At 73.3% G+C, this 56491-nt stretch carries 57 protein-coding genes (2 of these 57 running past the window's edge); 36 read left to right on the top strand and 21 right to left on the bottom strand.

Annotated features, from left to right (window positions below):
* The 4 genes in view from M8316_RS02875 to M8316_RS02890 are tightly spaced (at most 53 nt apart) and all read left to right on the top strand, a layout consistent with a single transcriptional unit that may run on beyond the window.
* On the top strand, positions 1 to 240 hold the 3' portion of the coding sequence (locus tag M8316_RS02875; RefSeq protein WP_250051850.1) for a bifunctional acetate--CoA ligase family protein/GNAT family N-acetyltransferase. The gene continues 2538 nt to the left of window position 1, outside the view; 240 of the gene's 2778 nt are visible here — the last part of the coding sequence; the start codon falls outside the window, past its left edge; its stop codon occupies positions 238 to 240.
* Between the two features lie 18 nt (positions 241 to 258).
* Complete coding sequence (locus M8316_RS02880; protein WP_250051852.1) at positions 259 to 873, top strand: sulfotransferase family protein; 615 nt, start codon at positions 259 to 261, stop codon at positions 871 to 873.
* 53 nt (positions 874 to 926) lie between these two features.
* On the top strand, positions 927 to 1514 hold the full coding sequence (locus tag M8316_RS02885; protein ID WP_250051853.1) for a DUF5998 family protein: 588 nt from the start codon (positions 927 to 929) through the stop codon (positions 1512 to 1514).
* A 14-nt stretch (positions 1515 to 1528) separates the two neighbouring features.
* Positions 1529 to 2653 carry an alkaline phosphatase family protein gene (locus M8316_RS02890; RefSeq protein ID WP_250051855.1) on the top strand — a complete coding sequence of 375 codons (1125 nt, stop codon included), beginning with the start codon at positions 1529 to 1531 and terminating at the stop codon, positions 2651 to 2653.
* Between the two features lie 52 nt (positions 2654 to 2705).
* Here the strand turns inward: M8316_RS02890 and M8316_RS02895 are convergent, their stop codons facing one another.
* The 3 genes from M8316_RS02895 to M8316_RS02905 are packed head-to-tail and all read right to left on the bottom strand — an operon-like array spanning position 2706 to position 4452.
* Positions 2706 to 3251: an MOSC domain-containing protein gene (locus M8316_RS02895; protein WP_250051857.1), complete on the bottom strand. Its 546-nt coding sequence runs from the start codon at positions 3249 to 3251 to the stop codon at positions 2706 to 2708.
* Positions 3252 to 3271: 20 nt separating this feature from the next.
* Positions 3272 to 3781, bottom strand: coding sequence for a GNAT family N-acetyltransferase (locus M8316_RS02900; RefSeq protein ID WP_250051859.1), 510 nt, complete (start codon positions 3779 to 3781; stop codon positions 3272 to 3274).
* Positions 3778 to 4452: a thymidine kinase gene (locus M8316_RS02905; protein ID WP_250051860.1), complete on the bottom strand. Its 675-nt coding sequence runs from the start codon at positions 4450 to 4452 to the stop codon at positions 3778 to 3780. Before M8316_RS02905 ends, M8316_RS02900 begins: the two co-directional genes overlap by 4 nt.
* Before the next feature lie 112 nt (positions 4453 to 4564).
* On the opposite strand from M8316_RS02905, the gene M8316_RS02910 reads away from it, so the two are divergent.
* Positions 4565 to 5389 carry a sulfurtransferase gene (locus M8316_RS02910; RefSeq protein ID WP_308195946.1) on the top strand — a complete coding sequence of 275 codons (825 nt, stop codon included), beginning with the start codon at positions 4565 to 4567 and terminating at the stop codon, positions 5387 to 5389.
* A gap of 34 nt (positions 5390 to 5423) precedes the next feature.
* Here the strand turns inward: M8316_RS02910 and sepH are convergent, their stop codons facing one another.
* On the bottom strand, positions 5424 to 6386 hold the full coding sequence (sepH, locus tag M8316_RS02915) for a septation protein SepH (RefSeq protein ID WP_250051862.1): 963 nt from the start codon (positions 6384 to 6386) through the stop codon (positions 5424 to 5426).
* Between the two features lie 118 nt (positions 6387 to 6504).
* Here sepH and M8316_RS02920 point away from each other — a divergent pair, with 118 nt between their 5' ends.
* Positions 6505 to 7200, top strand: a complete 696-nt coding sequence (locus M8316_RS02920) for a trimeric intracellular cation channel family protein (protein WP_308195947.1) — start codon at positions 6505 to 6507, stop codon at positions 7198 to 7200.
* An 18-nt stretch (positions 7201 to 7218) separates the two neighbouring features.
* On the opposite strand, the gene M8316_RS02925 is transcribed toward M8316_RS02920, so the two are convergent.
* From M8316_RS02925 to M8316_RS02935, 3 genes are read right to left on the bottom strand one after another with little or no spacing between them, the layout of a single operon-like run.
* Positions 7219 to 7881: a hypothetical protein gene (locus M8316_RS02925; protein ID WP_250051863.1), complete on the bottom strand. Its 663-nt coding sequence runs from the start codon at positions 7879 to 7881 to the stop codon at positions 7219 to 7221.
* Positions 7878 to 8450, bottom strand: a complete 573-nt coding sequence (locus tag M8316_RS02930; protein ID WP_250051864.1) for a SigE family RNA polymerase sigma factor — start codon at positions 8448 to 8450, stop codon at positions 7878 to 7880. Before M8316_RS02930 ends, M8316_RS02925 begins: the two co-directional genes overlap by 4 nt.
* A gap of 41 nt (positions 8451 to 8491) precedes the next feature.
* The gene (locus M8316_RS02935; RefSeq protein ID WP_250051865.1) at positions 8492 to 9724 is read right to left on the bottom strand and encodes an MFS transporter; all 1233 of its coding nucleotides are present in this window, start codon (positions 9722 to 9724) and stop codon (positions 8492 to 8494) included.
* A 169-nt stretch (positions 9725 to 9893) separates the two neighbouring features.
* On the opposite strand from M8316_RS02935, the gene M8316_RS02940 reads away from it, so the two are divergent.
* From M8316_RS02940 to M8316_RS02950, 3 genes are all read left to right on the top strand, one after another.
* The gene (locus M8316_RS02940; protein WP_250051866.1) at positions 9894 to 11078 is read left to right on the top strand and encodes a ferrochelatase; all 1185 of its coding nucleotides are present in this window, start codon (positions 9894 to 9896) and stop codon (positions 11076 to 11078) included.
* On the top strand, positions 11075 to 11932 hold the full coding sequence (locus M8316_RS02945; RefSeq protein WP_250051868.1) for an inositol monophosphatase family protein: 858 nt from the start codon (positions 11075 to 11077) through the stop codon (positions 11930 to 11932). Before M8316_RS02940 ends, M8316_RS02945 begins: the two co-directional genes overlap by 4 nt.
* Before the next feature lie 268 nt (positions 11933 to 12200).
* Positions 12201 to 12491 (top strand): DUF4193 domain-containing protein, encoded by a 291-nt coding sequence (locus M8316_RS02950; protein ID WP_250052356.1) that lies wholly within the window; start codon positions 12201 to 12203, stop codon positions 12489 to 12491.
* Positions 12492 to 12571: 80 nt separating this feature from the next.
* On the opposite strand, the gene M8316_RS02955 is transcribed toward M8316_RS02950, so the two are convergent.
* Together M8316_RS02955 and M8316_RS02960 are read right to left on the bottom strand one after the other, a co-directional pair.
* Complete coding sequence (locus M8316_RS02955) at positions 12572 to 12859, bottom strand: DUF4235 domain-containing protein (RefSeq protein ID WP_250051870.1); 288 nt, start codon at positions 12857 to 12859, stop codon at positions 12572 to 12574.
* An 83-nt stretch (positions 12860 to 12942) separates the two neighbouring features.
* Positions 12943 to 13416 (bottom strand): DUF3093 domain-containing protein, encoded by a 474-nt coding sequence (locus M8316_RS02960; RefSeq protein WP_250051872.1) that lies wholly within the window; start codon positions 13414 to 13416, stop codon positions 12943 to 12945.
* Positions 13417 to 13520: 104 nt separating this feature from the next.
* Between M8316_RS02960 and dut the strand changes: the two genes are divergently transcribed.
* From dut to M8316_RS02980, 4 genes are read left to right on the top strand one after another with little or no spacing between them, the layout of a single operon-like run.
* A complete protein-coding gene (dut, locus tag M8316_RS02965; protein WP_250051874.1) occupies positions 13521 to 13976 on the top strand; it encodes a dUTP diphosphatase in 456 nt (151 codons plus the stop codon).
* Positions 13977 to 14032: 56 nt separating this feature from the next.
* On the top strand, positions 14033 to 14770 hold the full coding sequence (locus M8316_RS02970; RefSeq protein WP_250051876.1) for a DUF3710 domain-containing protein: 738 nt from the start codon (positions 14033 to 14035) through the stop codon (positions 14768 to 14770).
* A gap of 17 nt (positions 14771 to 14787) precedes the next feature.
* Complete coding sequence (locus M8316_RS02975) at positions 14788 to 15201, top strand: OB-fold nucleic acid binding domain-containing protein (RefSeq protein WP_250051877.1); 414 nt, start codon at positions 14788 to 14790, stop codon at positions 15199 to 15201.
* Positions 15194 to 15973, top strand: coding sequence for a DUF3159 domain-containing protein (locus tag M8316_RS02980; RefSeq protein ID WP_250051878.1), 780 nt, complete (start codon positions 15194 to 15196; stop codon positions 15971 to 15973). The genes M8316_RS02975 and M8316_RS02980 overlap by 8 nt, the downstream gene beginning before the upstream one ends.
* A 32-nt stretch (positions 15974 to 16005) precedes the next feature.
* Here M8316_RS02980 and M8316_RS02985 read toward each other — a convergent pair whose 3' ends face one another.
* Both M8316_RS02985 and M8316_RS02990 read right to left on the bottom strand, forming a co-directional pair.
* Positions 16006 to 16677 carry a potassium channel family protein gene (locus M8316_RS02985; RefSeq protein WP_250051879.1) on the bottom strand — a complete coding sequence of 224 codons (672 nt, stop codon included), beginning with the start codon at positions 16675 to 16677 and terminating at the stop codon, positions 16006 to 16008.
* 7 nt (positions 16678 to 16684) lie between these two features.
* On the bottom strand, positions 16685 to 17350 hold the full coding sequence (locus M8316_RS02990; protein WP_250051880.1) for a potassium channel family protein: 666 nt from the start codon (positions 17348 to 17350) through the stop codon (positions 16685 to 16687).
* Between the two features lie 58 nt (positions 17351 to 17408).
* Between M8316_RS02990 and M8316_RS02995 the strand changes: the two genes are divergently transcribed.
* A complete protein-coding gene (locus M8316_RS02995) occupies positions 17409 to 18566 on the top strand; it encodes a class I SAM-dependent RNA methyltransferase (protein WP_250051881.1) in 1158 nt (385 codons plus the stop codon).
* 1027 nt (positions 18567 to 19593) lie between these two features.
* Here the strand turns inward: M8316_RS02995 and M8316_RS03000 are convergent.
* On the bottom strand, positions 19594 to 21768 hold the full coding sequence (locus tag M8316_RS03000) for a glutamine synthetase III family protein (RefSeq protein WP_250051882.1): 2175 nt from the start codon (positions 21766 to 21768) through the stop codon (positions 19594 to 19596).
* A 449-nt stretch (positions 21769 to 22217) separates the two neighbouring features.
* Between M8316_RS03000 and acnA the strand changes: the two genes are divergently transcribed.
* The 9 genes from acnA to M8316_RS03045 all read left to right on the top strand — a co-directional run bounded on the left by acnA (position 22218) and on the right by M8316_RS03045 (position 32788).
* On the top strand, positions 22218 to 24962 hold the full coding sequence (gene acnA, locus M8316_RS03005; RefSeq protein WP_308195949.1) for an aconitate hydratase AcnA: 2745 nt from the start codon (positions 22218 to 22220) through the stop codon (positions 24960 to 24962).
* Between the two features lie 161 nt (positions 24963 to 25123).
* Positions 25124 to 26470 (top strand): hypothetical protein, encoded by a 1347-nt coding sequence (locus M8316_RS03010; RefSeq protein WP_250051884.1) that lies wholly within the window; start codon positions 25124 to 25126, stop codon positions 26468 to 26470.
* Positions 26457 to 26963, top strand: a complete 507-nt coding sequence (locus M8316_RS03015) for a SigE family RNA polymerase sigma factor (RefSeq protein WP_250051886.1) — start codon at positions 26457 to 26459, stop codon at positions 26961 to 26963. Before M8316_RS03010 ends, M8316_RS03015 begins: the two co-directional genes overlap by 14 nt.
* A gap of 71 nt (positions 26964 to 27034) precedes the next feature.
* The gene (locus M8316_RS03020; RefSeq protein ID WP_250051888.1) at positions 27035 to 28426 is read left to right on the top strand and encodes a hypothetical protein; all 1392 of its coding nucleotides are present in this window, start codon (positions 27035 to 27037) and stop codon (positions 28424 to 28426) included.
* The gene (locus M8316_RS03025) at positions 28419 to 28979 is read left to right on the top strand and encodes a SigE family RNA polymerase sigma factor (protein ID WP_250051890.1); all 561 of its coding nucleotides are present in this window, start codon (positions 28419 to 28421) and stop codon (positions 28977 to 28979) included. Before M8316_RS03020 ends, M8316_RS03025 begins: the two co-directional genes overlap by 8 nt.
* Before the next feature lie 10 nt (positions 28980 to 28989).
* Positions 28990 to 29844, top strand: coding sequence for an MOSC domain-containing protein (locus M8316_RS03030; RefSeq protein WP_250051892.1), 855 nt, complete (start codon positions 28990 to 28992; stop codon positions 29842 to 29844).
* A gap of 42 nt (positions 29845 to 29886) precedes the next feature.
* Entirely contained in the window at positions 29887 to 30189 is a 303-nt protein-coding gene (locus M8316_RS03035) for an MTH1187 family thiamine-binding protein (protein WP_250051893.1), read from the top strand.
* Positions 30186 to 30827, top strand: a complete 642-nt coding sequence (locus M8316_RS03040; protein WP_250051895.1) for a thioredoxin-like domain-containing protein — start codon at positions 30186 to 30188, stop codon at positions 30825 to 30827. Before M8316_RS03035 ends, M8316_RS03040 begins: the two co-directional genes overlap by 4 nt.
* A gap of 23 nt (positions 30828 to 30850) precedes the next feature.
* The gene (locus tag M8316_RS03045; protein WP_250051897.1) at positions 30851 to 32788 is read left to right on the top strand and encodes a M3 family metallopeptidase; all 1938 of its coding nucleotides are present in this window, start codon (positions 30851 to 30853) and stop codon (positions 32786 to 32788) included.
* On the opposite strand, the gene M8316_RS03050 is transcribed toward M8316_RS03045, so the two are convergent.
* Positions 32766 to 33599: a GNAT family N-acetyltransferase gene (locus M8316_RS03050; protein ID WP_250051899.1), complete on the bottom strand. Its 834-nt coding sequence runs from the start codon at positions 33597 to 33599 to the stop codon at positions 32766 to 32768. The genes M8316_RS03045 and M8316_RS03050 overlap by 23 nt on opposite strands.
* 98 nt (positions 33600 to 33697) lie before the next feature.
* Between M8316_RS03050 and M8316_RS03055 the strand changes: the two genes are divergently transcribed.
* The 7 genes from M8316_RS03055 to budC all read left to right on the top strand — a co-directional run bounded on the left by M8316_RS03055 (position 33698) and on the right by budC (position 39233).
* Positions 33698 to 34105: a secondary thiamine-phosphate synthase enzyme YjbQ gene (locus M8316_RS03055; protein ID WP_250051901.1), complete on the top strand. Its 408-nt coding sequence runs from the start codon at positions 33698 to 33700 to the stop codon at positions 34103 to 34105.
* Positions 34102 to 34689 carry a GNAT family N-acetyltransferase gene (locus M8316_RS03060; protein WP_250051903.1) on the top strand — a complete coding sequence of 196 codons (588 nt, stop codon included), beginning with the start codon at positions 34102 to 34104 and terminating at the stop codon, positions 34687 to 34689. Before M8316_RS03055 ends, M8316_RS03060 begins: the two co-directional genes overlap by 4 nt.
* 51 nt (positions 34690 to 34740) lie before the next feature.
* Positions 34741 to 35442, top strand: coding sequence for a hypothetical protein (locus tag M8316_RS03065; RefSeq protein WP_250051905.1), 702 nt, complete (start codon positions 34741 to 34743; stop codon positions 35440 to 35442).
* Positions 35443 to 35491: 49 nt separating this feature from the next.
* Positions 35492 to 35863, top strand: coding sequence for a hypothetical protein (locus M8316_RS03070; RefSeq protein WP_250051907.1), 372 nt, complete (start codon positions 35492 to 35494; stop codon positions 35861 to 35863).
* 33 nt (positions 35864 to 35896) lie between these two features.
* On the top strand, positions 35897 to 36370 hold the full coding sequence (locus tag M8316_RS03075; protein ID WP_250051909.1) for an NUDIX domain-containing protein: 474 nt from the start codon (positions 35897 to 35899) through the stop codon (positions 36368 to 36370).
* A gap of 78 nt (positions 36371 to 36448) precedes the next feature.
* Complete coding sequence (dxs, locus tag M8316_RS03080) at positions 36449 to 38368, top strand: 1-deoxy-D-xylulose-5-phosphate synthase (protein WP_250051911.1); 1920 nt, start codon at positions 36449 to 36451, stop codon at positions 38366 to 38368.
* 91 nt (positions 38369 to 38459) lie between these two features.
* Complete coding sequence (budC, locus tag M8316_RS03085; RefSeq protein WP_250051913.1) at positions 38460 to 39233, top strand: meso-2,3-butanediol dehydrogenase; 774 nt, start codon at positions 38460 to 38462, stop codon at positions 39231 to 39233.
* A gap of 117 nt (positions 39234 to 39350) precedes the next feature.
* Here the strand turns inward: budC and M8316_RS03090 are convergent, their stop codons facing one another.
* Together M8316_RS03090 and M8316_RS03095 are read right to left on the bottom strand one after the other, a co-directional pair.
* The gene (locus M8316_RS03090; RefSeq protein ID WP_250051915.1) at positions 39351 to 41411 is read right to left on the bottom strand and encodes a 3-hydroxyacyl-CoA dehydrogenase NAD-binding domain-containing protein; all 2061 of its coding nucleotides are present in this window, start codon (positions 41409 to 41411) and stop codon (positions 39351 to 39353) included.
* A gap of 11 nt (positions 41412 to 41422) precedes the next feature.
* On the bottom strand, positions 41423 to 42637 hold the full coding sequence (locus tag M8316_RS03095; protein WP_250051917.1) for a thiolase family protein: 1215 nt from the start codon (positions 42635 to 42637) through the stop codon (positions 41423 to 41425).
* Between the two features lie 361 nt (positions 42638 to 42998).
* On the opposite strand from M8316_RS03095, the gene M8316_RS03100 reads away from it, so the two are divergent.
* Together M8316_RS03100 and M8316_RS03105 are read left to right on the top strand one after the other, a co-directional pair.
* Positions 42999 to 44063, top strand: a complete 1065-nt coding sequence (locus tag M8316_RS03100) for a PAC2 family protein (protein ID WP_250051919.1) — start codon at positions 42999 to 43001, stop codon at positions 44061 to 44063.
* An 83-nt stretch (positions 44064 to 44146) separates the two neighbouring features.
* The gene (locus tag M8316_RS03105) at positions 44147 to 45004 is read left to right on the top strand and encodes an acyl-CoA thioesterase (RefSeq protein ID WP_250051921.1); all 858 of its coding nucleotides are present in this window, start codon (positions 44147 to 44149) and stop codon (positions 45002 to 45004) included.
* 49 nt (positions 45005 to 45053) lie between these two features.
* On the opposite strand, the gene M8316_RS03110 is transcribed toward M8316_RS03105, so the two are convergent.
* Together M8316_RS03110 and M8316_RS03115 are read right to left on the bottom strand one after the other, a co-directional pair.
* Positions 45054 to 45932, bottom strand: a complete 879-nt coding sequence (locus M8316_RS03110) for a MaoC family dehydratase (protein WP_250051923.1) — start codon at positions 45930 to 45932, stop codon at positions 45054 to 45056.
* 1 nt (position 45933) lies between these two features.
* A complete protein-coding gene (locus M8316_RS03115; RefSeq protein ID WP_250051925.1) occupies positions 45934 to 47268 on the bottom strand; it encodes a 3-oxoacyl-ACP reductase in 1335 nt (444 codons plus the stop codon).
* A gap of 223 nt (positions 47269 to 47491) precedes the next feature.
* On the opposite strand from M8316_RS03115, the gene M8316_RS03120 reads away from it, so the two are divergent.
* A complete protein-coding gene (locus M8316_RS03120; protein ID WP_250051927.1) occupies positions 47492 to 48775 on the top strand; it encodes an acetyl-CoA C-acetyltransferase in 1284 nt (427 codons plus the stop codon).
* An 82-nt stretch (positions 48776 to 48857) separates the two neighbouring features.
* Here the strand turns inward: M8316_RS03120 and M8316_RS03125 are convergent, their stop codons facing one another.
* The 3 genes from M8316_RS03125 to M8316_RS03135 form a co-directional block, all read right to left on the bottom strand.
* Positions 48858 to 50252, bottom strand: a complete 1395-nt coding sequence (locus tag M8316_RS03125; protein ID WP_250051929.1) for an HNH endonuclease signature motif containing protein — start codon at positions 50250 to 50252, stop codon at positions 48858 to 48860.
* 117 nt (positions 50253 to 50369) lie between these two features.
* The gene (locus M8316_RS03130; RefSeq protein WP_250051931.1) at positions 50370 to 50546 is read right to left on the bottom strand and encodes a hypothetical protein; all 177 of its coding nucleotides are present in this window, start codon (positions 50544 to 50546) and stop codon (positions 50370 to 50372) included.
* 69 nt (positions 50547 to 50615) lie between these two features.
* Entirely contained in the window at positions 50616 to 52142 is a 1527-nt protein-coding gene (locus M8316_RS03135) for an ATP-dependent DNA ligase (protein WP_250051933.1), read from the bottom strand.
* A 252-nt stretch (positions 52143 to 52394) separates the two neighbouring features.
* Here M8316_RS03135 and M8316_RS03140 point away from each other — a divergent pair, with 252 nt between their 5' ends.
* The 3 genes from M8316_RS03140 (at position 52395) to M8316_RS03150 (ending at position 55698) form a co-directional block, all read left to right on the top strand.
* On the top strand, positions 52395 to 53591 hold the full coding sequence (locus tag M8316_RS03140) for a multidrug effflux MFS transporter (protein WP_250051935.1): 1197 nt from the start codon (positions 52395 to 52397) through the stop codon (positions 53589 to 53591).
* 255 nt (positions 53592 to 53846) lie between these two features.
* The gene (locus M8316_RS03145) at positions 53847 to 54701 is read left to right on the top strand and encodes a GntR family transcriptional regulator (RefSeq protein ID WP_250051937.1); all 855 of its coding nucleotides are present in this window, start codon (positions 53847 to 53849) and stop codon (positions 54699 to 54701) included.
* 28 nt (positions 54702 to 54729) lie between these two features.
* A complete protein-coding gene (locus M8316_RS03150) occupies positions 54730 to 55698 on the top strand; it encodes a DNA-3-methyladenine glycosylase family protein (RefSeq protein ID WP_250051940.1) in 969 nt (322 codons plus the stop codon).
* Positions 55699 to 55723: 25 nt separating this feature from the next.
* Here M8316_RS03150 and M8316_RS03155 read toward each other — a convergent pair whose 3' ends face one another.
* Positions 55724 to 56491, bottom strand: the 3' portion of a protein-coding gene (locus M8316_RS03155; RefSeq protein WP_272494643.1) for a phospholipase D-like domain-containing protein. It continues 459 nt past the right edge of the window; only the last 768 of its 1227 coding nucleotides appear in the window; its start codon lies off the right edge, out of view; it ends in the stop codon at positions 55724 to 55726.

Raw genomic sequence — 56491 nt, forward strand, 5'->3', positions numbered from 1 at the left:
GGCTACCGCGGCGCGGACGTGGTCGACATCCGGGAGGTGGAGCGGCTGATCCAGCGGGTCGCGCAGCTCCAGCACGACCTGCCGCAGGTCTCCACGCTCGAGCTCGGCCTCATCCTGGCCGGCCCCGACGGGGCGACCGTGCTGGCCGCTGAGGGACGCCTGGAGCCCGGCCCGGCGGCCCGCTCGGACTGGTTCGTGCGACGCCTGGGCCAGCAGGCCGGCGACACCCTGCCGAGCTGACGCTCCTATCCTGCGCTCGTGATCATCTCCGACCGCGCCCGGCTGCTGTTCGTCCACGTCCAGCAGACCGGCGGCGCCGTGGTGGCCGGGAGGCTGCGCGAGCTGCTGCCCGACGCCCGACGCCTGCCCGGCGTCGACCGGCACGCGCCGCTGGGCCAGCTGCTGCGCGCGGAGCCCGGCCTGACGGGTCACTGGACCTTCGGGGTCGTCCGCAACCCGTGGGCACGCACCTGGTCCTGGTGGCGGCACGTGGAGCGCGTGCGCAACGGCACCGCGAGCGCCGAGGGCGGGGAACGACGCCAGCAGTTCCTGGCCGAGGTCGGGGAGACCTGCGAGGACTTCGAGGCGTTCGTGATGCGCGGGCTGGGGGAGTACCAGCGGCTGCAGACCCCGCAGGTGCGCTACCTGACCACCCGCGGACGCCGGGCCGACCTGATCGGTCGGCAGGAGAGCCTCGAGGCCGACCTGCGGGCCGTCGTCGCTCGGCTCGACCTCCCCTGGACCCCGCTGACCGACGGGCCGGACCTCGCCGGCGACCCGGAGGCCTACCGCGAGGCCTACTCCGAGCCCATGCGCCGCCGGGTCGAGGCGGTCTTCGCCCGCGACGTGGCCGCCTTCGGCTACGAGTTCTGAGGTGCGCCGGGGCTACCCGTGGGGCGCACAGGTGCGCGTGCGAGACTGACGGCATGCGGAGCACCCGTACCGACGACCGTGACCGACAGGCGGACCTGCGCCGGGCCATCGACCGGACCGGCTACTACCCCGACGTCGTGGCCGACGGGGTCTCGGCGGCCCTGGCCGGCGAGCAGGTCGTGTCCTTCTTCGTCCACCACGAGCCGACGTTCGAGCACGACGAGGTGCGCCGACACCTCTCGGTGCTGGTGCTGACCCCGACCCGCCTGGTGCTGGCGCACACCGACGAGCACGCCGGCGACGACCTGCTCCCGGAGCCCTACACCTCCACCTCCACCGAGGCGATCCGGCTGACGTCGGTCTCCTCCGTGGTGGTCACGCGGATGGTCACCAACCCGTCCAAGGGCCCGAGCACGCCCGCCGAGGCGAACATGACGATCGGCTGGGGCGGCGTCGGGCGGCTCGACCTCGAGCCCGCCGGCTGCAACGACCCCAGCTGCGAGGCGGACCACGGCTACACCGGCGTCCTGGCCTCGGACGACTTCTCGCTGCGGGTCTCCGCGGCGGCAGACGGGGTCGAGGCCGTGACCGGGCTGCTCGCGTTCGCGGAGAGCCTCTCGGCCCTCACGCAGACCTCCTGACCACCGGACCCGCCTTGGCCGACGACGCCCGGTTCCGGCTGCCCGCGTACGGCACCGCCGCCCTCTCCGACGTGGTGCCCGCGATCGCGCGCGCCGTGGGCCAGCCGATCCAGGAGAGCTCGCCGCTGGAGCTGGAGGACGCGGCCGCCTACGTGGTCTTCCTCGTCGACGGGCTCGGCCTGCGGCTGCTGGAGCAGCACGCGGACATGGCGCCGTTCCTCTCCGACCTCCTGCGCCCGGGGACGCGGCTGACCGCCGGCGTCCCCACCACCACCGCCACGAGCCTCACCAGCCTCAGCACCGGCCTGCTGCCCGGCACCCACGGCGTCGTCGGCTACCTCTCGCGGGTCCCCGGCACCAACGACCTGCTCAACGCGCTCCAGTGGGACCGCGACGTCGACCCGCGCGACTGGCAGCCCCACCGCACCGCCTTCGGCCGCCTGCGCGCCACGGGCTGCGACGTCACCGTGGTGAACAAGCGCGAGTTCGAGGGCTCCGGCCTCACCACGGCCGCCCAGCGGGGCGCCGACTTCGTCGGTGCCGACCGCGTGGGCGAGCGCATCGCCGCGGCCGTGGCCGCCGCCGGCCGTGGGCCCTCGCTCACCTACCTCTACGACGGCGACCTCGACTGGACGGGGCACCGCTTCGGCGTCGCCAGCCACCACTGGCAGGCGCAGCTGGCGATGATCGACGCCCAGGCCGAGCAGCTGCGCGAGGAGCTGCCCCCGCACGTGCGGCTGCTGGTGCTGGCCGACCACGGCATGGTGGACGCCGACCCCGCGACCCAGGTCGACGTGGACGTGCGCACCGACCTGCGCGACGGCGTGACCCTGTTCGGCGGCGAGGCCCGGTTCCGGCAGCTCTACTGCGCGCGCGGCGCGCATGACGACGTCGTGGCCGCCTGGCGCGAGGCGATGGGCTCCACCGCCGTCGTCGTCACCCGCGACGAGGCCGTCGACGAGGGCTGGTTCGGGCCCCTGGACGCCGGCGTGGTGCCGCGCATCGGTGACGTGCTCGTGGCCTGCCGCGACCAGGCCTCGGTGGTGGCGAGCGTCGAGATGGCCTACGAGGCCAGGCTCGTCGGCATGCACGGCTCGCTCACCGACGAGGAGATGCTCGTCCCGCTCCTCGTGGACTGACGGACGCGGGCTCGAGCTCGGGCTCGGGCTCGGTCTGGGGCTCGAACTGGGGCTACACGCGCTCCATCGGGGCGTGCGGCAGCGGGGGCAGGGCGACGCGGACCCGGTCGCCGACGCGCACGTCCCCGCCCGCCAGGACGACGCCCATGACCCCGGCGCGGCGGACGACGGCACCGTCGTCGCCCCGTCCGACCACGCGCTCGAGCAGGCCGGGGGAGAAGGACTCGATCTGGGCGCAGGGGTTGCGCAGGCCGGTGAGGCCGATCCGGGTCTCGTCCCCGAGCGCCACGACCGTGCCGACGGGGAGGCTCAGAAGGTCGAGGCCGCGGGTGGTCACGTTCTCGCCGAGGTCACCGGGAGCGACCGCGAAGCCGGCCTCCGCGAGGTCGTCCAGCAGCTCGGCGGCGACGAGGTGGACCTGACGCAGGTTCGGCTGCGTCGGGTCCTGCGCGACGCGGGAGCGGTGCCGCACGGTCGCACCCGCGTGCGCGTCGCCCTCGACGCCGAGGCCGGCCACGAGGCGCAGCTGCGCGTGCGGCTGCTTGCTGAAGGTGTGCTCGGCGCTGCGGTGCAGCGCCACCACCCGACCGTCGTCCACGCGCGGCAGCCTACGACGCGTCAGCGTCGCAGGGTGGGACCGGACTCATCGACCGGCTTCGTCCCCAGGCCCAGGCGCCAGGTCTCGGTGTCGGCCCCCGCGTGGACGCGGGTGAACCCGCACGCCCGCAGCACGCCCCGGGAGCGGGCGTGCGCGGGGGAGACCAGTGCGAGGAGGGCCGGCAGCCCCCGACGACCGGCCTCGACGACCCCGGCCGCGAGCACGGCGGAGCCGAGGCCTCGGCCCCACCGGGCGGAGGGCCCCACGGCGTAGCCCACCTCGGTCGCGTCCGGCCCCGCGGCGAGGTCCAGGTAGCCGACGACGCCCAGGCCCGGTGTGGTCGCCGCCAGGCGCTCCCACCCGGGGAACCGGGCGGAGCGGCTCACCAGCCGCCGCTGGTGCTCGCGGTGCTCGGCAGCCGTGCGGCACGACCAGCCGGCCAGCGCGACGAAGGCCGGGTCGAGGGCCCAGGAGGCCACCACGTCCGCGTCCTGGAGCGTGAACGCGCGCAGGGTGACCGGCGGCGTCACCCGAAGGGCAGCGGCTCGGGGGCGAGGGAGACCGCCTTGGCGCGCGCGGCGGTGAGCCTGCGGCGGTGGTGCTGGCGGCAGAGGACCTCGTAGGCGACGTCGACGTCGGCGTCCCCGCCGCGGCCGTGCACGTGCTCGCCCTGCTCGACGTCGCCCACGACCACCTGGTCACCCTCGACGACCATCACGCCGTTCTCGGTGCGGGCGTTGTGGGTGGCGCGCTTGCCGCACCAGCACAGGGCCTCGACCTGGAGCACGTTCATCCGGTCCGCCAGCTCCACCAGCCGGGCGGCACCCGGGAACAGCTGGGTGCGGAAGTCGGTGAGGATGCCGAACGCGAAGACGTCGATCTGCAGCTCGTCGACGATCTTGGCGAGGCCGTCGATCTGCTCGGGCGTGTAGAACTGCGCCTCGTCGCACACGAGGTAGTCGATGCGCGCGCCGTGAGTGAGCTCGCTGACGACGTAGGACCAGAAGTCGAACTCAGGGCCGACCTCGGCGGCGTCGTGGGTGAGCCCCAGGCGGCTGGTGATGCGCCCGGCGCCCGCCCGGTCACGGGTCACGAAGATGCGCCCCGCGCGCCCGCGGGCGGCGTGGTTGTGGTTGGTCTGGAGGGCCAACGTGGACTTGCCGGAGTCCATCGTGCCGGTGAAGAACTGGAGCTCGGCCACGGGGCGTGATCCTCTCACGTCCGGCTCGGCGGTGACCCGCGGGGCCTCGGCCCGGCGTGGCCCGGGAGAGGTGCCGGGAGAGGTGCCGGGGACGAGCGGCAGGATGGCGTCCATGCTGACCCGCCCGCTCGTCGACGTCGCCACGCTCCGCACCCACCTGGAGGCCGGTCTGCCGGTCACGCTGCTCGACGTCCGCTACCGCCTGGGCGGTCCGGCGGGGCCCGGCGAGCACGCGGCCGGGCACCTGCCGGGCGCCGCCTACGTCGACCTGGACTCGGCGCTCGCCGGCGCCCCCGGGCAGGGCGGCCGGCACCCGCTGCCGCAGACCTCGGTGCTCCAGGACGCGATGCGGGCCGCGGGCGTGCGCTCGGGGGTGCCGGTCGTGGTGCTCGACGACTGGTCCGGCCACGCCGCCGCCCGGTGCTGGTGGCTGCTGCGCCACCACGGCGTCGCCGACGTCGCGGTGCTGGACGGCGGGCTCGCCGCGTGGGTGGCCGCCGGGCTGCCGCTGGAGAGCGGTCCCGTGGACCCGGAGCCGGGCGACGTCACGCTGGCCCCGGGCCGGATGCCCGTCGTCGAGGCTTCGGCGGTGCCCGGGGTCGACGTGCTCCTGGACGCCCGGGCGCCGGAGCGCTTCCGGGGCGAGGTCGAGCCCGTGGACCCGGTCGCGGGCCACGTCCCCGGTGCCCGCAACGCCCCCAGCACCGCGAACCTCGGCGCGGACGGGCTGTTCCTGGCCCCCGACGTGCTCGCGGAGCGCTACGCCGGCCTCGGCGCCGTGCCGGGCGCGGACGTGGCGGTGTACTGCGGCTCGGGCGTCACCGCGGCCCTCGACGTGCTGGCGCTGGAGGTGGCGGGCGTGCGTGCCGCGCTGTACTCCGGCAGCTGGAGCCACTGGGTCACCGACCCGTCGCGGCCGGTGGCGACGGGGGAGTAGCGGGCGCTGCTGGCTGGGAGGCCGCGGGGCCCGTTCAGTCCTGGCTGTTGCCGAACATGATCTCGTCCCACGACGGGACGGAGGCCCGTCCGCGCTTGCGGCTCGGGCGGCGCGCGGGCTTGGTCGGCTCCTCGGCGGGCTCGTCGGCGGCGGGCGTCTCGGCGACCGGCTCCGGGGCGGACGACTCCTGGACGGCCGGCTCGGCGGGCTCGGCCACCGGGTCCGCCGGCGGCTCCACCACCGCGTCCTCCGGTGCCTCCGGCTCGGCCGCGGGCCGGGCCGGGGCGTCGGCCGCGTCGGTCGGCACGTCGAGGTAGGCCTCCATGGAGGCCACGAACTCCAGCGGCTCGTCGTCGGAGGGCTGCGCCGCGGCCAGGCGGCGCTCGCGGGCGAGGCGCAGGTCGTCGCGGGCGGGCTCCGGCTCGGGCAGCGGCTCGCCGATCAGCCACTTGGCCTCGTCGTTGTCCATCACCACGTAGTTGCCGGGCGGGTCGAAGGTGAACCGGGCCATGCCCGTGCGGTCCGGGGTGGCGAACTCGCCGACCAGCACCCAGCGGCCGTCCTCGCGGCGCCAGGAGTCCCACGAGACCACGTCGGAGTGCAGGCCCAGGCCGGACAGTCGTTCCGTCACCGCGCGGCCGAGGATGCGGGGGCCCTCGGCCTCGCGACCGCGCACCGACGACCGCTGCGCACGCTGGGCCATGTGCTCACGCTCGGCCAGCACCGGGCCCGCGTAGGGCTGGATGCGCTCGACGCTGGTGCGCGCCGCCTCGGCGACCGCCTCGGGGGTCTCGCCGGCGCGGATCCGAGCCTGGATCTCGCGGGGGCGGAGGGCGCTGTCCATGGTGATCTCCAACTGGCCTTGGGATGCGGTGTCGCCCGACAGGGCGGCGCGGAGCCGGGAGTCGTTGTCGACGGTGAAGCGGACGCCGGCCTCGCTGACCAGGAGGAGCTGCTTCCCGTCCCCGCTGATCCCAGCGAGGGTCAGGTGCACCACCTCCGAGCCACCTCCTCCTGCGCTCCCGCGGCACCGCTGGTCAGCGGCCCTGTCTCCGGTGGCGCAAGGTTACGCCCCACAACCAGGCAGAACGCGAATGTCGCCTACCCTGCGATCCGTGTCCCCCCTGACCGCCCCGCTCGCCGCGCCCGACGCCCCCGTGACCGGCACGTTCCTGGACGTCGGGACCACCCTGTTGGTGCTCGACCTGCTCGGCATCGTCGTCTTCGCGGCGTCCGGCGGCCTGGTCGGCGTCCGCAAGGAGCTGGACCTGTTCGGCGTCCTCGTCCTGGCCGGGGTGACCGGCCTGGGCGGCGGGCTCCTGCGTGACGTGCTGATCGGGGCGGTGCCGCCGGCGGCCCTGGTCGACTGGCGCTACCTGCTGGCCCCGGCGGTGGCCGGCGTGGCCGTCTTCGCCTTCCACCCGACCTTCGGGCGGATGGAGAAGGTGATCACCGTGCTCGACGCGGCCGGCCTCGCCCTGTTCTGCGTCGCGGGAGCGCTCAAGGCCATGGACTACGGCGTCGGGCCGCTGCCCGCGGCGCTCATGGGCATGACCACCGCCGTCGGTGGCGGGATGATGCGCGACGTCCTCGCCGGTCGCGTGCCGGTGGTCTTCCGCGGCGAGCTGTACGCCACGCCCGCGCTGGGCGGGGCGGCGGTCGCCGTCGTCGGGACGTCGGGGTGGCTGCCGTTCGACCCGCCCCTGCTGGTCGTCAGCATCCTCGCCGCGCTCGTGGCCCTCGTCTGGCGGCTGCTGGCCGTCTGGCGCAACTGGCAGGCCCCGCTGCCGAAGGGGCCTGCCAGCGTCTGACCGGCTCGGTCGTGCCGGTCAGTCGTGCCGGTAGCGGGCCAGCTCACCGGTGCCGTCCGCGCAGCGGTTGCCCGCCACGTCCGAGGGGAAGTCCAGTGCCTCGAGGTCGGAGCAGACCCAGACGTCCTGGGTGCCGAGCGCCTCGCTCCAGGTGCCGTCGTCCGCCTGGACCCACAGCGCCTGGTAGCCCCCGCAGTCGTTCACGGCCACCGAGGCGAACCCGTCGGAGCGGACGCGCTGGACGGTGATCCCGACCAGGGCGGTGCCCTCGCAGGTCGACTCCTGCTGGAGGGTCTCCACCTGGGCCGCCACCGCCTCCTGGAAGGACGCGGGCGTCTCGGCCAGCCGTCGCGCCACCTGGGCGGCGTCGGTGATGGTGACGCCGGGGTCGGGGTAGGTGACCAGGACGGGGTCGGCCGACTCGGCGGCCGACTCGCTGGCCGACTCGCTGGGGCCGTCCGCGGGGTCGACGGCCCGCGGGGTGGGGCCCTGCGCCAGGCCGATCGTCAGGGCGGCGACCGCCGCGGCGGCGGCGACGCCGCCCACGGCGCCGGCGACCCTACGGCGGCGCACCCGGCGCCCGCCCTCGCGGGTGACCGCGTCGAGGTCGATGCCGAGCGGGGCGTCGCCCGCGCGCTCGTGCAGCACGGTGTGCAGGTCGCTGTTGCGAGGGGTGCTCATCGGGTGGCTCCCGTCCGGTCGGTCTGGTCGTCGAGGTGGGGCAGCAGGCTCGCGAGGCCCGCGGACTCGCCGAGGTCGGCGCGCAGGGTCTTGAACGCCGCGTTGACCTGGCTCTTCACGGTGCCGACGGCGCAGCCCAGGGCCTCGGCGGTCTGGGCCTCGGTGAGGTCCTCGTAGTAGCGCAGGACGACGGCGGCGCGCTGTCGCGGTGGCAGCCGGTGCAACGCGGCCCACAGCCAGTCGCGGCGGGCGACGCCGTCCGCGTGGTCGTCGTGGCCCTGCGCCCGGGCAGGACCCAGGTCCTCGGGTGCCTCGCTGACCCGCTCGTGCGACCACGACTTGCGGCGGAACCAGCTGATCGCGGTCGTCGTGATGGCGCGGCGGGTGTAGGCCTCCGCGGCCTCCGTGCGCCTCAGCCGTGGCCAGGCCACGTACGTCTTGGTCAGCGCTTCCTGCACCAGGTCCTGCGCCAGCGTCTGCTCGCCGACCATCAGGTAGGCGGCGCGCAGCAGCGACTGCTGGCGTGCGGCGGCGAAGTCGGTGAACTCCGCGCGTCTGTCGGTCCCCACCCGTCCTCCTCTCGGCGGGCCGGTCGTTCCGGCCCCGCCCCCTACGACGAGGCGAGAGGGGCGGAAGGTTCGGTGGCCCCACGACGCCGCGGGATCGCCTGCGCCGCCACGGCAGCCACGAGGCCGGCCGCCACGGAGACGAGGTAGCCCTGCGAGGCGCCCACGTGGTCGACGACCAGGCCCGCCAGCGCCGCACCCGGCGCGACGCCGGCCACGAGGCCGGTCTGCATGACGGCCATGCCCTCCGTCAGCCGCTCGCGCGGCACGGACGCCTCGGTCAGGGACATCGCGGCCACCATGGTGGGGGAGATGGACGCTCCGCCCAGGAGCAGCAGCACGCCCAGGACGACCAGGTTCGGCGCGAACGCGAGCGGCACCATGGCGACGGCCATCGCGGCCGCACCCCACCGGACCCGCACGTCGGGCCCCGAACGCCACGTGATCGTGCCGACCACGAGGCCGGCCAGCAGGCTGCCCAGGGCGTACAGCGCCAGCAGGAAGCCGGCGGCGGACTCGCGGCCCTGCTCGTCGCTGAAGGCCACCGTGACGACCTCCGCGGCGCCGAAGAGGACGCCCAGCGCGGCGCACACGACGGCCAGCGGAAGCACGGTGGCCCAGGGCAGGCGGGGGCGGGGGCCGGGGCCACCGTGGGTGTCGGGCAGGCCCGACTCCCGCGGGTGCGCCGGCGGCTCGGTGCGGCGCTGGGCGGCGAAGGCGAGGCCACCCACGGCACCCGCCACGACGGCGGCGGACAGGCCGGCGGTGGGGTGCACGGACGTCGCGAGCAGCGTGACGAGCACGGGCCCGGTCATGAACACGACCTCGTCGAGCACCGCCTCCAGCGCGAAGGCTGTCTGGACGTCGCCGGGGCGGTCGAGCACGTGCGACCACCGGGCGCGCACGGCCGAGCCGACCTGCGGCTGCGACCCACCGGCGAGGGCGGCGAGGACGTAGACCCAGCCCAGGGCCCACCCGGCCTGCACCGCGACGACGAGCAACGAGGCGGAGACCGCGAAGAGCACTGCGGTGACGGCGACGACGCGGCCCTGGCCCACCCGGTCCAGGAGCCGCCCCTGCACGATCGCGAGGCCGGCGTTGGCCACCATGAACGCCCCGGAGACGGACCCGGCCAGCGCGTAGGAGCCCGAGGAGGCCTGCACCAGCAGCACGATGCCCAGCCCGGCCATGGAGATGGGCAGGCGCCCGACGAGACCGGCGAGCGTGAAGGCCTTGGCGCCGGGGTGGGAGAGCACGGCGCCGTAGGTGCCGATCACGGGGTCATCACGCCCCGAGGCTAGGACCCGTTCTCAGCGGCTCCTCAATCCGCGCGAGTCCGTCCGCGCGAGCAGCCTCCGGGACGGCGGAGGGCGGGCCCGCGCCCGGGTCCCGGACCGGGGCGGGGGCAGCCCGGTCGGGTGACCGCGGAGTTCCTACGATGAGGGCATGCAGAGCACTGAGCCGGTCGACACCGCGCCGGCCCCCGTCGACGTCCGCCCCTACGACGCCCTCCTCCTGGTCTCCTTCGGCGGCCCGGAGAAGCCCGAGGACGTCGTCCCGTTCCTGGAGAACGTCACCCGCGGTCGCGGCATCCCCCGCGAGCGGCTCGAGCAGGTCGGCGAGCACTACTTCCTCTTCGGCGGCAAGTCCCCGATCAACGACCAGTGCCGTGCGCTGCTGGCCGAGCTGCGCTCCGACCTGGTCGGCGCCGGCATCGACCTGCCGGTCTACTGGGGCAACCGCAACTGGGACCCCTACCTGAACGACACCTTCGAGCAGATGGCGCAGGACGGCGTCACCCGCGTCGCGGCCTTCGCCACGTCCGCCTACTCCTCGTGGTCCTCCTGCCGGCAGTACCGCGAGAACCTCTGGGACGCCCTGGAGGGCATCGGCGGGCTCGAGGGCTCGCCGCTGGTGGTCGACAAGCTGCGCCACTACTTCAACCACCCGGGCTTCGTGGAGCCGGTCGTCGACGGCGTCCTCGCCCAGCTCGCGGACCTGCCCGAGGACGAGCGAGCCGGTGCTCACCTCGCGTTCGTCACCCACTCGATCCCGACGGCGATGAACGAGCAGTCGGGCAACCCGGAGGTCGACTACGACGGTGGCGGCGCCTACGTCGCCCAGCACCGCTCGGTGATGGCCGAGGTCGTGGCCCGCGTCGCCGCCGAGACGGGCGTCGAGCACGACCACGCGCTGGTCTACTGCTCCCGCTCGGGGTCCCCGCACGTCCCGTGGCTCGAGCCGGACGTCAACGACCACCTCGAGGCGCTCAAGGAGCAGGGGACGACGGCGGTCGTGATGATCCCCGTCGGGTTCGTCTCCGACCACATGGAGGTCATCTACGACCTCGACACCGAGGCCATGGCCACCGCGAACGAGCTGGGCCTGCACGCCCGCCGCTCCGCCACCGCCGGCACCGACGGACGCTTCGTCGCCATGGTGCGCGACCTGCTGACCGAGCGAGCGGCCGTCGAGCGCGGTGAGGACGTGGCCCGCGCCTCGGTGGGCTCCTTCGGCCCGAGCTGGGACGTGTGTCCGAAGGGCTGCTGCGCGAACCCCCGCAACCCGCGCCCCGCCCTGTGCGGCAGCGACCCGGCCCCCGCGGCGCCGGCCGGGGGGCCGCAGGCGTGAGCGCGCCCGACCCGCTGGTCCTGCCCGACGCCGTCGACCCCGGGTTGCCCGGGGCGCTGCTGACCGTGGCCCACGAGGTGGCCGAGGCCGCCGCGAGCCTGGTGCGGGAGAAGCGGGCCGGGCACGTGGAGGTCGCGGCGACCAAGTCCAGCGACGTCGACATGGTCACCGAGGCCGACCGCGCGACCGAGGAGCTGCTGCGCAGGCTGCTGCGGGAGCGGCGGCCCGACGACGCGATCATGGGGGAGGAGGGCGACGACGAGCCGGGCACGTCCGGCGTGCGGTGGGTCCTCGACCCCATCGACGGCACCGTCAACTTCCTCTACGACCTGGGCCGGTACTCCGTCAGCGTCGCCGCCGAGGTACTCACGGACGACGGCTGGCTCACCGTGGCCGGGGTGGTGCTCGACGTCGCCGACGACGTCGAGCACGCCGCCGTGCTGACGGCCGAGGGGCCACGCGGCACGAGCGGCGGACGCCCCGTCGCGGTGCGCGCACCCCAGCCGCTGGGGCAGATGCTGGTGGCCACCGGCTTCAGCTACGACCGCGACCTGCGACGCCTCCAGGCGCAGGGCTGGGTCCACCTGCTGCCACGCGTGCGCGACATCCGCCGCATGGGGTCGTGCGCGCTCGACCTCTGCTCGGTGGCCTCCGGCCGCGTCGACGCCTACGCCGAGGAGGGCGTGAACCACTGGGACTACGCGGCCGCGCTGCTGGTCGCCCGGGCCGGCGGCGCCCGCGCCGAGGTCCTCACCGGGGTCGGCGGGCGCACGTTCGTGCTCTGCGCGCCCCCGGCGTCCTTCGAAGCCCTGCACGCGGCCGTCACCGAGGCCGGCCTGCTGGCTCCCGCCTGAGGGGCACGCCTCCGACCGACCTTCCCGCCCCGTCCGCACCCCTGGGACACGCCCGGGCCCAAGAGGTGGGTTACGTCACACGCGAACGCACGCGCAGGCGGGGAAACGGTGGAATAGCCGGACCGGTGGCCGGGTTCGGGAGAGGCCACGCCGGATCGGTGTTGGTCGAGGGGCTCACATGGTGCACACTCTGCGCCGACAGGGCAGGAGGGCGCGTCATGCCGCCCCTCCGGACCGGGTCCCCAGGTCTAGGAAGGGAGTGAGCACGATGGCGACAGATTACGACGCGCCGCGCAAGAACGAGGAGGACTCCTCCGAGGAGAGCATCGAGGAGCTCAAGGCCCGCCGCCACGACAAGAACTCCGGCAAGGTCGACGAGGACGAGGCGGAAGCCGCCGAGTCGTTCGAGCTGCCGGGCGCCGACCTCTCCCACGAGGAGCTGGCCGTCGAGGTGAAGCCGAAGCAGGAGGACGAGTTCACCTGCATGAGCTGCTTCCTGGTGCACCACCGCTCGGCGCTCGCCGACGCGAAGAAGATGATCTGCAACGACTGCGCCTGACGCGGACGTGACAGGAGCCCGGCACCCCGAGGGGTGCCGGGCTCCTGTGCTGTCCGGGGCCGGTCGGGCGGGCCCGACGGTCAGGCGGAGTCGGCCTGGAGCGACGGGGGCAGCTCGCCGGTCGACTTGCGGTAGTACTCCGCGACCCGACGCTGGGCGAGCATCCGGGCGACGGCGATGACGGCGCCGGTCGAGACCGCCCAGGCGACGGCCTCCCACATCTCGACGTCCGGGTCGGCCGGGTTGGCCGGGGGCTGCTTGCGCGTCGCTGCCTGCCACCCGGAGGTGAGGACCTTGCGCGCCACCTGCGCGGCGACGATCGCCGACACGCTCGCGCCGACCGAGTAGAGCTTCGAACCTTGGGCCATGTGGTGACCCTATCGACCCGGACGCGTCGTGGTGCCGCCCCGGTGGGTGAACCGCACCGGGCGCCACGGCCGCGGTGGTGCGCTCAGGCGGAGGCGACGCCGTCGGCCACGGCGGCCGTCAGCGCGCTGGCCAGCTGCTCGGGGCGACGGGTGCTGACCAGCCAGTACGGCGTGGGGTCGCGCGGGTCCGCCAGGCGCACCATGACCGCCTTCTTGCGGTACGGCCGCAGCAGCAGGTAGGCCCGCGCGTCGGCGTCCCGGCCGGCGACGCGGCGGGTGTCCTCCGCGTCGAGGGCGTCGACCGAGCCGACGTAGGCCAGCGGGAGTCGTGCCCGACCGGCGGTGAGGACGCCGTCGGCCACCTCGACGCGCGGGGAGCCGTAGCCGAGGAACCAGACGGCGACGAGGGCCAGGAAGCCCAGGGCCACCAGCGAGGCCACCCACAGCGGCGCCGCGACGGCGACGGCCAGCCAGATGGTCGCGATCATCATGACCGCCTGTGCCCACCAGCGCAGGGGCACGGACAGCCGCTCGCGGTAGGCCGGGGCAGTGCTCACCGACACATCATCCCACCCGGGCCGCGGCGGGCCGAATGCGCGGGCGCCCGTGGAACGCGCGTGGGCTGGGCCCCGCACGTGTGGGCGGGGCTAGGGTGCCGCCCGTGGAACCGACGCTCGAGGTGCAGGTGGTCCGGCTCGACCCGGAGGTGCCGCTGCCCTCCTACGCCCGCCCGGGGGACGCCGGTGCCGACCTCGTGACGACCGTGGACCTGCGGCTGGCCCCCGGTGAGCGGGCCCTGGCCCCCACCGGCCTCGCCCTGGCCCTGCCGGAGGGCTACGTGGCGCTGGTGCACCCCCGATCCGGGCTGGCGGCCCGGTACGGCCTCTCCATCGTCAACACCCCGGGCACCGTCGACGCCGGCTACCGCGGCGAGGTCAAGGTGCTGCTGATCAACACCGACCGTGCCGAGACCATCGAGCTGAGCCGCGGGGACCGCGTGGCCCAGCTGGTGATCCAGCGGGTCGAGCACGCCCGGTTCACCGAGACCGACAGCCTGCCGGAGTCCGTCCGGGGCGCGGGGGGCTACGGTTCCACCGGTGGGTTCGCCGGCGCCTGAGCGCCGCACCCGCCACGGACGACACGCACGCAGATGATCGACGCGAGGAGCACCAGGTGAGATTCCGCCGCAAGGCAGCCGAGCCCACCGGCACGACCGAGGAGACCCCGGACGCCGGTGACGCGACGGCGGCGGAGAACGACGCCCGGCCCGAGCAGCAGCGTGGCCCGTTCGACGTCTCCGAGATGCCGGAGGCGCCGGCCAACGTGACCCGGGTCGACCTCGGCTCGCTCCAGGTGCTGCCCGTCTCGGGCACCGAGCTGCGCCTCCAGGTGGACGAGTCCTCCGGCGACGTGCAGGCCGTCATCCTGGCCGGCCCCGACGGAGCGCTGGAGCTGCGCGCCTTCGCGGCGCCCCGCAACGGTGACCTGTGGTCGGAGGTGCGGCCGCAGATCGCGGCCGACATGGTGCGCCGCGGCGGCACCGCCGTCGAGGGCGAGGGCCGCTTCGGCACCGAGCTGCGCTGCGAGCTCAAGCGCACGCTGGCCGACGGTCGCGAGGGCGTCCAGCCCTCGCGCATCATCGGCGTCAACGGCTCCCGCTGGCTGCTGCGCGCCACCCTCATCGGTGGCGCGGCCCGCTCGCCCGAGGCGGCCGCACGCTGGGAGGCCATCCTCTCCACCGTCGTGGTCGACCGCGGCGAGGGCGCGATGCCGGTGGGCGAGGCGCTGCCGCTGCGCCTGCCCGAGAACGCGCGACCGGTGCGCCGCGGCACTACCCAGCCGGCCCCCGGTCAGCCGGGCCAGCAGCCGACCCAGCAGCCGACCCAGCAGCCCGGGTCCGCCGAGTCCTGAGCGCGTAGGATCCCCACGTGCCCGAGATCCGAGGCCTGCGCCGAGGCCGTGCCAAGAAGAACGCCGCTCCTGCGGAGTCGCCGGCGTTGAAGCTGGACCCCGGGGCGGTCCCGCCCGCCCCGGACACCATGCCGATGCCCGTGCTCCGCGTCGGCACGTCCACCATCGCGGCCGCCCCCGACCGGGACCTCGTCCGGGTCCGTGGCACCGTGCGCGACGTGCGCCGGGTGCAGATCGGTGACGGCCCCGCGCTCGAGGCCGACCTGTGCGACGAGACCGGGTCCGTCGTCCTGGTGTGGCTCGGGCGCGACCGGATCACCGGCCTCGAGACCGGGGTCTGCCTGGCCGCCGAGGGCCGCATCGCGCGCCACGACGGCCGCCGGGTGCTCTACCACCCCCGCTACGAGCTCGTGCCGCAGGCCTGTGGCTGAGCCGGGCACCGGGGAGCAGTCCTCCCCGCACGAGACCTCTCCGCACCAGACCTCTCCGACCGGGTCGGAGACCCACGCGGCCGAGCACGCGACCCCCGACACCGTCGAGGCCGTCGTCCGCGGTCAGCTGGCCAAGGCCCTCGGCGGACGCCGGGGCATGCTCGAGGCCGCCGTCCCGACCCTGCTGTTCACCGCCACCTGGCTGCTCCTGCACGAGCTGCGCCTGGCCCTCACCGTCTCGATCGCGGCGGCGGTGCTGCTGCTCCTCGTGCGGCTGGTGCAGCGCTCGACGATCCAGTACGTCGCCAACGCGCTGGTCGGCATCGGGATCGGCTGGCTCTTCGTGCACCTGGCCGCGAGCCGTGGCGGGGACGAGGAGGCGCAGGCGCTGGCCTACTTCCTGCCCGGCCTCATCTACAACGGCCTCTACGCCGTCGGGCTCGGGCTCTCCGCGGTCCTGCGGTGGCCGCTGGTCGGCTTCATGGTCGGCTCGGTCACCGGTGAGCCCACCGCCTGGCGTGACGACCCGCAGGTGGTCTCGCTGTGCTCGCGGCTGACCTGGCTGCTGGCCGTGCCGTGCGTGGTGCGCGTCGTGATCCAGGTGCCGATCTGGCTGGCCGCCACGGCCGGCGCGATCGAGGCCTCGACCGCGATCGGCATCCTCGGGGTGCTCAAGGTCGTCCTCGGCTGGCCGCTCCAGCTGGCCGCGCTGGCGTCCATGGTGTGGGTGCTGGGGCGCAACAGCACCCCGGTGCAGCCCCGCCAGGCCTGAGCCGGCGCCCCGGGTCGGAGCCTGGAGGCCGCTCAGCCCGGGTGCATCGACGGGGCGAGCAGTCGCTCCACCTCGTCCTCGAGGTCGGCGGGAACCACGAGCAGCAGCTCGTCGCCCGCCTGCACCGGCTGGTCGGGGTCGGGCGCGAAGACGCGTCCCTGGCGCAGGATCGTGGTGAGCGCGCAGTTCTCCGGCAGCGGGAACTCGCGGGGCGTGCGGCCGACGAAGGGGGAGTCCTCGGGCAGCGTCATCTCGACCAGGTTGGCGTTGCCCTGGCGGAACGTGAACAGGCGGACGAGGTCGCCGACCGCCACCGCCTCCTCCACGAGCGCCGACATGATGCGCGGGGTCGAGACGTTGACGTCGACGCCCCAGGACTCGCTGAACAGCCACTCGTTGTTGGGGTGGTTCACGCGGCTGACCGTGCGGGGCACGCCGAACTCGGTCTTGGCCAGCAGCGAGGCCACGAGGTTGGCCTTGTCGTCACCGGTGGCGCAGATCATCACGTCGCAGCGGTCGAGGCGGGCCTCCTCCATGGACGACAGCTCGCAGACGTCGGCCAGCAGCCACTCGGCGTCCGGCACCCGCTCGGGCTTGATCGAGGAGGCGTTCTTGTCGATCAGCAGGACCTCGTGGCCGTTGCCGATGAGCTCACGGGCGATGGACCGGCCGACGGCGCCGGCCCCGGCGATGGCGACTCTCACGGTTGCCTCACTGCTCCGTCTCGGGCCCGGCGGAGAGCTGGGCGAAGGTGTGGGCGGCGAGCTCCTCCTGGATGACCAGGTGCAGCACGTCGCCCTCCTGGAGGATCGTCTCGCGGCCGGGCAGCATGCCCTCGCCGAGGCGGTCGATCCACGCGATGCGCGACCGCGTCTGGGCCTGGAGGTTGATGGTCCGCTCGCCGACCCACGCGGTGGGCACCCGCACGTGGTCGACCCGGATCTTGCCGGAGGGGTCGCGGAAGTCGGGCTCGGCGCCCGCGGGCAGGATGCGGCGCAGCACCTGGTCCGACGTCCACTTCACCGTGGCGACGGTGGTGATGCCGAGCCGCTGGTAGACCTCGGCCCGCCCCGGGTCGTAGATCCGGGCGCACACGGTGCCGATGCCGAACGTCTCCCGCGCCACGCGCGCGGCGATGATGTTGGAGTTGTCACCCGACGAGACGGCCGCGAAGGCGTCGGCGCGGCGGATGCCCGCCTTCTCCAGCACCTGCTGGTCGAAGCCGACCCCGGCGACCTTGTCCCCGTTGAACCCGGGGCCGAGACGCCGGAACGCCTCGGGGTCGCTGTCGATGATCGACACGGTGTGGTTGCGGTCCTCGAGGGACCGGGCCAGCGTGGAGCCGACGCGGCCGCATCCCATGATCACGACGTGCACGGGTGCCACGGTATCCGCACGGACGGCTCCCGTCCGCGTTCGCGTAGCCTCCGTGGACGTGGCCCAGCACCGACGCACCCGCACGAACCGCCCTCGCAAGCCCCGCGGGGAGTCCCGCGTCGGCACGCGGCTCGAGGGCGTCGTCGGCCCGCCCGGTCACGGCGGCTTCTGCGTGCTGCGGCCCGAGTCCGGGCCCGTGGTCTTCGTCCGGCACGCGTTGCCGGGGGAGCGGGTGGTCGTGGAGATCACCGAGGGCACCGACGGCGACAGCTTCTGGCGCGGGGACGCCGTCGAGGTCCTGGACGCCTCACCTGACCGCGTCGAGGCTCCCTGCGCCGTCGCCGGGCCGGGTGGCTGTGGCGGCTGCGACCTCCAGCACGTGGCCCTGCCCGCCCAGCGGGAGTGGAAGACCCAGGTGGTGCGCGAGCAGCTGCGGCGGCTCGCCCGCATCAGCGAGGGCGTCGGGGCGGACGTCGTCGTGGAGGCCGTGCCGGTGCCCGGCCGCGCCGACGACGGGCTGCGCTGGCGCACCCGCCAGCGCTACGTCGACCTCGGTGGCGGGCGGACCGGGATGCGCAAGCACCGCAGCCACGACGTCGTCGAGGTGGACGACTGCCTGATCGACGCGCACGCACCTTCCGACCACGTCGTCGACGGCCGGGCCTTCTCCGTGGCCGACGACGGCTTCTGGCAGGTGCACCCGGCTGCGCCGGACGTGCTGGTTTCGACCGTTCTGGAGCTGCTGACGCCGCAGTCGGGGGAGTCCGTGCTGGACCTCTACGCCGGTGTCGGGCTGTTCGGGCGGTTCCTCGCCGAGGCCGTCGGCTCGGACGGCAGCGTGGCACTGGTCGAGGGCAACCCCGAGGCATCCGCCCGCAGCGTCGAGAACCTGGCGACCGCCTCCGCCGACGTGGCCGTGCGCGCAGGGGACGTCGCCGCCGTGCTGGCGACCGGGTTCGGCCCCGACCCCGAGGACCTGCACGCGGACCTGGTCGTCCTCGACCCACCGCGTGAGGGCGCGAAGAAGGCCGTCGTGGAACAGGTCGTCGCCCGCAGCCCGCGTGCCGTCGCGTACGTGGCCTGCGACCCGGCCGCCCTGGCCCGCGACGTCGCGCTGTTTGCCGAGCGGGGCTACGAGCTGACCGCCCTGCGCGCCTTCGATCTCTTCCCGATGACGCACCACGTCGAGTGCGTCGCGCTGCTCGCACGAGGCTGATCTGCTCTGGACTGCCCTCCAGCATTCCTCGCTCGCGGACTGAGCTGACTCACTTCCACGAGGCGAGCGAGCGCCGCGAAGGCTCGTCTCGTCCTGCTCGCGTTGCGGCAATGCGAGCCGCGGGAAGCAGCAGGGAGTCCGTCTGGGAGATCGACGACGTCATGTGCTCAGCGCAGGACGTTGATTTGTCCTGCTGGAAGTGACACGGGACGGTGTGGCAAATGGACGCGGGAGACTGGATCGCTGTCGGCATCATGCTCATTGGGATCCCGGGCATGTGGATTCAGACGTTCCGGGTGTGGCGGCGGCAGGCTGACGTCAGCGCCGGGGTCACCTGGTTCACGGGCGAGTCCAGTTCGGTGGGTCTGCATGCGTTCCTGTTGCCCGCGACTCTCGGGATGACGTTGCTGACTGTGGGATTTGTGTCGGACATGGGCGGCGAAGTTTCGGCGGCGACGGGCCAGGTGTCGACCTGGACGAAATGGATGGCGGGCGTGGGCGTCCTCATGGTCTTGCTGGCAATGTGGATGTGGTTGTTCGCATGGCCACGGTTTCTTGTTCCTCCGCACCTGCGTGGGCGTCCGGGATGGGTAAAGGCTTCATGGCGAGCGTGGCGGGAGGACCGGTCCGCGTCGCGTGAGCGGCGGCGTGAGCGGAACCGGCCTGGGGGAGATCACGCGCGTCGCTAGACGTGATGCCCAGGCACCTTGCTGGAGATTGCTACCCCCCGCTGACCCGGTTCAAAGAAGAGCTCTCGAGCTCGCGTGGTCGCAGCTCATGGGTATTGCCTCATCTGCGAAAGGCTTGTCGCGTGGGGCGACGCGCACCGGTGCATGCCGCCGGCAACGGCCCCGCTCGTCCTGCGCGTCAACGCCGGCGATGAACGAGGCGCGCACCAAGGACGAACGGCCCCCGGGACCCGAGAGCCGTCGTCAGACGTCTGTCGGGCCCAGGGGCCGCTGTGACGTGCTCCGGGAGAACGAGCGCCCGACTCAGGTGTCTCGGCGGGGCTCGCTCCCGGGTGGCGTCACTTGATGAAGAGCATCTCCCGGTACTTCGGGAGGGGCCAGGCGGAGTCGTCGACCTCGCACTCGAGGGCGTCGACGTGGACGCGGGCCTGGTCCATCAGGCTGCGCACGGTGGTGGCGATGTGCGTCATGTGGGCCTCGACGTCCTCGAAGTCCTCCTTCGCCAGCTCCACGCTGAGCGCGGCGACCGTCTCCAGCAGCCCGTTGCTGTGCTCGGCGATGGCCGTCGCCACGGAGGTGTCGAGCGTGGCACCGAAGCTGCCGGCCGCGGTGTACGTGCTCGTGAGCTCCGAGAGGTAGCCGAGGGCCGCCGGGTAGATGACGGTCTTGCCCAGGTCGACGACGAGCTTCGCCTCGACGAGGACGCTGTTGATGTACTGCTCGGCGTACACGTCGTAGCGGCTGTGCAGCTCGACCGCCGACAGGACGCCGGTGGACTCGAACAGCTCGACCACCGCCGGCTCGGTGAAGACCGGCAGGGCGTCGGCGCTGGTCGGCAGATTGCGCAGGCCGCGCTCCGTGACGGCGGCCTCGTGCCACTCGCTGGAGTAGCCGTCGCCGCCGAACACGGCCGCCCCGTGCAGCTCCATGACCTCCTTCAGGATCGTCGCGACGGCCTCGGGGAGCTCGGCGCCGCCGCCGAGCTCGGCCTCGAGCCGCCCGGCGATCCACTCCAGGGAGTCGGCCAGGACGGTGTTGAGAGCCACCAGCGGGCCCGACACCGACTGGGAGGAGCCCACGGCCCGGAACTCGAACCGGTTGCCGGTGAAGGCCAGCGGCGACGTGCGGTTGCGGTCGCCCGGGTCCCGCTCGAACGGGAGGATCTGTGCCAGGCCGAGGTCCATCAGTCCGCCGTCGCTCGACGACGCGACCTTGCCGGAGGCGATGTCGTCGTACACGGCCTCGAGCTGGTCGCCGAGGTACACCGACAGGATGGCGGGAGGAGCCTCGTTCGCGCCGAGCCGGTGGTCGTTGGAGGCCGTGGCGATCACGGCCCGCAGCAGCGGACCGAAGAGGTGGACGCCGCGGATGACGGCGCCGCAGAACACCAGGAACTGGAGGTTCTCCTCCGGCGTGGAGCCGGGGTCGAGGAGGTTGCCCTGGGTGGCGTTGCCGACCGACCAGTTCACGTGCTTGCCGGAGCCGTTGATGCCGGCGAAGGGCTTCTCGTGCAGCAGGCAGACGAAGCCGTGCTTGAGGGCGGTCGCCTTCAGGACGGTCATCAGCAGCTGCTGGTGGTCGGAGGCGACGTTCGCGGCCTCGTAGTAGGGCGCGATCTCGAACTGCCCCGGGGCGACCTCGTTGTGGTGGGTCTTGGCCGGGATGCCGAGGCGGTACAGCGTGTCCTCGACGTCCTGCATGTAGACCTGGACCCGCTCGGGGATGGCGCCGAAGTAGTGGTCGTCGAACTCCTGGCCCTTGGCCGGGGGAGCGCCGAAGAGGGTGCGGCCCGCGAGCAGGAGGTCCGGGCGGGCGGTCGCGAACTGACGGTCGACGAGGAAGTACTCCTGCTCCGCACCACAGCTGGAGTTGAGCGGGGCGATGTCGGTCTCGCCCATGAGGGACAGGACCTTGCGGCCGGCCTTGTCCATGGCGGCGTTGGAGCGCAGCAGCGGGATCTTCTTGTCGAGGGACTCTCCGGTCCAGGACATGAAGACGCTGGGGATCATCAGCGTCGCGCCGTTCGCGGTCTGCATGATGTAGGCCGGGCTGGTCGGGTCCCACGCGGTGTAGCCGCGGGCCGCGTTGGTCATGCGCAGGCTGCCGTTGGGGAAGGACGAGCCGTCCGGCTCGCCCTTGATCAGGAGGCTGCCGGTGAACTCGGTGATGGCGTTGCCGTCGGAGTTGGTGACGATGAAGCCGTCGTGCTTCTCGGCGGTGATGTTCGTCAGCGGGTAGAAGACGTGGGAGAAGAACTTCGCCCCCTTGCCCATGGCCCAGTCCTTCATCGCCGCAGCGACGACGTCGGCCGTGGCCGGGTCGAGCGGCTCGCCCGTCTGGACCGTCTTCTTCATGGCCTTGAAGGCGTTCTTGGAGAGCGCCTCCTCCATCGTGGCCAGGTTGAAGACGTCGCAGGCCCAGATCTCGCTCAGCGGCCGTGTCGCAGCAGCCTCGAAGGGCGTGCGGTTGAGGACCTCGCTGATCGCGTCGATGCGCGCGTCGCTGGTGGTCATGGGCTCTCACCTTCCATCGTGGCCGCAGGGTGCGGCGCAAGGACGTTCTGTTCCGTCGGCGGTTCCACGGGTGCCGTGGGACGACAGGGGATCTCCACCGAGAACGGACCCACTCACCGGCACCCCACGCACCGGGCTGTCACCGGAGCCGATCCGGCGGCTCGAACCTAGCGACCGTCGTGTGTCAGGCGGTTTGCAACGGCGTGACAATTGCAGTCCCGCGGCGCGGGACACGCCGGACCCCGCCCTCGCAACCTCGCTTGACGTCATGTATCTTGATGTCAAGACAGTTTGAGTGACCATCGGCCCTATTGCTCGCGCCGGCGAGCGGGGCGGAGTTAGGCAAACCTTCCTTTCTCCGGCGCCGAGGACGGCGGCAAGATGGCCCGCGCAAACACCGAGTGATCCACCACCGCGTCGCGACGACGCGACAGAGGAGATGAGGGCCTGTGGCAAGTCAGGACAGCTTCGGTGCCAAGAGCACCCTGGACGTGGACGGCAAGTCCTACGAGATGTTCCGCCTCGACGCGGTCAAGGGTGACGGGCTCGACGTCGACAGCCTCCCGTTCAGCCTGAAGGTCCTGCTGGAGAACCTCCTCCGCACCGAGGACGGCGCCGACATCACCGCGGACGACATCAAGGCCCTCGCGGGCTGGGACCCGTCGGCGCAGCCCGACAAGGAGATCCAGTTCACGCCCGCCCGCGTGATCATGCAGGACTTCACCGGCGTCCCCTGCGTCGTCGACCTCGCCACCATGCGCGAGGCGATGGCCGAGCTCGGTGGCGACGCCACCAAGATCAACCCGCTCGCCCCGGCCGAGATGGTCATCGACCACTCCGTCATGGCCGACGTCTTCGGCACCCCCGAGGCGTTCGAGCGAAACGTGGAGATCGAGTACCAGCGCAACAAGGAGCGTTACCAGTTCCTGCGCTGGGGCCAGGGTGCGTTCGACGACTTCAAGGTCGTCCCCCCGGGCACCGGCATCGTCCACCAGGTCAACATCGAGCACCTGGCCCGCACGATCTTCACGCGTGAGGTCGACGGCGAGCTGCTGGCCTACCCCGACACCTGCGTCGGCACCGACTCCCACACCACGATGGTCAACGGCATCGGCGTGGTCGGCTGGGGCGTCGGCGGCATCGAGGCCGAGGCCGCCATGCTCGGCCAGCCGGTCTCCATGCTCATCCCGCGCGTGGTCGGCTTCAAGCTCTCCGGCGAGCTGCCCGAGGGCTCCACCGCCACCGACCTGGTGCTCACGATCACCGAGATGGTGCGCAAGCACGGTGTGGTCGGCAAGTTCGTCGAGTTCTACGGCCCGGGCGTCGCGGCACTGCCGCTGGCCAATCGCGCCACCATCGGCAACATGAGCCCCGAGTTCGGCTCCACCATCGCCGTGTTCCCGATCGACGGCGAGACCACGAGCTACCTGCGCCTGACCGGCCGCTCCGAGGAGCAGATCGCGCTCGTCGAGGCCTACGCCAAGGAGCAGGGCCTCTGGCTCGACCCCGACGCCGAGCCGCGCTACTCCGAGAAGCTCGAGCTCGACCTCGCCACCGTCGTCCCCTCGATCGCCGGCCCGAAGCGTCCCCAGGACCGCGTGCTGGTCTCCGAGGCCAAGCCGTCCTGGCGCGACTCGGTCCGCGACTACGTCGGCGACGCCGTGGACGAGGCCGGCGAGGAGTCCTTCCCGGCCTCCGACGCCCCGGCCATGACCGCCGGTCGTCCGTCCAACCCCGTCCAGGTGACGCTGGAGGACGGCACGTCCTTCACGCTCGACCACGGCGCGGTGACGATCGCCTCGATCACCTCCTGCACCAACACCTCGAACCCGAGCGTGATGATCGGTGCCGCCCTGCTGGCCAAGAAGGCCGTGGAGAAGGGGCTCGCCCGCAAGCCGTGGGTCAAGACCACTCTCGCGCCCGGCTCCCAGGTCGTCTCCGACTACTACGAGAAGGCGGGCCTGACCCCCTACCTCGACAAGCTCGGCTTCAACCTCGTCGGCTACGGCTGCGTCACCTGCATCGGCAACTCCGGCCCGCTGATCCCCGAGGTCTCCGCGGCCGTCAACGAGAACGACCTCGCCGTCGTCTCGGTCCTGTCGGGCAACCGCAACTTCGAGGGCCGCATCAGCCCCGACATCAAGATGAACTACCTGGCGTCCCCGCCGCTGGTCGTCGCCTACGCGCTGGCCGGCTCCATGGACGTCGACCTGTTCGAGGACGCCCTGGGCACCGACACCGACGGCAACCCGGTCTACCTCAAGGACATCTGGCCCTCGCCGGCCGAGGTCGAGGAGACCATCCGCGGCGCCATCAACTCGGAGATGTTCGCCGAGTCCTACGCCGACGTCTTCAAGGGCGACGAGCGCTGGCGCTCGCTGCCCACCCCGGAGGGCAACACCTTCACCTGGGACGAGGACTCCACCTACGTCCGCAAGGCGCCCTACTTCGACGGCATGCCCGACGAGCCGGCCCCGGTCACCGACATCGACGGTGCCCGCGTCCTGCTGAAGCTGGCGGACTCGGTCACCACCGACCACATCTCGCCCGCAGGCCAGATCAAGAAGGACTCGCCCGCGGGCAAGTACCTCTCGGAGAACGGCGTCGAGCAGCGTGACTTCAACTCCTACGGCTCGCGCCGAGGCAACCACGAGGTCATGATCCGCGGCACGTTCGCGAACATCCGCCTGCGCAACCAGATCGCGCCCGGCACCGAGGGTGGCTTCACCCGCGACTTCACCCAGGCCGACGCCCCGGTCACCACCGTGTACGACGCCTCGGTGTCCTACGCGGAGGCCGGCACCCCGCTCGTCGTCCTGGCGGGCAAGGAGTACGGCTCCGGCTCCAGCCGCGACTGGGCCGCCAAGGGCACCGCGCTCCTGGGCGTGAAGGCCGTCATCGCCGAGTCCTACGAACGCATCCACCGCTCCAACCTCATCGGCATGGGCGTCATCCCGCTGCAGTTCCCGGCCGGCGAGTCCGCCGCGTCCCTGGGCCTGACCGGTGAGGAGACCTTCTCGATCTCCGGCATCACCGCGCTCAACGACGGCACCACGCCGAAGACCGTCAAGGTCAAGGCCGGCGACGTCGAGTTCGACGCGGTCGTCCGCATCGACACCCCCGGCGAGGCGAACTACTACCGCAACGGCGGCATCATGCAGTTCGTGCTGCGCAGCCTGCTCAAGAAGGGCTGAGCCACCAGCTCGACCCCGAGCAACCCTTCAGAAGCCCCGTCCCGGCAGCCGCCGGGGCGGGGCTTCGGCGCATGTGGATCTGAGAAACTTCGCGACCGGCCCAACCTGACGAGCCCGCCGAGGCGTGTACGTGGGTGAGGACCAGCCGAGGAGACCCCCCCATGACCACCGACACCGACCTGACCGACAGGCTCGCCGCGCTCCGCGACGGCCCCGCGGTCGGCGCGACGCCCGAGCACGTGCGGCCGGACGACACCTGGGCACGAGGACGCCGGCACGCCCGGCGCGCCCGCGCGGTGCAGACCGTCGTGGTGGCGGCCGTGCTGGCCGTCGTGCTGGGGACCGGCACCGTCGGCTGGCTGAAGGCACAACAGCCCGACGCCATCGCGCCGGCCGGGGCGACCGATGGGCTCGCTCTGCCCGACACCTTCGACCACGTCGCGACCTGGGCGCCCGAGCGCGCGCTCGACTCCGGTCCGTTCGTGGCCCTCCAGAACGGCAGGCACGGTCAGCTGTTCGGCGGAACCACGCCGGTCCTCGCGGCGGTGGGGCCGGACGGGTCCGTGGGCACGCTCGACCTGCCGGGGCTCCTCCCGCTCGACGGGTCCGCCGACCCTGCGGAGACGGTCGCCATCTCCGCCAGCGGGCGGTACGTCGCCTGGTTCTACGAGGACGCGGACCGGACAAGCGATGCTCTCGACACCACGCGCGTGGTGGCTGACGGCGTCGGCCGGCTCGACTCGCTGACCGGCGAGGTCGAGCAGTTCGCCTTCGAGACCCAAGCCGTGGTGGGCAACGGACTGGGGTTCGCCGGGGAGGACCTGCTCGTGCCGATCTGGGAGCCCCTCGGGGGCTCGCGCACGGCAGCCACCGCCGTCGAGGTCCTGGCCTGGCGATCGGGTGCCGACGAGCCGGAGACCTCCGCCGTGCCCGTCGCCTTCGACGCGGGGCTGCCGTTCGCCGTGCCGGGCGTCGACGGCACCCTCGTGGACTCGACGAGTCGCTGGGTCAGGTTCGTGACCGCGGACGGCGTGGTCGCGCGGGTCCCCACGCCCGCGGGGCCGGGGTCCTGGTTGGCAGCCTCGAGCCCCGACGGCCCGGTGACGGTCCTGCGCCAGGTCAGGGGCACCGACGCCTACCGCGTGCTGCGCGCAGGCACGACGGGCGAGGCGCCGTCCTCCGTCGACGCGGATCACGACCTGTTCGCCGTCGTCGGCTGGCGGGACCCGCAGACGGTCGTCGGCCTCGAGTACTCGTCGGACCGGCCACCGGCCTACGTCGCGATCGACCTGGTCGACGGGAGCAGCGTCCAGCTCAGCACCTTCGTCCCCAGCCGGGTGGGGTACGCGCTGCCCCTGGTGGCCGCGGACGCCTGGACGGCACCGGTCGCCGCCACGGGCGAGCCGGCCGACCCGCTGGACCCGCGGCTGCTCTACGGCGTCCCGCTGCTGGCGATCGGCCTGGGTCTTGGCGGGCTCGCCCTCTGGAGGCGTCGTGCGCGGATCTGAGACCCCCGACAGCTTCACCGAGTTCGTCGTCGCACGCCGCGAGGCACTCCTGCGCACCGCCACCATGCTCACCGGCGACCCCCACGACGCCGAGGACCTCGTCCAGGTGGCGCTGGCGCGCTGCGTGCCCCGGTGGAGCCGGATCGAGGACGACCCCGAGCCGTACGTACGGACGGTGCTGGTGCGGGAGAACGTCACCCGCTGGCGTCGGCGTCGCTGGCGCGAGACGACCGTGACCACGCTGCCGGAGCCACACGCCGCGCCCGATCACGCCGGCGCGCTGGGGGAGGTCGACGCCCTGCGGCGGGCGCTGGCCGGCCTTGCGCCGAAGCAGCGGGCGGTCGTCGTCCTGCGCTACGTGGAGGACCTGCCCGAGGACGAGGTTGCGCACCTCCTCGGGGTGCGTCGGGGCACGGTCAAGTCGCAGGCGCACGACGGGCTGAAGCGGCTCCGTGCGCTCCTGGACCAGACCGGAGAGAAAGTCTCGGTCTGACCCCCTCCGCGCAGGGGCGTCGTGACGTGGGGGAGAGTGACAGCCTCTCGGACCCCCGGACGGACCGCACCATGACGACCCCCACCGACCAGTCGGCGCACGACGCCCTGCCCGGCCTCGACCGTGCCCTCGACGACCTCGCCCACGAGGCACCGGTCGGCGCCCACGACCCGACCCTGTTCTCCCGGAGCATGCGTGCCCACCGCACCCGCCGGGCGTGGACGTCGGCGGCGCTGGTCGTCCTGGTGATCGGGCTGGCCTCGGTCACCGGTCTGGCCGCGCTCACGCGAGCACCGAGCAGCATCCAGCCGGCGGGGTCCTCGACGCCCGCGGGCCTGCCGTCGGTGGTGCAGCGGGTGAGCCCCTACCTGGCCGGGACGAACGGGGAGCCGTGGCAGCCGGTCGCGGTCCTCGTGGAGGCGCCGCGAGCCACCGGGGTCGGGGCGCTGATCGGCCGCACCGGCACCGGCCTCCTGGCGGTCTCGACGTCGGGGGAGTACCGCTTCCTCGACCTGCCCGAGGACTGGACGGGAGCCGACTCCGGTGGGCTGCTGGACCTCTCCCCGGACGGGCGTCGCGTGGCCTTCTGGGTGACGGGGGAGACATCGGGAGCGCCGTACCACGCGGACCAGTCGACCGTCGGGGTAGCCGTGCTGGACCTCACCACCGGCGCCGTCACGCGGCAGGCCGTCGACACGGAGCACGGTCTCGATCCCGGAGAGGTCCGCTGGGCCGACGACGACCGGGTGGTCTGGTCCTACACGCAGATCGCCGGAGGGCCGGAGACCGCGGACGACCTCGTCCAGGTGAGCGGCGACAGCTCCGGCACGCTGGTGTGGGACGTCGACGCAGGGACGGTCGACAGGATCTCCGACCAGGTGCCGGTCGCGGTCGGCACCGAGCGGGTCGTGGTGCAGGGCCGTGGCCGATGGGGCACGTGCATCGACCTGACGTCAGGCTCCCAGCAGCCCGTCCGGACGGCCGACGGCGGGTTCTGGCTCGGCAACTCCGAGGCGGTCGTGCTCGGCGAGGACTGCGCCCAGGGTTGGAACTACACCAGCATGCTGCCGGGGCGGTTCCAGGTGACGCGGGCCGACGGCAGCGTCACCACCCACCCGGGAGCGCCCCGGCTCGTGTGGCCACTCACGCTTACCGCGTCCACCGCCACGTGGTGGGGTCCCCGCCTGGGCGACCAGGCCGCCACGATCGGGAGGCTCTGGTCCGTGGACCTGGCCACCGACGAGGCCAGCGAGATCCTGCGGGTTCCGGGCAGGCGGGGCCTGGTCGGCGTCGCGACCGACCTCGTCGACCTGCCGACGATCGAGGCCCAGGACCCGGGCAGGCCAGCGCCCCTGCCCTGGTTCACCGCCGCCGGTGCAGCGGTCCTGCTCCTCGGGCTCGGTCTCCTGCTCCGCGGGCGTGCCCGTGCTCGCGCGGCGGCGGCAGGGGGCACCGGTGCCTGAGCCGACCACCCACGAGCAGTTCGACGACTGGGTCGTGGCCCGGCGTCCCGCCCTGCTCCGCACCGCCTACCTGCTCACGGGCAACGAGCACGACGCCGAGGACCTCGTGCAGGCCGCGCTCATCAAGGTGGTGCCGCGGTGGCACCGCATCGCCGACGACCCCGAGCCGTACGTGCGCACGGTGCTCTCGCGGGAGTCGGTCTCCCGCTGGCGCCGCCGTCGCTGGCGCGAGCTGCACACCGACCGGCTGCCCGAGGACCTGCGGACGTGGCAGCACGACCGCGACGTCACCGACCGCGAGGTGCTGCGCCAGGCGCTGCAGCGGCTCTCCCCGCGGCAGCGTGCGGTGATCGTGCTGCGCTACTTCGACGGGCTCACCGAGAACGAGACGGCGCACGCGCTGGGGCTGGGGCTGGGCACGGTGAAGAAGCACGGACGCGAGGCGATGGCGCGGCTGCGCGGGCTGCTGGGCGACACGCTCCACGACGCGTCGCGCACCCCGGCAGGTCCATCCGCGGGCACCGGCTCCCCGACCCCCGCCGGGCAGCCCTAGGCTGCGGGTCGTGCGCCTGGCCGAGATCCGTCGATACCCCGTGAAGTCCCTGCGGGGGCACCGCGTCCACGAGGCCCGGGTCGAGCCCTGGGGCCTGGCCGGCGACCGCCGCTGGATGGTCGTCGACGCCGGCGAGGGCACCGCGGTCACGGCCCGCGAGGTCAACCGGATGCTGCTCGTCGGTGCCGTGCCGACGCCCACCGGCATCCGGCTCTCGGGTGCCGACCAGGAGCCGCTCGAGGTCGCCGAGCCGGACCCGGCCCGCCAGCTGCGGGTGCAGGTCTGGTCCTCGCACCTCTCGGCCGCGGCGGCCGGCTCCGAGGCCGACGCGTGGCTCTCGCAGGCCCTGGGGCGGCCGGTCCGCCTCGTCCACCTCGACGACCCGACGCGGCGCACCACCGACCCCCGCTTCAGCCGCGAGGACGACCGCGTCTCCTTCGCCGACGGCTACCCGCTGCTCCTCGCCTCCGCCTCCTCGCTGGCCGCGGTGAACGCCGCCCACCGGGAGCGCGCCGGCGAGGACGCCCCCCGGCTGACCATGACCCGGTTCCGCCCCAACGTGGTGGTCGAGGGCGCCGAGGCCTGGGTCGAGGACGACTGGCGGGTGCTGCGCATCGGTGGCGCCGTGCTGCGCGCCGTGAAGGGCTGCGCCCGCTGCGTGATGACGACCGTCGACCCCGAGACCGGTGAGCGGGGCAAGGAGCCGACCGCGACCCTCGCCCGCATCCGCCGGTTCGACGGCGCCACCTGGTTCGGCGTGAACCTCGTGCCCGACACCCCGGACGTGACCATCCGGGTGGGGGACGAGGTGGAGGTCCTCGACGCGGTCGAGCCCGGTGCCGGGCCGGTGCGCCCCACGCGCTGAGACCTGCCTCACCAGCTCCGCGTCCGGCGTAGATTGGTGGGCATGCTCGTCGCCTTCTCCATCGCCCCCACCGTCGGTGCCGAGGACGGCTCGGTCTCCGAGGCCGTCGCCGCCGCCGTGAAGGTCGTCCGTGACTCCGGCCTCCCGAACGAGACCACCTCGATGTTCACCACCATCGAGGGCGAGTGGGACGAGGTGATGGCCGTCGTCAAGCAGGCCGTCGACGTGGTCTCCGCGGTCTCCCCGCGCACCTCGCTGGTGCTCAAGGCCGACATCCGCCCCGGGTGGGACGGGCAGCTCACCGCCAAGGTCGAGCGCGTCGAGCAGATCCTGGCGCAGGAGTGAGCCAGACCGTCGAGACCGCGGAGCCGGGTGCCGAGGAGCAGCCGGAACCGGTCCGCCGCGGCAGCGCGCGTCGCCGCGTGGCGGTGCTGGCCGGCGTGGTGGTCGCCGGCGCAGCCGTCGTGGCCGCGGCCGCCGTGCCGGGCAGCGACGCGGGCATCGAGGCCACCGGGCTCTCGGCCGTCCGGGCCTACGAGAACCTCGACCGCACCCACATCCAGGGCGACGTCACCTACCCGCACTCGCCGCCGGTGGGCGGCCTCCACGACCCGAAGTGGCTCGAGTGCGGCGTCTACAGCGCCCAGGTGCGCGAGGAGAACGTCGTGCACGACCTCGAGCACGGCACCGTGCTCATCACCTACGAGCCCGGCCTGGACGACGACGGCATCGCCACGCTGGCCGCGCTGCTCCCCGACAACGGCATCCTGTCGCCCTGGCCGGAGCAGGGCGCCCCGGTCAAGGTGACCGTGTGGGGGCGCCAGCTCGACCTCACCGGCCCCGAGGACCCGCGGCTGCCGCTGTTCATCGAGGCGTTCGGCCACGGCGAGACCGCACCCGAGCCGTTCGCCTCGTGCGCGGGCGGTCTGGACGACCCCGACGGCACCGGCGACAGGTACGGCGACGGGTCGGTCCAGGCCTGAGGGGCCCGCACTAGGGTGGCGGCGTGACCCTGACGCCGCTGGCCCTGCCCACCACCGCCGACCCCACCGCCTGGCTGGCCTTCCTCGACGCCCGCGGACGCCGCAGCCTGGACGAGGCGGAGCGGCTGACCAGCGCCCTCCGTGCGCTCAGCGACGGTGACACCGCCGCGCTGGAGGCCTGGAACGAGCTCGGCATCGTGCTGGCCAACGCCTCGGCCGTCGGCTCGCTGGTCTCCCAGGTGCACCCGGACGCCGGCGTGCGCGAGGACGCCGAGAAGATCGAGACCGAGGTGCACGCCTTCCGCACCCGGCTGATGCTGGACACCGAGGTCTACGCCCGGCTGGCCTCGCTCGAGGGGGCCGACCTCGACGCCGCGCTGCCGACCGGGGCGGGCCGCGTCCTGGCCGACGCGCTGCGGGGCTTCCGCCGCTCCGGCGTCGACCGCGACGACGCGACGCGGGAGACCCTGCGGGCCCTCTCCGAGCGCGAGAACGACCTGAGCCAGGCCTTCAGCCGCAACATCCGCGACGGGGCGACATCGACGCGCGTCCCCGCCACCGCGCTGGCCGGTCTCCCGGCCGACTACGTGGAGGCCCACCCGGCCGCCGAGGACGGCACCGTCGAGATCACCACCGGCTACCCCGACACCCACCCGTTCATGGCGTTCTCCACCGACCGCGACGCCCGCCGCGCGGTGATGACCACCTTCCTCAACCTCGCCTGGCCGGCCAACGACCAGGTGCTGGCCGACCTGCTCGCGGTCCGCGAGGAGATGGCCCGCACGCTCGGCTACTCCGGCTGGCCGGACTTCGACGCCGAGGTGAAGATGATCGGCTCCGGCGACGCGATCGCGTCGTTCGTGGAGAAGGTCGCCACCGACGCGGTGGACTCCGCCGAGCGGGACGCGGCGCTGCTGACCGAGCGCGCCCGGATCGACCACCCCGACCTCGAGCGGCTCGACGTGGCCGACGCCCGGCACTACAGCGAGACCGTGCGCCGCGAGCGCTTCCAGGTCGACGCGCAGCAGACCCGCACCTACTTCGACTTCACGCGGGTGCGCCAGGGCCTGCTCGACGTCACCGGCCGCCTCTTCGGGATCACCTACACCCCCGTGCCCGACGCCGTCTCCTGGCACGACGAGGTGACCGTCTACGACGTCAGCCTCGACGAGACGGGGGAGACGCTGGGCCGCATCCACCTCGACCTGCACCCGCGCGCCGGCAAGTACAACCACGCCGCCCAGTTCGACCTGGTGCCCGGCGTCCTCGACCGGCAGCTGCCCGAGGGCGTCCTGGTCTGCAACTTCGGCCGCGGCCTCATGGAGCACTCCGAGGTCGTGACGCTGTTCCACGAGTTCGGCCACCTGCTGCACCACACCCTGGCCGGCCGGCACCCGTGGGTGCGGTTCTCCGGGGTCGCCACCGAGTGGGACTTCGTCGAGGCACCCTCGCAGATGCTGGAGGAGTGGGCCTGGGACCACGGCGTCCTGGCGACCTTCGCCACCGACGCGGACGGCGAGGCCATCCCGGCCGAGCTGGTGGAGCGGATGCGCGAGGCCGAGGAGTTCGGCAAGGGCATCTACGCCCGCACCCAGATGTACTACGCCGCCATCTCCTACTACCTGCACGAGCAGCGCCCCGACGACCTCACGGCCCGGGTCGCCGAGCTCTCGGAGCAGTACGCCGTCTCGCGGCGCCTGCCCGACACCCACTTCCACTGCGGCTTCGGCCACCTCGGCGGCTACACCTCGGGCTACTACACCTACATGTGGAGCCTGGTGATCGCGAAGGACCTGTTCTCGGCGTTCGACCCCGCCGACCTGTTCGCCCCCGACGTGGCGCGCCGCTACCGCGACACCGTGCTGGCCGCGGGCGGCAGCGACGACGCGGCCGTGCTCGTGGAGCGCTTCCTGGGTAGGCCCTACGACAACGCCGCGTTCACCGCGTGGCTGGAGTCCTGAGCAGGTCGGTCGTGGTCGCCGGCCGAACGTGCTTCTCCGCCTGGAGCTGACGTCCGGCCGGAGCGAGGCCGAGCTTCTTGTACAGCCGGGTGATCGGGTCGTGCGGGTCGCACACCGTGACCAGCTGCTCGGCGCCGTGGGCGTCGTGGGCGTGGTCGGCGGCCGCCAGGACCAGTCCGGCGGCCAGGCCGCGCCCGCGCGCCTCCGGGTGGACGGCGGCCCGCCGGATGCGTGCGGTGGCCTCGCCGGTCCCGATCACCCCGACCGAGGCGAGCATCCGGCTGCCCTCCCAGGCGCCGAACCACGCCGCGTCCCCGGCCTCGGAGAGTCGACGCTGCACCCCGGCGCGCCTGCTCGCGAACGTCTCGTGGGCCTCGCTGCCGTCCCCGCCGTCGCAGGCCAGGTCGAGCGCCACCTTCTGGGCCCAGTCCTCGTCGGAGACGACGCGCGTGATGCGTGGTGCGTGCGGGCCCGGTGCCACGGGGGTGAGTCGCTGTGCGGTCAGGACCAGGTCCGCGGTCACCGCGAAGCGGGCCTGCGCGAGGGCGGAGAGCACCGACGAGCCGCTCTCGGGGTCGTCGAAGCCGAGCGCCAGGTGGTCACGACCGGGCAGGGAGCGGGCGACGAGGTCCAGCACCCCCGGCAGGTCGCGGCGCAGCGGCACGCGACGCAGGAGCAGGAAGTTCCCCCAGTGGTAGGTGGGCATCTCGGGGGTGCGCACGACGACGTGGGTCGGGTGCATCTCGACCTCGCTGCCGGCCAGCCGGAGCATGGCCAGATCCGTGCGCCAGGCGGGGGACAGGATCTCCATGCCCGCAGAAATTACCCGCTCGGGCACCCTCGCGTGGCTTCGGGCGCACATCCGTGGTGGTGGCGCCGGAGCGACGAGCCGGGTGGCAGGGTGGGCGCATGGACTCCGAGCTGCTGCACGTGCACACGGGACGCACCGAGCGGGTGCTCGACCTGACCCGGGAGGTCGCGCGGTTCGCCTCCGGACGGGGCGACGGCCTCGTCCACGTCTTCGTGCCCCACGCGACGGCGGGCATCGCCATCCTCGAGACCGGGGCGGGCAGCGACGACGACCTCCTCGCCGCGCTCGCCGACCTGCTGCCGGCCGACGACCGGTGGGAGCACGCGCACGGCAGCCGGGGTCACGGACGCTCGCACGTGATGCCGGCGCTGGTGCCGCCGTACGCGACGGTGCCCGTCGTGGACGGACGGCTCCTGCTCGGCACCTGGCAGAGCATCTGCCTGGTCGACCTCAACATCGACAACCCCGACCGTGACGTCCGGCTCTCCTTCCTGGCCTCGGCGTGAGCGCTGACGCCGCGGTCGAGGTGCGCCCGGCCCTGCCTGCGGACCTCCCAGCCGCCGACGCGGTCGAGGCCGCGGCCTTCGGCGACGAGGGGACCGTGATCACCGACCTGCTCGCAGCGCTGCGCGCGGCCGGCCGCATGGTGCACGAGCTGGTGGCGGCGGACGGGGCGGGGCGGGTGCGCGGGCACGTCGGGCTCTCCCGCGGGTGGGTGGACGCGCGGCCCTCGCTGGTGGAGGTGCTCGTGCTCAGCCCGCTGGGGGTCGCGCCCGACGCCCAGAGCCGGGGCCTGGGCGCGGCGCTCGTCCGGGCGGCCCTCGCGCGCGCCGAGGCCGACGGGGTGCCGGCGCTCTTCCTGGAGGGCGACCCCGGGTACTACGGCCGGCTCGGGTTCGAGCGTGCCGACGCCTGCGGCTTCGAGCGCCCCAGCGTGCGGGTGCCGGGCGCGGCGTTCCAGGTGGTCAGGCTGCCGGGCCACGAGCCCTGGCAGCGCGGCCGGCTGGTCTACGCCGACCCCTTCTGGGCCCTGGACGCCGTGGGCCTGCGCGACCCGTTCCTCGCCGAGGTGGAGGAGTGGCTCAGCTGAGCGCGCGCCAACGTGTCGCGCACGACGACGTGAGGGGGCAGCATCCTCGGCATGAGGGAGTCCTTCGTGCGAGTCCAGGCCACCTACCGCGGGCGCCTCGGGGTGGAGGTCGGGATCTTCGTCGCGGTCGACCACCTGCGCCGGGCCGGACGCCTCTCCCCGGAGGAGACAGAGCGGTACCTGGAGATCGACGACTGGTTCGACGCGCACCTGCCGCACCCGGGGTTCTACGCGGACGGCAACACGATCGGGGCCGTGACCTGGTTCCGGGAACCCGTGCCCGCGGAGATGGCCGACCAGGTGTCGGCGCTCCGGGCGATCCTGGACACCCACGGCGTCGCCCACGAGGAGGTGCGCTCGGTCGACCCCGGCACCGAGGTCTACCGGGACGCCTACCAGGTCGGGGTCCTGCCGCACGAGCGCCGCGAGCCGGCACCGGTCCCGCCGGGCACGGTGCTCGCGCCCACCTCACCGGGCTCGAAGCGAGCGGTGGCAGCCTCGACGGTGCGGACCGTCGTCCTGGACGACGTCGACGGGGCCGAGACCTCGGTCGTCGTGGCCGGCCTCCGGCGGCAGGGCTACCGCGTCCTGGGGCGCGGCGAGGCCGGACCGGACGCGGACCGGGCGAACGTCCTCGTCGTCGGTGACGACCCGTCGGCCGACGTGCGGTGGACGGCGGCGCAGGGCACCGCGGCCTTGGGTGACGCGCTCGCGGCGCGGGGTGTCGACGCGCGCCTCGGCCGAGCCGACTGATCGGGACAGGAGTCGAACGTACGTTCGACTTCTGACGTAGGCTGGGCGGATGGTCCGACACGTCGCCCCGCCCGGCTGGCCGTCGCAGGTACGCCCCCCGGACGCCCCTGACTGGGAGCGGACGGCGGTCGGCTGGCTGCTGGACCAGTGCCCGCCCGAGTTCCGTGGGTACCCGGCCGTGCGCGGGCACCCGGTCGTGCTGGCCCGGTTCGCGGCCATGCACGTCGAGGCCTCGATGGAGGCCTGTCGCCGTGGGGCGAGCAGGGCTCGCGCGGACCTGCGCGACGTGGCCCAGCTCGACGTGGTGGACGCGGCGGTGCAGTCCTGGCTGGCCGAGGAGGCGCGCCTCCAGGGCGTGCGGCGGGCCGTGGGGCTGGTGGAGGACGCCATCCGCGGACGCCGGTACGTCGCCCGGCTGTGAGTGGCGCCGGACGGGCCGCGCTAGCGTCACCGCATGCCGACCTTCGCCTCCGTGCTGCTCATCGACCCCCGGGGCTGGCTGCTCCTTCAGGAGCGGGACGAGCACCCGCGCATCGACCCGGAGTGCTGGGGCCTGCCCGGCGGCCACATGGAGCCGGGGGAGACCCCGCTCGAGGCGGCCGTGCGGGAGCTGGAGGAGGAGACCGGCCTCGTGGTCGCGCCGGAACTGCTCGAGGAGGTCGACCAGCACGACGCGGGGCACGGCCTGGTGCACACGCTCGTGGCCGGCCTGGCGCTGGTCGACGAGGACGTCGAGTGCCACGAGGGGCGCCAGATCGTGCTCGTCGACCCCGCGACCGTGCCGGGCCTGCGACTGACCCGCTCGGCCGCCGTCCTGCTGCCCGGGTTCGTCGGCTCGGCGCGCCACGTGGCGCTCACGGAGGACGCCCGGCGACGCGCCGAGGACGCGGGCGCCGTGGGTGGTGGACGCGTGCACACGGCCCCCTAGACTCGGGTGACGACCCCGGGAGGGGTCGGGTACGGCCGCGGCGAGCCGCCGCGGGAACCGAGAGGGACGGAGGCGTCCATGGGAGTCCTGGCGACGGTGAAGGAGCCGCGCGACCTGCGCGACCTGACCGAGGCCCAGCTCGACGACCTGGCGACCGAGATCCGCGACCTGCTGGTCCGCTCCACGTCCAAGGTCGGCGGCCACCTCGGTCCCAACCTTGGCGTCGTCGAGCTGACGATGGGCATCCACCGGGTCTTCGACTCCCCGCGCGACCGCGTCGTCTTCGACACGGGCCACCAGTCCTACGTCCACAAGATCCTCACCGGCCGCGCCGACGACTTCGACGTGCTCCGGCAGGAGGGCGGGCTCTCCGGCTACCCGAGCCAGGCCGAGTCCGAGCACGACATCGTGGAGAACTCCCACGCCTCGACCGCGCTCTCCTACGCCGACGGCCTGGCGAAGGCCTACGCGATCCGCGGGGAGGACCGGCACGTCGTCGCCGTCATCGGTGACGGCGCGCTGACCGGCGGCATGGCCTGGGAGGCGCTGAACAACATCGCGGTCGCCCCCGACAGCCGCCTGGTCATCGTCGTCAACGACAACGGCCGCTCCTACACCCCCACCGTCGGCGGCCTGGCCACCGCGCTGGCCTCGCTGCGCACCGACCCCCGCTACGAGCAGCTGCTCGACGTGGTCAAGCGCCGGCTCAACGGCGTGCCCGGTGTCGGGCCCGCCGCCTACGACGCCCTGCACGCGATGAAGAAGGGCGTGAAGGACGCCTTCGCCCCCCAGGGCCTCTTCGAGGACCTGGGGCTGAAGTACGTCGGCCCGGTCGACGGTCACGACCGCGGGGCCGTCGAGCAGGCGCTGACGCAGGCGAAGAAGTTCCGCGGGCCCGTCATCGTCCACGCGATCACCCGCAAGGGCTTCGGCTACGACGCCGCCGAGCGGCACGAGGCCGACCAGTTCCACTCCCCGCAGCCGTTCGACATCGCCTCCGGCGAGGAGCGCAAGCGCGGTCGGATCTGGACCGACCACTTCTCCGAGGCGATGGTCGCGCTGGGGGAGCGTCGTGAGGACGTCGTGGGCATCACCGCGGCGATGATGCACCCCGTGGGCCTCGACGCCTTCCAGGCGCAGTTCCCCGAGCGTACCTTCGACGTCGGCATCGCCGAGCAGCACGCCGCCACGTCCGCGGCCGGCATGGCCATGGCCGGCCTGCACCCGGTCGTGGCCGTCTACGCCACCTTCCTCAACCGTGCCTTCGACCAGGTCCTGATGGACGTGGCGCTGCACCGCCTGGGCGTCACGTTCGTGCTCGACCGCTCGGGCGTCACCGGGGACGACGGGGCGAGCCACAACGGCATGTGGGACATGTCGGTCCTGCAGTGCGTGCCCGGGCTGCGGCTCGCCGCGCCCCGCGACGCCACGCGCCTGCACGCGCTGCTCGACGAGGCGGTCGCCGTGGACGACGCGCCGACCGTGGTGCGGTTCCCGAAGGGTGCGCCGCCGGCGGACCTCGAGGCCGTCGACCGGGTCGGCGGCGTGGACGTCCTGGTCCGCGACGGCGCGCGCGACGTGCTCGTCGTCGGCGTGGGCTCCATGGCCACGACCGCCATGGGCGTGGCCGAGCGGCTGCGCGCCCAGGGCGTCGGCGTCACCGTGGTCGACCCGCGGTGGGTCAAGCCTGTCGACCCGGCGCTGCTGGACCTGGCCCGCGACCACGCGCTCGTGGTGAGCATCGAGGACAACGGCGTCCAGGGCGGCGTGGGAGCCTCGATCCTCCAGGCGCTGAACGCCGCCGGGATCGACACCCCGGTGCGGCTGCACGGCATCCCGCAGGAGTTCCTCGACCACGCCAAGCGGGACGCGATCCTGGCTCGGGTCGGGCTCACCGCGCAGGAGATCGCCCGCGACACCGTCGAGGCCGTGTCGGCCCTCGACGTGTGCACGCCCGTCCCGCTGGCCGAGGAGACGACGGACGACACCCTGGCCTGAGGTCGTGACAGCGTCCCTGCCCGCCTGACGCGAGACGGCTCACACCCGGTCGTGGGAGTCGACGGGTGACGGAGGGGCGTTGGGTGGAGTCATGACCCACAACAGCTACGACTTCGCAGGCAAGACCGTCCTCGTCACCGGGGGCGGCACCGGCATCGGTCTGGCGACGGTGCGGGCGTTCCTCGACAACGGCGCGAACGTCGTCCTCACCGGGCGTCGCAAGGAGAAGCTCGAGGAGGCCGTCGACGGCGTCGACCCCGCCCGGGTGCTCACCGTCAGCACGGACATCGGCGACCGCGCGCAGATTGACGACCTCGTCCGGCACATCACCTCCACCTTCGGCGGCCTCGACGTCGTCGTCGCGAACGCCTCCGGTTTCGCCCCCGGCCCCATCACCGACGTCTCCGCCGAGGACTGGGAGACGGTGCGCCGCACCAACGTGGACGGCTTCTTCCACCTCGTGCAGGCGACGCTGCCGTTGCTCGAGGCGTCGCAGGGCAACCTCGTGCTCGTCTCGTCGGTCTCCGCGCAGGCCGGAGACTGGGGCCAGAGCGCCTACAACGCCACCAAGCACGCCCAGCTCGGGCTGCTGCGCTCCGTCGCGCTGGACTACGGCCCGAAGGGGGTGCGCCTCAACGCGGTCGCCCCCGCCTTCACCATCACCGACCTCACCGCCGACATGGCGGCCGACAGCGACGTGGTCGACTCCTTCGTCGACCGGGTGACGCTGGGCCGGCCCGGCCAGCCGGAGGACATCGCGCCCGCCGTGTTGTTCCTGGCCTCCGCGGACGCGGCCTACGTCACCGGCACGGTGCTCAACGTCGACGGCGGCACCATGGCCTCGACGGGGCAGCCGCACCTCTGAGCCATCAGCTGACTGCACGCTGACTGCACGGCACGAGGGCCGGCACACCATCGCGGTGTGCCGGCCCTCGCCGTGTCCCTGTGCCCGGCTGCACCTGAACCGAACAGAGCAGCGGGCTCAGTGGAAGCGACCGAGTCGCTCCCGCTCGAGCAGCATGGTCAGCCCGCCGTTCCAGAAGGAGAACCCGGCGCCGGTGATCATGGCGAGGTCGAGGTCCTCGGCCGCGGCCACCACGCCGTCGTCCAGCATGATGCGGGCCTCCTGGGCGAGGCCCTCGAGCACCGTGCGGCGCACGTCGGCGGGCTCCAGGACGACCGGGTCGGCCGGCTTCTCCAGCATCGCGGCGACCTCGGGGTCGAGGGCGCCGTCGGGGCCGAAGTAGGACGGCTTGCGCGCGGCCACCACCCGCTCGAGGGCGGGGGAGACGTAGAAGCGGTCGGGGAAGGCCCCGGCCAGCGTCTCGGTGTTGTGCAGCGCGATCGCCGGGCCGACGAGGGCCATCAGGGTGAACGGCGGCATCGGGGCGACGCCGGAGAACGCGCCGTCGACGACCTCGATCGGGGTGCCGGCGTCCACGACCTTGGACACCTCGCTCATGAACCGGCCCAGGAGCCGGTTGACGATGAAGGACGGGGAGTCCTGCACGAGGATCGTGGTCTTCTTCAGCGCCTTGCCGGTGGCGAAGGCCGTGGCCAGCGTCGCGTCGTCGGTCGCGCCGCCCTGGATGATCTCCAGTAGCGGCATGACGGCGACCGGGTTGAAGAAGTGGAAGCCGACGACCCGCTCGGGGTGCTCCAGGTCGGCGGCCATCTCGGTGATCGACAGCGAGGAGGTGTTGGTCGCCAGCACGCACTCGGCGCTCACGACCTTCTCGACGTCGGCGAAGACGGACTTCTTGACGCCCATCTCCTCGAAGACGGCCTCGATGACGAAGTCGGCGTCCGCGAACGCCTCGGACTTCTCCACGACGCCCGAGACCAGGGCCTTGTGCCGGTTGGCACGGTCCTGGCTGATCCGGCCCTTCGCGAGCAGCTTGTCGAGCTCAGCGTGCACGTAGGCCACGCCCTTGTCCACGCGCTCCTGGTCCAGGTCGGAGAGCACCACCGGGACCTCGAGGCGGCGCACGAACAGCAGCGCCAGCTGGCTGGCCATGAGCCCGGCGCCGACGATGCCGACCTTGGTGACGGGCCGGGCGAGCTTCTTGTCCGGTGCGCCGGCGGGGCGCTTGGCGCGCTTCTGCACCAGGTCGAAGGCGTAGAGGCTGGCCATCAGCTCGGGCGTGGTGGCCATGTCGACCAGGGACTGGTCCTCGGCCGCGAAGCCCTCGTCGCGGGTGGCGGTGCGGGCGCCCTCGATCAGCTCCACGGCGCGCTTCGCCGCGGGGCTGGCGTCGCCGGTGCGGGCGGTGACGATGCCGCGGGCGCGGGCCAGGGCGTCGTCCCAGGCCTGGCCGCGGTCGACCTCGGGGCGCTGCACCTGCTGCTTGCCGGTGAGCACGTCGGCGGCCCACAGCAGGGACTGCTCGAGGTAGTCGGCGCCGGAGAACATCGCGTCCGCCAGGCCGAGCTTGTACGCCTCGAAGCCCTTCAGCGTCTTGCCGTTGTTGAGCGGGTTCTCGAGCATGACCGTGACCGCCTTGTCGGCGCCCACGAGGTTGGGGACGAGGTAGCCGCCGCCCCAGCCGGGGATGAGCCCGAGCATGACCTCGGGCAGGCCGAGGGCCGGCGCGGAGTCCATGACGGTGCGGTAGTCGCAGTGCAGGGCGACCTCGAGGCCGCCGCCCAGCGCGAGGCCGTTGATGAAGCCGAAGGACGTCTTGCCGCCCTCGCCGAGCTTGCGGAAGACGGCGTGGCCCAGCTCCGCGACGACGCGGATGCCCTCGGGGCCGCCGGCGGCGATACTGGAGAGGTCGGCGCCGGCGGCGAGGATGAACGGCTTGCCGGTCACGCCGAGGCTGGTGACCTCGTCGTCGGCCAGGCCTGCGTCGATCGCGTCGTTGAGGCTGAGGAGCCCGCCGAGGCCGAAGGTGTTCGGCTTGGTGTGGTCCTCGCCGTTGTCCAGGGTGATCAGACCCATGACGCCGGCGCCGCCGGGCAGCGTCACCTTGCGCAGGTGGGCGCGGGTGACGCGCTCGTTCTCGGGGGCCAGCGCCCGCGCCTTCTCGAGCAGGGTGGTCATGTCGGTGCCCATCAGGCGTCGCTCCCGTTCTCGCTGCTGCCGGTCCAGTGAGGGTTCTCCCAGACGACCGTGCCGCCCATGCCGATGCCGATGCACATGGTGGTGAGGCCGTAGCGGACGTCGGGACGCTCCTCGAAACGCCGCGCCAGCTGGGTCATGAGACGGACGCCGGAGGAGGCCAGCGGGTGGCCCATGGCGATGGCGCCGCCGTAGGGGTTCACGCGCTCGTCGTCGTCGGCGATGCCGAAGTGCTCGAGGAAGGCGATGACCTGGACGGCGAAGGCCTCGTTGATCTCGAAGGCGTCGATGTCCTCGATCGTCAGGCCGGCCTGCTTGAGCGCCTTCTCGGTGGCGGGGATCGGGCCCGCGCCCATCACCTCGGGCTCCACACCCATGAAGGAGAAGGAGACCAGCCGCATCTTCACTGGGAGGCCCAGCTCGCGGGCGGTGTCCTCGTCGGCGAGCAGGCAGGCGGTGGCGCCGTCGTTGATGCCCGCGGCGTTGCCCGCCGAGACCCGGCCGTGGGGGCGGAACGGCGTCTTGAGCGTGCCGAGGTCCTCCATGGTGGTGCCCGGGCGCATCGGCTCGTCGAAAGTGGCCAGGCCCCAGCCCTGCTCGGCGGAGCGGGTGGCGACCGGCACGAGGTCCGGCTGGATCTGCTCGTTGGCGTAGGCCTTGGCCGTCTTCTCCTGGGAGCGGACCGCGTAGGCGTCGGTGCGCTCCTTGGTGATGGAGGGGTAGCGGTCGTGCAGGTTCTCGGCCGTGCTGCCCATCACGAGGGCCTCGGGGTCCACGATGCGCTCGGAGAGGATGCGAGGGTTGGGGTCGACGCCCTCGCCCATGGGGTGACGACCCATGTGCTCGACGCCGCCGGCGATGGCGATGTCGTAGGAGCCGAAGGCGATGCCGCCCGCGGTGGTGGTCACCGCGGTCATGGCGCCGGCGCACATGCGGTCGATCGAGTAGCCTGGCACGGACTTGGGGAGGCCGGAGAGCAGGGCGGCGGTGCGGCCGATGGTCAGGCCCTGGTCGCCGATCTGGGTCGTGGCGGCGATGGCGACCTCGTCGACCCGCTCGGCGGGCAGGTCGGGGTTGCGCCGGAGGAGCTCGCGGATGCACTTGATGACGAGGTCGTCGGCGCGGGTCTCGGCGTACTGGCCCTTGGCCTTGCCGAAGGGGGTGCGCACGCCGTCGACGAAGACGACCTCTCGCGACTGTCGGGGCACGGGGCCTCCTGTGGTGGGCGGTGCTTGCCCGCCCCACGTTACCCCCGAGTAACTACTCAGCGGTAGCCGGGAGTGTGTGGCGCGTCACGCGCGCTCCTCGCGACCCCCGGGCCTCCTCGGCGGGGGCGCTCCCGCCGCGGAGCACCGAGGCCGTGTCCGCGGCGCGCCGGGCGCCGGTGCGGCCACCGCCGTCAGGGCGTCGACGGAATATCGTGGGCGTGCACAGGTTGGTCCTGCCAGGCGGTCCGCCCACCGCGAAGATGCTGGTCAGGGCGGACGCGACAGAACCACACCGTCCTGAGGGGCGGACGCACGCGTGTCGCCACCGACGAGGTGGACGACCGGGACGGAAGGAGCCCCCGTGGCCGAGGACCGACTGGTCCACATCCTCGACGAGGTGCCCGAGCTGGACGAGCGCCCCGAGGGCTCCGACCTCACGCTGGTGATGCACCTCGACGGTTTCCTCGACGCGGGCAACGCCGCCCGTCGGGCGGTCCAGCACCTCCTGGACGTGGCCGACGACAGCCCCGTCACGGGGCTCGGGGGTGCGGACCTCGCCGGCGCCGGCGCCCCGCGGCCCACGGGCTGGCGACCGGGCAAGGTCGTGGCCACCTTCGACGTCGACGAGCTGCACGACTACCGCGCCCGCCGGCCCCCGGTGACGTTCGCGGTCGACCACTACGAGGCCTACGACGCCCCGCGGCTGGTCGTCCGGCTCCTGCACGACTCCGGCGGCAACCCCTACCTGCTGCTGCACGGCCCTGAGCCCGACGTGCGCTGGGAGGCGTTCGTGCGCGCCGTGCGCCGCGTGGTGGAGCGCTTCGAGGTCACGCGTGTGGTGAGCCTCGGGGCGGTCCCGATGGCGGCGCCGCACACCCGCCCGCTCGCGATGACGCACCACGCCAACGACGCCGCGCTGCTGCTCGGCACCAGCCCGTGGTCCGGTCAGCTGCGCGTGCCGGCCAGCGCCCAGGCCCTGGTGGAGATTCGGCTGGGGGAGTCCGGGCACGCCGCCCTCGGGTTCGTCGCGCACGTCCCGCACTACCTGGCGCAGCTGGACTACCCGCGCGCCGCGACCGCCCTCCTGGAACAGGTCGAGCGGGCCGCGCGGCTCACCATCGACCTCTCCGGCCTCGTCGCGGAGTCCGAGGACCGCGACGCGGAGATCGCGTCCTACCTGGAGGCCAACGACGACGTCGCCGACGTGGTGACCGCACTCGAGCAGCAGTACGACACGTTCGAGCGGGCCGAGACGTCCGGGGAGGGCCTGCTGGCCGAGGACGAGCCGCTGCCCAGCGGCGACGAGCTCGGGCGGCAGTTCGAGCAGTTCCTCGCCGACCTCGACAACGGGGGCACCGACCCGGGCGCCGGTGACGGCGAGGGCGAGGGTCCGCCCGAGTCCGGGTGGGGCAGCCCCCAGGGCTGACCCGCCCCGCCGCGTCCCCCTTCCCTGTCACCGAGCCCAGCCCGCTCGCCGACCCCGCCTGCCCTCCGGAGGAGAACCCGCCCGTGCCCAGCACCACCGACGAGCTGCTCGCTCTGCTCGACCTCGAGACCATCGACGACAACCTGTTCCGCGGCATCCAGCTGCCGTCGATGCTGCCCCGGGTCTACGGGGGTCAGGTGGCCGCGCAGGCGGTGGTCGCCGCCGCGCGAACCGTCGAGCCGGGCTACGCCCTGCACTCGCTGCACTCCTACTTCCTGCAGCCTGGCGACACCGAGGCGCGGATCATCTACGACGTGGAGAAGCTGCGCGACGGGCGCTCCTTCACCACGCGGCGGGTGCTCGCTCGGCAGCACGGTCGGCCGATCTTCGTGATGACGGTGGACCTGGCACGCGACGAGGAGTCCTGGGACCACCAGGACCGGATGCCCGACGGCGTCCCCGATCCCGAGTCCTGCCTGGACCCGCGCACCGTGGTCTCGCCCGGGCAGCGGTTCGACGAGTGGGACGTGGCCGACATCCGCTACGCCGGGAGCTCGGCGGACCTCCTGCCCGAGGACGTCGAGCGCCCCGGTCGGCAGCGGGTGTGGCTCAAGGTGGGCACCGACCTGCCCGACGACCCGCTGATCCAGGCCGCGGCGTTCGTCTACGGCTCCGACATGGCTCTGCTCGGCGCTGCCTACGCGCCGCACGGGCTGCGGTTCGCCGACGGGAAGTCGATGGCCGCGTCGCTCGACCACGCCGTGTGGTTCCACCGCCCGTTCCGCGCGGACGATTGGTGGCTCTACGACCAGCACTCGCCCAGCATGTCCGGGGCGCGGGCGCTCGTGAACGCCCGCGTGTTCACCCAGGACGGCCGGTTGGTGGCCTCTGTCGCGCAGGAGGCGTTGATCCGCAAGCGGGACCCGCGCCGCAACGGCTGATCTGCAGCCCAGCGTCGGCCCGGGCGCTGGGCCTGCCGTGCGTCGGGGTTCAGTCGGGCGTGGGGAACGCGCGACCGAGCAAGTGCCAGGTCGGGTCGGCGCCGGGAGCAGCGGGCCGCGACAGACTGAAGTCGAGACCGCCGTCGCCGCGCGGCCGGCTGCCGAAGGCGACCGAGCCCGGCAGCAGGACCGGCTTGCGGAACGACGCCTCGACGGTGGTGGCGGCCGGCAGCCGGTTCTCGAAGGTGGCCACGCAGCGCGCCATCGTCCACATGCCGTGGGCGATCGCCCGAGGGAAGCCGAAGGCCTTCGCGGTGAGCGGGTGCACGTGGATCGGGTTCCAGTCACCCGCCACGGCGGCGTAGCGGCGTCCGAGGCCGGCGTCGAGTCGCCAGACGGCGCCGGACGGAGGGACCTCGGCCAGGTCGAGGCCGCGTGGCGCCGCCTCGTCCCCGGACCCGCGGTGCAGGTAGCTGGAGGTCTCCTCCCAGACCACGTCGCCACCCTCGTGGCTGACGACCGTCTCGAAGTCGAAGATCCGCCCCCGGGGGTGGGGGCGCGGCTCGCCGACGCGGACCTCGATGTCGACGACCTGGCCCGGCAGGACCGCGGTGTGGGAGCGGATGACGTTGTCCACGTGCACGAGCCCCAGAGCGGGCGCGGGGAAGCCGGGCTCGCTCATGAGGGCCAGCTGCAGGTCGAAGCCCAGCAGGTGCGGGTAGGGCAGCGGGACCGCGTCCTTGCGGGGGAACCCGCACACCGCGGCGTAGCGCGCCGCGTGGTCGGCGTCGACGACGACGCCCGTGCGTCGACGCACCAGCAGCAGGTGGCCGCTGCTGGGCTCCTTGCGGACGCCCGGGAGCAGGGACACCCCCGGGACCGACGGCAGTGCCGCCTTGGCGAGGGTGGCGACGGCGTGGGGTGCCACCTCAGGCGCCCAGCATCATCTGGCCGCAGACGCGGACCACGTTGCCGTTGACCCTCGCCGAGCCCGGGGAGGCGAACCAGGCCACCGTCTCGGCGACGTCCACGGGGAGACCGCCCTGGGCCATGGCGTTGAGCCGCTGGCCCACCTCGCGGGTGGCGAACGGCACGGCCGCCGTCATCTGCGTGATGATGAAGCCGGGCGCCACGGCGTTGATGCGGGTGCCGGCGGGGAGGTCGTCACGCAGAGACTCGACGAGGCCGATGACGCCCGCCTTGGACGTGGCGTAGTTGGTCTGACCGACGTTGCCCGCGATGCCGGCGATGCTCGCGACACCGACGACCGACGCACCGTCGTTGAGGACGCCCTCGTCCAGGAGGGCACGGGTGATGCGCTCGGGCGCGGTCAGGTTCACGGCGATGACCTGCTCCCAGCGGTCCGCCTTCATGTTCGCGAGCTTCTTGTCGCGGGTGATCCCCGCGTTGTGCACCACGACGTCGACGCCTCCGTGCTCGCGATGCAGGTGCTGAGCGATGCGGGCTGGGGCGTCCTTGGCGGTGATGTCGAGGGCCAGCCAGTCGCCGTCCAGCTCGTCGGTGAGGCGCTGGAGGTCGCTGGCGGCCTGCGGCACGTCGAGGCCCACGACCGTGGCGCCGTCGCGGTGCAGGACCCGGGCGATCTGCTCACCGATGCCGCGGCTGGCGCCGGTGACGAGTGCGACCTTGCCCTCCAGGGGGCGTCGCCAGTCGGTCTCGGGGGCCTGGGCCACGGCGCCGTGGGCACCCACGCGGACGACCTGGCCGCTGACGTAGGCGGACTTGGGGGAGAGGAGGAAGGCCAGGGTGCTGGACAGGTCCTGCTCGGCACCGTCGGCGACGTAGACGAGCTGCACCGTGCCACCACGGCCGATCTCCTTGCCCAGGCTGCGAGTGAACCCCTCCAGGGCCCGCTGCGCGACGCGCTCCGCGCCGGAGGTCTGCTCCGGTGGTGTGCCGAGCACCACGACGCGCGGGCAGGTCTCCAGGCTGCGCAGCGCCGGCGCCACCTGGTCGCGCAGCGCGCCGAGCATCGAGGACTCGGTCAGGCCCGAGGCGTCGACCACGACGGCGCGATAGCGCGTCTCGGGCTCCTGCTTCGCCACGTGCGCCACCTCGAGGGCGTCGAGCTGCTTGCGGACGTCGGCGGCCAGCCGGCCCTCCCCGGTGACGAGGACGGTGCCGTCCACCAGCGCGGCACCCTCCTCCCACCGGCGGAGCCGGACCGGGCTGGGCAGCCCGAGGTTCTTCACGAGCAGCTTGCCGAACGGGCTGGCGGTGAACGCCTGGTAGCGGTCGGACATCGTCGGCGGACCTCCTGGAGCGGGGTGGAGTGCGGGGGCGCGGGGCTGTGTCGGACGACGGAGCCCACCGTGCCACGCCGGCCTGCGCGGGTGGGCGTCGGAGGCCGTGAGAGGAGGGTGGGTTCCCGCCGATGTAACCGACGAGTAACCTCCACTGTCCACGATACGTGACCTGGACCTCACCACCCTCCGGTGAGGCAGCCGAGAGCGCAAGGATCTCCCCATGCTGAAGCAGACCCGCCGCGTCGCCGTCCTGGGCGGCAACCGCATCCCGTTCGCCCGGTCCAACGGGCCCTACGCCACCGCGTCCAACCAGGAGATGCTCACCGCGGCCCTGGACGGTCTCGTCGACCGCTTCGACCTCCGCGGTGAGCGCCTCGGCGAGGTCGTCGCGGGTGCCGTGCTCAAGCACAGCCGCGACTTCAACCTGGCCCGCGAGGCGGTGCTGGGTTCCGGGCTCGCTCCGGAGACGCCGGCGACCGACATCCAGCAGGCCTGCGGCACCGGTCTCCAGGCGGCCATCCAGGTCGCCAACAAGATCGCCCTCGGACAGATCGACGTCGGGGTTGCAGGCGGCACGGACAGTGCCTCGGACGCCCCGATCGCCGTGAGCGACCGGCTGCGGCGCAAGCTCCTCGAGCTGAACAACGCCCGTGACGCCAAGGCGCGGCTCGCCGTGCTCGCCTCGCTACGGCCCGGCGACATCGGTCTGGCGGTCCCGCGCAACAGCGAGCCTCGCACGGGTCTGTCCATGGGTGACCACGCTGCCCTGACGGCGGTGGAGTGGAAGATCGCCCGCGAGGCCCAGGACGAGCTGGCCGCGGCGTCGCACCAGCACCTCGGTGCAGCCTACGAAGCAGGCTGGCTGGACGATCAGGTCACGCCGTTCCGTGGGGTCGAGCGGGACACCAACCTGCGCCCCGACTCCTCGGTGGAGAAGCTCGCCACGCTCAAGCCCGTCTTCGGCAAGGGAGAGGCGGCCACCATGACGGCCGGCAACTCCACGCCCCTGACCGACGGAGCCTCGACCGTGCTGCTCGCCTCGGAGGAGTGGGCCGAGGCGCACGGCATTCCGGTGCTCGCCTACCTCACCGAGTACGAGACGGCGGCAGTCGACTACGTCCACGGCGGCGAGGGACTGCTGATGGCTCCTGCCTATGCGATGGCGCGGATGCTCCAGCGTGCCGGGCTCACGCTCCAGGACTTCGACTACTACGAGATCCACGAGGCCTTCGCCTCCCAGGTGCTGGCCACGCTCAAGGCGTGGGAGGACCCGGTGTTCTGCCGCGAGCGTCTCGGCCTCGACGAGGCCATGGGCTCCATCGACCGGAGCAAGCTGAACGTGCACGGCTCCTCGCTGGCCGCCGGTCACCCGTTCGCGGCCACTGGTGGGCGCATCCTGCCCGTGCTGGCGAAGCTGCTGTCCGAGAAGGGCAGTGGACGCGGCCTCATCTCCGTCTGCGCCGCCGGTGGCCAGGGGGTCACCGCCATCCTCGAGCGCGCCTGAGTTCCGCGCGGCGACCCGCGCATGCCGACCAGCCGGCCCCGCAGATCCGGGGCCGGCTGGTCGTGCGTGAGGGATGCGGTCGTCAGCCGCGTGGGACGTCGGGCTCGGGCGGCAGCGCCCCGCGGGCCGGTCGGCGCATCCGGGTCCGGTCTCGACGCCACGCGGGCGTGCCCTCAGCAGCGTCTGCCATGGGCTCGAGGAACTCCGGGCGTCCGTCGTCGGCCCGGATGCGCACCTGCCACGGGGACCCGTGGATCAGCCGGTGGTGCTGACCGCACAGCATCGCGAGGTTCTCCAACGACGTCGCGCCGCCCTCGGCCCATGGCTGCACGTGATGGGCATGGCACATCACTGGTGGTCGGGAGCACCCGGGGAACGTGCAACCGGCGTCCCGGGCGACCAGCGCCCGCCACAGCGCGACCGGGACCACCCGGCTCTGCCTGCCGATGTCGAGGATCTCTGACTCGCCGCCCAGGACCACGGGTAATACCTCGGCGTCACAGGCGAGCCTGCGCAGCGTGGAGGCCGGCAGGGGCGTCCCGTCCTCGGCCACGCAGCTGTGCGCGCCGTCGCCGCTCAGGGCCTGCAGCGGCACCGTGACCGCCAGCCGGGCGCGTGCGCCGTGGCTCTCAGGCGGCAGGTCGGTGTCGAGGGCGTGCTGTCCCAGCCGCACGAGTGCGTCCCACATACGGGCGCCGTGGTCGCGCGGATCGAGGGTGCGCTCACCTCCCGACGGGTCGACGGCACTCACCGGAGAGGTGAGTGGCAGCAGTGCGGCCCGCAGCACTGCCGCGTCCTCGAGCGTGCCGCGCCCACGCAGGCGGACGCCGCCGCAGCCGTCGTCGGTGATCGACAGGAATCGGCGGTGGTGGGCCACCCGGTCGAGTCGCTCGCGACTCGCCTCGTGCCGCGCGGCTGCCCCGTCCGGATCGAGGTCGGCCAGCAGCTGGACGGCAGTCCGGTCCAGGTCCGTGGCGTTGAGCCGGTGGGCGTGGTCGAGGAGCGTCAGCTCCGCGACCTCGCGCAGAGCATCGTCGCCCGGCAGCCGGTCGACCTGCTCGAGCACCACCTGCGCCTGCTCCGGGCTGGCGGCTCCGGTCTCCAGGGCCTCCAACGTGGCCGGACGCTGCTCGTTGAGCGTCGTGGCCGCCTCGACCAGGCGTCTGCCGGCACCGCGCCGCAAGCCGGCGAGGTGCGTGTACCAGTCGGTGGTCGAGCCCCAGCCGAAGGCGGTACGGGCCAGGTCGCGGGCCTCCACCGCGGCCAGCGCCCGGGACTCCAGGGCGGCCAGCCGACTGCGTAGCTGCTGCACGCTCTCGACAAGGTCGTGCAACGCACCGGCGTCGGCCTGGACGGGGTCGACCGCGCCCACGTCGTCCACGAGGTCGTGGGCCGCGTCCGCGAAGGCCGCGACCCGCGCAGCCGTGAGGACACCGTGCCCGAGCGGTCCGGGTGCCTCGAGTGGAGTGATCGCCATGGCAGCCAGTCCACCCCGTCGGGTGGGTCGGCACGAGGGCGAGGCCGGCACCTGGGGACAACCACGGCCCAGCCGGGGCCTGTGGATGGTTGGCGGCCCGGTGGGCCACCGGTCCGGTCAGAGCGTGTCGGCCGCCAGCACGGTCGCCACGAGACCGACCAGGACCGCCACCGCGAGGAGCGTCGCCCCGTTGGCGACGGCCGCGTTCGACCCGCGGGCGATCTGGGCTCGGCCGAGCACGAGGGCCGCCAGCGAGAGCACAGCCAGCAGGGTCAGCAGCATCGTTGCGTCCACCTGCCAAGCCAACCACGACGGCGGTGCGACCCGGCGCCAGGGTCGGGAGGAGGGACATGCTGGACGCGGTCAGGACGACGCGTCACCGCGAAGCAGCCCCCGCACTGTGCCGATCGTGTCGGCTTCGCCGGCGGTCTTGTCGTCGCGGTATCGCACGACGCGCGCGAAGCGGAGTGCGACGCCGCCGGGGTAGCGCGTGGAGCGCTGCACGCCATCGAGCGCGACCTCCACGACCTGCTCCGGTCGCACGGTCACCACCCACCCGTCGTCGCTCGTCTCGAGCGAGTGGAACCTCTCGGTCTGCCAGGCCAGCATCTCGTCCGTCATCCCCTTGAAGGTCTTGCCGACCATCACCAGGTCGTCGGAGGCGTCACCTGCGCGGGCGGCCAGGTGGATGTTGGAGAGCCACCCGCGGCGCCGCCCGGAGCCGTGCTCGACAGCAACGACGACGAGGTCGAGGGTGTGCACGGGCTTCACCTTGACCCACGACGCGCCACGACGTCCTGCCTCGTAGGTGGACTCCAACGACTTGATCACGACGCCCTCGTGCCCGGCCGCCACGGCCTCCAGCGCGAACGCTTCGGCGGCCTGCGGGTCGGAGGTGACCAGGCGCGCGACACGGTGGTCAGCCGGGACCAAGGCAGTCAGCACCTCCAGTCGGTCGCGGAGAGGCCTCTCGTGCAGGTCCTCGCCGTCCACGTGCAGCACGTCGAAGAACCACGGCGTGACGGCGAGGTCGGGGGAGTCCTGGCGGGCGGTCCGCGAGGACGTCTCCTGGAACGGTCGCGGGCGCCCGTCGGGCCCCAGGAGCAGGGCCTCGCCGTCCAGCACGACGCGCGCCACCGGCAGGGCGCGGACGACGGCCACCACCTCCGGCAGCCGCGCGGTGATGTCGTCCAGGGTCCGCGTGACGACCCGTACGTCGTCGCCGCTGCGGTGCACCTGCACCCGGATGCCGTCCAGCTTCACGTCGACGGCAACCTCGCCGTCGGTCCGCGCCACCGCGGCCGACACGTCGGGGGCCGAGGAGGCCAGCATCGGCAGCACCGGGCGCATCACCTCCAGGCCCACGGCTGCGAGCCCCTCCTCACCGTCTCGCAGTGCCACCACGACGGCGGTGACGGGCGACCCGGACATCATGGCTGCGCGGCGCACCGCCGCGACGGGTACCTGGGCGGCGACAGCGGCACCCTCCACCAGCACGGCGTCGAGGGCGCCCTGGCGCACCTGGCCGGTCATGACGGCGCGCAGCCAGTCCTGCTCCGCCCGGGAGGCCCGAGAGAACAGGTCCTCGAGCAGGTCGGCTCGCCGCGCCACGGCGCCCGTCCCGGACACGGCTGCGAGGGCCTCGAGGGCAGCCTCCACCTCCGCGACCTCCAGCGTCGCCTCGTCGGCGGCCGCGGGGAGCTCCTGGAGGGAGCGCCAGCCGACGCCGGTGCGCCGCTGCCGCAGGGAACCGCCGAGCCACGACGCCACCACCTCCACCTCGGACGACGGCGTGCGACCGAGCAGGTCGGCCACCGCGTCCCGCTTGGCCAGCCGGGACCGGGTGGCCGCGACCTGCGCGGACGTGGCGACGACCTCGTGGAGCAGCACGCCCCCGATTCAACAGCCCACCGCCGACGTCCGCCTCGCCCCGAGGTGCCCGAGCGGGAGGAGTGGCCCGCACGAAACGGGCAGAGAGGGCCACATGGTGGACGAGGTCAACGGCGCGTTGTGACTGGACCCGTCGCCGATGTGCCCCTGATCGGCCGGGAGACGTGCGCGGCGACGGCGACACACTGGCGCAATGCCGGGGCAACCGCGTTGACGCGGTCGGGCAACAGGCGTCGCAGAGCGTGCTCCACGATGAACAAGCGCATCCTGGTCCTCGTCGCGGTCGTGACCTCCTTCGGCCCCTTCTCGATGGATCTCTACCTTCCCGCCCTCCCGGAGCTTCGCGACGAGATGGGCGCCGGCGCCGCGGCCGTGCAGCTGACCGTCACGGCCTGCATCCTCGGCCTCGGCCTCGGGCAGCTCCTCGCGGGGCTGATCCCGGAGTCCCGCGGCCGCAAGCCGGTCCTCCTCGTGGGGATGTCCTGCTGGGTCGTCGCCACGCTGGCCTGCGCCGCCGCGCCCACCATCGCGGTGCTGACCGCGGCCCGCGTCGCGCAGGGGATCTCGGCAGGCGTGGCGATCGCCATGGCGCGCGTCGTGATCTCGGACCTCGACCCGGTCAACCTGACCCGGCACCTCTCCCGGATGATGCTCGTGCTGGCCGCGGTCCCCGTCCTCGCGCCCACCATCGGCGGGTTCGCCCTCATGGCGGGCGGGTGGCGCTTCCTGTTCGTCCTGCTCGCCGCGGTGGGCGTCGTCTTCACGCTGGTCGCGTGGCGCCAGATGCCGGAGAGCCTGCACCTGGACGAGCGTGTGCGCCGGCACAGCGTCCTGGCCCGCTACGGGGAGCTGCTGCGCAACCGCCGCTTCCAGGTCCCGGTGCTCGGCAGCGCCCTGGGCATGGGCATCATGTTCGCCTACATCGGGGAGTCCTCCTTCGTCTTCCGCGACGGCTACGGGTTCGGGGACATCCAGTACGGCCTCCTCTTCGGCTGCAACGCCGTCGCGCTGATCGCCGGCTTCCAGCTCAGCCCGTGGCTCCAGACGCGGCTGGGCGACCGACGCCTGGTCGCCACGGCGGGCGTCGTCGGAGCCTGCTCCGCCTTGACCATGCCGGTGTCGTCGACGCTCGCCCCCGGCCAGGCGGCGCCCGTGGTCGTGGCGCTCATGCTGGTGCTGGGCTCGGCCGGGCTGATCGTGCCGGTCACCTCTGCGCGGGCACTGCTCGCCATGCCCGAGCACCGCACGATCGCGTCGGGCCTCATGGGGGCCTGCCAGTTCTTCCTCGGCGCCCTCGTCGGGGCACTGCCGGCCATGCTGGACGTCGGCGGCCCTGCCGCCCCGTTGGGCCTCACTGCCGCCGCGGCACTGGCCGTCATCACCGTGACGGCTGCCCGCCCCGTCCCCGTGGTGGAGCCCGCAGCGATGGAGGTCCCCGACGCCGCCTGAGGGGCGCCTCTGTTCCGGCGGAATTCCGTGTGGCCCCCCGGGTGAGGCCGCCGTGATGTGCCCCTGACCTGCGACGTCATCTGCGTGTGACACCAGGGCGGTGGCGCAGTCAACCCGGAGCATCCGCGTGATGCGGGGAGAACGTGCCGGGTGTCGACTTGTCGGGGTCAGACGGCCGGGCCGCTCCATGGCCGTCATCATCCCCTCATCGCGAGTCGTCGGGTGCGGCCGACCGACGACGAGCCGGGAGCTCGGATGACCGCAACGGCAGGCCTCGACCGGACCCACGACCTGCGACGGGTCCAGCACCCGCGCTCGGTGCGGACCTCGGCGCAGCAGCGCGGGCAGCGCCAGAGTGCGTCGCGCCGCGTCTACGACCTGGTCCGCAGCAGCATCCGCCACGGGCTGGCGCCCGCCGGGACGCTCCTGGTCGAGGAGACACTGACCAAGCAGCTGCTCGCCAGCCGACAGGCGGTGCGGGAGGCGCTCCAGTCCCTGACTGCGGACGGCCTGCTCTCGCGTGCCCGCGGGACGGGCACCACCGTGGCCGGGATGATCGGCGTCGTCCCCGCGGACCAGCTGATGTTCCTCGGGCCCGACGAGGCCGACCTGCCCGGCTCGGGCATCGAGGTGCTGGAGCAGCGCCTGCTGCCGTGCCCGCGCTGGCTCGCCCAGCAGCTCGAGGTGGACGCCGGCGACGAGGTGCGGCTGACCGAGCAGCTCGTCCGCGTCGGTGACGAGGCGGTCTGCCTGCGCGTGTCCTACCAGCCGGTCACACGGCTGCCCCAGCGCGTCGTGGGCACGGTGCACGACCTCGCCGACGCGTTCGCGCAGGCCTACGGCGTCCCGATGGCCTCCGTGCAGTCGGCCGTGGAGGCGGTGGCCGCCGACCAGGGCACCGCCGAGCTGCTCGGGCTGGACGCGGGCGCCCCCGTCCTGCTGCGCGAGACCCTCCTGCGCAGCACCGACGGGCTGGTCCGCGAGGTCTCCTTCGCGCGGTACCGCGGGGACCGCGTGTCCCTGCGCCAGTCGAGCTGCCAGTCCAGCTGCCAGTCCAGCTGTCAGTCCAGCTGTCAGTCCAGCTGCCAGTCGAGCTGCTGCGGCGCCTGACGCCGGACACCGGGGTACCGTCCTGGGCGTGCCGACCCACCACGAGACCCGCACCTGGCGGCCACCGCCGCTGGTCGGCGCGAGCGGCGCAGCCGTGCCGTGGCCGGTGCGTCGGGTGCTCGGGCTCCAGCGCCACGGCGGCGGGGACCCCACCTTCCGCGTCGCGGCGGACGAGGCGGTGTGGCGCGGCCTGCGCACACCGCTCGGGCCGGCGACCCTGGTGGTCGCGGCCCGACCGTCCGAGGGCGTCGTGGTCACCGAGGCCTGGGGCCCTGGTGCCACGTGGGCACTGGACTCGGTGCCCGCGCTGCTGGGCAGCGAGGACGACTGGTCGGGCTTCTCCACCGACCACCCGGTGCTCCTGGAGGCCCGCCGGCACCACCCGCACCTGCGCCTGGGGCGCACCGGTCTGGTGATGGAGGCGCTGGTGCCCGCCATCATCGAGCAGAAGGTGACCGGCCAGGAGGCGTTCGCCGGCTTCCGGATGCTGGTGCGACGGTTCGGCGAGCCGGCGCCGGGGCCGCAGGCCGCGGCCCTCGACCTCCACGTGCAGCCCACGCCCGAGACGATCCGCCAGATCCCTTCCTGGGCCTGGCTGAAGATGCACGTCGATCCGCCCCGTTCCAAGGCGATCGTGCGCGCCGCCCGGGTCGCGGACGCCCTCGAGCGCACCATCGGCCTCGACGGCGACGAGGTCGAGCGCAGGATCACCAGCATCCCGGGGATCGGGGAGTGGACGTCCGCCGAGGTGCGACAGCGCGCGCACGGCGACCCCGACGCGGTGAGCTTCGGTGACTACCACGTCGCCAAGGACGTCGGCTGGGCGCTCACGGGCACGCCGTGGGACGACGACCAGCTGCGGGAGTTCCTCGAGCCGTACCGGCCGCAGCGGGGCCGGGTCCCCGCCCTGGTCGCGGCGGCGGGGCTGCACCGGCCGCGGCGAGGAGCACGCATGGCGCCGCGCGGTCACCTGCCGGCGCGCGTCACGCGGTGGTGACCGGGACCGGAGGCGGGGGGAAGGCTCAGAGCAGCGGCCGCAGCGGGCCGAGCACGGCCTCGGTGAACTTGCGGTGCATGTCGCGGGCCTGCCACTCGCCGAGGGTGAGCTCGAGGCTGTTGGAGCAGTCGGTCGCGAAGATCTCCTCCATGGCCTCGGCCAGGGAGCCGTCGACGACCTCGACGTTGATCTCGTAGTTGCCCGAGAGGGAGAGCCGGTCGATGTTCGCGGTGCCCACCGTCGTCCAGGTGCCGTCGATGGTGCAGGTCTTGGCGTGCACCATGGCGCCCACGAACCGGAAGATCCGAACCCCGGAGGCGAGCAGCTGGGCGTAGTAGCCGCGGGAGGCCCAGTCGGCCACGACGTGGTTCGACTTCAGGGGCACGATGATCCGCACGTCCACCCCGCGGGCGGCCGCGTCCTTGAGCGCGTCGACGAAGTCCTGGTCGGGGAGGAAGTAGGCGGTGGTCAGCCAGATCCGCTCGCTGGCCCGGTTGATGGCCTCGAGGTACATGCCGCGGATGGGGAACATCCACAGTCGCGGCACGTTGCGGTGCACGCGCAACCACGTCTCCCACGAGCCGGCGGTCTCGAGCAGCAGCGGGCGCTCGGAGCTGCGGAAGCGCCGGCGTCGGTGGAGGTTCCAGAAGTCGGCGAACGCGCGCTGGAGGTCCCAGACGGCGGGACCCACGATGCGCAGGTGGGTGTCGCGCCACTCGCTGGCGTACTCGTCGCCGACGTTGTAGCCGCCCACGAACGCGGTCTCGGAGTCGACCACGAGGATCTTGCGGTG

The organism is Nocardioides bruguierae, from assembly GCF_023554635.1.
Lineage (GTDB): Bacteria > Actinomycetota > Actinomycetes > Propionibacteriales > Nocardioidaceae > Nocardioides > Nocardioides bruguierae.

What these genes read in the sequence shown, in the direction of transcription:
- M8316_RS03120 (WP_250051927.1), top strand. Translation starts at nt 47,492, where the DNA reads ATGCTGAAGCAGACCCGCCGCGTCGCCGTCCTGGGCGGCAACCGCATC.
- M8316_RS03145 (WP_250051937.1), top strand. Translation starts at nt 53,847, where the DNA reads ATGACCGCAACGGCAGGCCTCGACCGGACCCACGACCTGCGACGGGTC.
- M8316_RS03050 (WP_250051899.1), bottom strand. Translation starts at nt 33,599, where the DNA reads ATGGAGATCCTGTCCCCCGCCTGGCGCACGGATCTGGCCATGCTCCGG.
- M8316_RS02885 (WP_250051853.1), top strand. Translation starts at nt 927, where the DNA reads ATGCGGAGCACCCGTACCGACGACCGTGACCGACAGGCGGACCTGCGC.
- M8316_RS03000 (WP_250051882.1), bottom strand. Translation starts at nt 21,768, where the DNA reads ATGACCACCAGCGACGCGCGCATCGACGCGATCAGCGAGGTCCTCAAC.
- M8316_RS03070 (WP_250051907.1), top strand. Translation starts at nt 35,492, where the DNA reads ATGGTCCGACACGTCGCCCCGCCCGGCTGGCCGTCGCAGGTACGCCCC.
- M8316_RS03055 (WP_250051901.1), top strand. Translation starts at nt 33,698, where the DNA reads ATGGACTCCGAGCTGCTGCACGTGCACACGGGACGCACCGAGCGGGTG.
- budC (WP_250051913.1), top strand. Translation starts at nt 38,460, where the DNA reads ATGACCCACAACAGCTACGACTTCGCAGGCAAGACCGTCCTCGTCACC.
- M8316_RS03115 (WP_250051925.1), bottom strand. Translation starts at nt 47,268, where the DNA reads ATGTCCGACCGCTACCAGGCGTTCACCGCCAGCCCGTTCGGCAAGCTG.
- M8316_RS02955 (WP_250051870.1), bottom strand. Translation starts at nt 12,859, where the DNA reads ATGGCCCAAGGTTCGAAGCTCTACTCGGTCGGCGCGAGCGTGTCGGCG.
- dxs (WP_250051911.1), top strand. Translation starts at nt 36,449, where the DNA reads ATGGGAGTCCTGGCGACGGTGAAGGAGCCGCGCGACCTGCGCGACCTG.
- M8316_RS03140 (WP_250051935.1), top strand. Translation starts at nt 52,395, where the DNA reads ATGAACAAGCGCATCCTGGTCCTCGTCGCGGTCGTGACCTCCTTCGGC.
- M8316_RS03020 (WP_250051888.1), top strand. Translation starts at nt 27,035, where the DNA reads ATGACGACCCCCACCGACCAGTCGGCGCACGACGCCCTGCCCGGCCTC.
- M8316_RS03090 (WP_250051915.1), bottom strand. Translation starts at nt 41,411, where the DNA reads ATGACCACCCTGCTCGAGAAGGCGCGGGCGCTGGCCCCCGAGAACGAG.
- M8316_RS03125 (WP_250051929.1), bottom strand. Translation starts at nt 50,252, where the DNA reads ATGGCGATCACTCCACTCGAGGCACCCGGACCGCTCGGGCACGGTGTC.
- M8316_RS02950 (WP_250052356.1), top strand. Translation starts at nt 12,201, where the DNA reads ATGGCGACAGATTACGACGCGCCGCGCAAGAACGAGGAGGACTCCTCC.
- M8316_RS03075 (WP_250051909.1), top strand. Translation starts at nt 35,897, where the DNA reads ATGCCGACCTTCGCCTCCGTGCTGCTCATCGACCCCCGGGGCTGGCTG.
- M8316_RS02925 (WP_250051863.1), bottom strand. Translation starts at nt 7,881, where the DNA reads ATGAGCACCCCTCGCAACAGCGACCTGCACACCGTGCTGCACGAGCGC.
- M8316_RS02940 (WP_250051866.1), top strand. Translation starts at nt 9,894, where the DNA reads ATGCAGAGCACTGAGCCGGTCGACACCGCGCCGGCCCCCGTCGACGTC.
- M8316_RS03010 (WP_250051884.1), top strand. Translation starts at nt 25,124, where the DNA reads ATGACCACCGACACCGACCTGACCGACAGGCTCGCCGCGCTCCGCGAC.
- M8316_RS03065 (WP_250051905.1), top strand. Translation starts at nt 34,741, where the DNA reads ATGAGGGAGTCCTTCGTGCGAGTCCAGGCCACCTACCGCGGGCGCCTC.
- M8316_RS03035 (WP_250051893.1), top strand. Translation starts at nt 29,887, where the DNA reads ATGCTCGTCGCCTTCTCCATCGCCCCCACCGTCGGTGCCGAGGACGGC.
- M8316_RS02910 (WP_308195946.1), top strand. Translation starts at nt 4,565, where the DNA reads ATGCTGACCCGCCCGCTCGTCGACGTCGCCACGCTCCGCACCCACCTG.